Source organism: Xylophilus sp. ASV27 (assembly GCF_016428875.1).
In the GTDB taxonomy this organism is placed as follows: domain Bacteria; phylum Pseudomonadota; class Gammaproteobacteria; order Burkholderiales; family Burkholderiaceae_C; genus Xylophilus.
On sequence record NZ_JAELTO010000009.1, the window covers coordinates 1 to 56,558 of the forward strand.

General features: G+C 69.1%; 48 protein-coding genes, 1 pseudogene and 1 riboswitch (1 of these 50 running past the window's edge). Of the genes and pseudogenes, 23 read left to right on the forward strand and 26 right to left on the reverse strand.

Annotation, left to right across the window (positions count from 1 at the left end):
- A partial coding sequence (locus JHD63_RS03465) for an NAD(P)-dependent oxidoreductase (RefSeq protein ID WP_198969262.1) occupies window positions 1-676 on the reverse strand: 676 nt, incomplete at its 3' end.
- A gap of 119 nt (window positions 677-795) precedes the next feature.
- Window positions 796-1,575, reverse strand: a complete 780-nt coding sequence (locus JHD63_RS03470) for a ProQ/FINO family protein (RefSeq protein WP_198969263.1) — start codon at window positions 1,573-1,575, stop codon at window positions 796-798.
- A gap of 203 nt (window positions 1,576-1,778) precedes the next feature.
- Here JHD63_RS03470 and JHD63_RS03475 point away from each other — a divergent pair, with 203 nt between their 5' ends.
- Complete coding sequence (locus JHD63_RS03475; RefSeq protein ID WP_198969311.1) at window positions 1,779-3,629, forward strand: potassium transporter Kup; 1,851 nt, start codon at window positions 1,779-1,781, stop codon at window positions 3,627-3,629.
- Between the two features lie 13 nt (window positions 3,630-3,642).
- Here the strand turns inward: JHD63_RS03475 and glcF are convergent, their stop codons facing one another.
- From glcF to JHD63_RS03505, 6 genes are all read right to left on the reverse strand, one after another.
- Entirely contained in the window at window positions 3,643-4,875 is a 1,233-nt protein-coding gene (glcF, locus tag JHD63_RS03480; protein ID WP_198969264.1) for a glycolate oxidase subunit GlcF, read from the reverse strand.
- Window positions 4,876-4,894: 19 nt separating this feature from the next.
- The gene (locus JHD63_RS03485; protein ID WP_198969265.1) at window positions 4,895-5,704 is read right to left on the reverse strand and encodes a YoaK family protein; all 810 of its coding nucleotides are present in this window, start codon (window positions 5,702-5,704) and stop codon (window positions 4,895-4,897) included.
- A 7-nt stretch (window positions 5,705-5,711) separates the two neighbouring features.
- Window positions 5,712-6,869 (reverse strand): glycolate oxidase subunit GlcE, encoded by a 1,158-nt coding sequence (gene glcE, locus JHD63_RS03490; protein ID WP_198969266.1) that lies wholly within the window; start codon window positions 6,867-6,869, stop codon window positions 5,712-5,714.
- Window positions 6,870-6,944: 75 nt separating this feature from the next.
- Window positions 6,945-7,859, reverse strand: coding sequence for an SMP-30/gluconolactonase/LRE family protein (locus JHD63_RS03495; protein WP_198969267.1), 915 nt, complete (start codon window positions 7,857-7,859; stop codon window positions 6,945-6,947).
- Window positions 7,860-7,969: 110 nt separating this feature from the next.
- Window positions 7,970-8,860 (reverse strand): OmpA family protein, encoded by an 891-nt coding sequence (locus JHD63_RS03500; protein WP_198969268.1) that lies wholly within the window; start codon window positions 8,858-8,860, stop codon window positions 7,970-7,972.
- 75 nt (window positions 8,861-8,935) lie between these two features.
- On the reverse strand, window positions 8,936-9,349 hold the full coding sequence (locus JHD63_RS03505; RefSeq protein ID WP_198969269.1) for a DUF4398 domain-containing protein: 414 nt from the start codon (window positions 9,347-9,349) through the stop codon (window positions 8,936-8,938).
- A 593-nt stretch (window positions 9,350-9,942) separates the two neighbouring features.
- Between JHD63_RS03505 and JHD63_RS03510 the strand changes: the two genes are divergently transcribed.
- From JHD63_RS03510 to JHD63_RS03545, 8 genes are all read left to right on the forward strand, one after another.
- Window positions 9,943-10,947 carry an ABC transporter substrate-binding protein gene (locus tag JHD63_RS03510; protein ID WP_198969270.1) on the forward strand — a complete coding sequence of 335 codons (1,005 nt, stop codon included), beginning with the start codon at window positions 9,943-9,945 and terminating at the stop codon, window positions 10,945-10,947.
- 57 nt (window positions 10,948-11,004) lie between these two features.
- Window positions 11,005-11,763, forward strand: coding sequence for an ABC transporter ATP-binding protein (locus JHD63_RS03515; RefSeq protein WP_198969271.1), 759 nt, complete (start codon window positions 11,005-11,007; stop codon window positions 11,761-11,763).
- 3 nt (window positions 11,764-11,766) lie between these two features.
- The gene (locus JHD63_RS03520) at window positions 11,767-12,549 is read left to right on the forward strand and encodes an ABC transporter permease (protein ID WP_198969272.1); all 783 of its coding nucleotides are present in this window, start codon (window positions 11,767-11,769) and stop codon (window positions 12,547-12,549) included.
- A gap of 3 nt (window positions 12,550-12,552) precedes the next feature.
- On the forward strand, window positions 12,553-13,317 hold the full coding sequence (locus JHD63_RS03525) for an ABC transporter permease (RefSeq protein WP_198969273.1): 765 nt from the start codon (window positions 12,553-12,555) through the stop codon (window positions 13,315-13,317).
- Between the two features lie 14 nt (window positions 13,318-13,331).
- Entirely contained in the window at window positions 13,332-14,879 is a 1,548-nt protein-coding gene (locus JHD63_RS03530) for an FAD-dependent monooxygenase (protein WP_198969274.1), read from the forward strand.
- A gap of 12 nt (window positions 14,880-14,891) precedes the next feature.
- Window positions 14,892-15,806, forward strand: a complete 915-nt coding sequence (locus JHD63_RS03535; protein ID WP_233167555.1) for an SDR family oxidoreductase — start codon at window positions 14,892-14,894, stop codon at window positions 15,804-15,806.
- A gap of 150 nt (window positions 15,807-15,956) precedes the next feature.
- Complete coding sequence (locus JHD63_RS03540; protein ID WP_198969276.1) at window positions 15,957-17,006, forward strand: porin; 1,050 nt, start codon at window positions 15,957-15,959, stop codon at window positions 17,004-17,006.
- Window positions 17,007-17,096: 90 nt separating this feature from the next.
- Complete coding sequence (locus tag JHD63_RS03545; protein ID WP_198969277.1) at window positions 17,097-17,972, forward strand: IclR family transcriptional regulator; 876 nt, start codon at window positions 17,097-17,099, stop codon at window positions 17,970-17,972.
- 166 nt (window positions 17,973-18,138) lie between these two features.
- Here JHD63_RS03545 and amt read toward each other — a convergent pair whose 3' ends face one another.
- Genes amt through JHD63_RS03560 form a run of 3 tightly spaced genes read right to left on the reverse strand, consistent with a single transcriptional unit; the run spans window position 18,139 to window position 20,682 of the window.
- Window positions 18,139-19,560, reverse strand: a complete 1,422-nt coding sequence (gene amt, locus JHD63_RS03550; RefSeq protein WP_198969278.1) for an ammonium transporter — start codon at window positions 19,558-19,560, stop codon at window positions 18,139-18,141.
- Window positions 19,561-19,588: 28 nt separating this feature from the next.
- Window positions 19,589-19,927: a P-II family nitrogen regulator gene (gene glnK, locus JHD63_RS03555; protein ID WP_198969279.1), complete on the reverse strand. Its 339-nt coding sequence runs from the start codon at window positions 19,925-19,927 to the stop codon at window positions 19,589-19,591.
- Between the two features lie 29 nt (window positions 19,928-19,956).
- Complete coding sequence (locus JHD63_RS03560; RefSeq protein WP_198969280.1) at window positions 19,957-20,682, reverse strand: TorF family putative porin; 726 nt, start codon at window positions 20,680-20,682, stop codon at window positions 19,957-19,959.
- 306 nt (window positions 20,683-20,988) lie between these two features.
- Between JHD63_RS03560 and JHD63_RS03565 the strand changes: the two genes are divergently transcribed.
- The 6 genes from JHD63_RS03565 (at window position 20,989) to JHD63_RS03590 (ending at window position 28,610) form a co-directional block, all read left to right on the forward strand.
- A complete protein-coding gene (locus tag JHD63_RS03565) occupies window positions 20,989-22,527 on the forward strand; it encodes a YifB family Mg chelatase-like AAA ATPase (RefSeq protein WP_198969281.1) in 1,539 nt (512 codons plus the stop codon).
- Window positions 22,528-22,824: 297 nt separating this feature from the next.
- On the forward strand, window positions 22,825-23,754 hold the full coding sequence (locus JHD63_RS03570; RefSeq protein ID WP_233167557.1) for a BMP family protein: 930 nt from the start codon (window positions 22,825-22,827) through the stop codon (window positions 23,752-23,754).
- Window positions 23,755-23,757: 3 nt separating this feature from the next.
- The gene (locus tag JHD63_RS03575; protein WP_198969283.1) at window positions 23,758-25,137 is read left to right on the forward strand and encodes an amidase; all 1,380 of its coding nucleotides are present in this window, start codon (window positions 23,758-23,760) and stop codon (window positions 25,135-25,137) included.
- The gene (locus JHD63_RS03580; RefSeq protein ID WP_198969284.1) at window positions 25,134-26,654 is read left to right on the forward strand and encodes an ABC transporter ATP-binding protein; all 1,521 of its coding nucleotides are present in this window, start codon (window positions 25,134-25,136) and stop codon (window positions 26,652-26,654) included. The genes JHD63_RS03575 and JHD63_RS03580 overlap by 4 nt, the downstream gene beginning before the upstream one ends.
- Entirely contained in the window at window positions 26,644-27,690 is a 1,047-nt protein-coding gene (locus tag JHD63_RS03585; protein WP_198969285.1) for an ABC transporter permease, read from the forward strand. The genes JHD63_RS03580 and JHD63_RS03585 overlap by 11 nt, the downstream gene beginning before the upstream one ends.
- A complete protein-coding gene (locus JHD63_RS03590) occupies window positions 27,687-28,610 on the forward strand; it encodes an ABC transporter permease (RefSeq protein WP_198969286.1) in 924 nt (307 codons plus the stop codon). The genes JHD63_RS03585 and JHD63_RS03590 overlap by 4 nt, the downstream gene beginning before the upstream one ends.
- Before the next feature lie 44 nt (window positions 28,611-28,654).
- On the opposite strand, the gene JHD63_RS03595 is transcribed toward JHD63_RS03590, so the two are convergent.
- Window positions 28,655-29,689, reverse strand: a complete 1,035-nt coding sequence (locus JHD63_RS03595) for a transporter (RefSeq protein WP_198969287.1) — start codon at window positions 29,687-29,689, stop codon at window positions 28,655-28,657.
- A 119-nt stretch (window positions 29,690-29,808) separates the two neighbouring features.
- Between JHD63_RS03595 and ppk2 the strand changes: the two genes are divergently transcribed.
- The gene (ppk2, locus tag JHD63_RS03600; RefSeq protein ID WP_198969288.1) at window positions 29,809-30,714 is read left to right on the forward strand and encodes a polyphosphate kinase 2; all 906 of its coding nucleotides are present in this window, start codon (window positions 29,809-29,811) and stop codon (window positions 30,712-30,714) included.
- A gap of 95 nt (window positions 30,715-30,809) precedes the next feature.
- On the opposite strand, the gene JHD63_RS03605 is transcribed toward ppk2, so the two are convergent.
- The 11 genes from JHD63_RS03605 to JHD63_RS03655 all read right to left on the reverse strand — a co-directional run bounded on the left by JHD63_RS03605 (window position 30,810) and on the right by JHD63_RS03655 (window position 44,277).
- Window positions 30,810-34,475: a molybdopterin cofactor-binding domain-containing protein gene (locus JHD63_RS03605; RefSeq protein WP_198969289.1), complete on the reverse strand. Its 3,666-nt coding sequence runs from the start codon at window positions 34,473-34,475 to the stop codon at window positions 30,810-30,812.
- Window positions 34,472-34,951 carry a (2Fe-2S)-binding protein gene (locus tag JHD63_RS03610; RefSeq protein ID WP_370590385.1) on the reverse strand — a complete coding sequence of 160 codons (480 nt, stop codon included), beginning with the start codon at window positions 34,949-34,951 and terminating at the stop codon, window positions 34,472-34,474. Before JHD63_RS03610 ends, JHD63_RS03605 begins: the two co-directional genes overlap by 4 nt.
- A 25-nt stretch (window positions 34,952-34,976) precedes the next feature.
- Window positions 34,977-35,696 carry a bifunctional nicotinamidase/pyrazinamidase gene (pncA, locus tag JHD63_RS03615; RefSeq protein WP_198969291.1) on the reverse strand — a complete coding sequence of 240 codons (720 nt, stop codon included), beginning with the start codon at window positions 35,694-35,696 and terminating at the stop codon, window positions 34,977-34,979.
- 24 nt (window positions 35,697-35,720) lie between these two features.
- Window positions 35,721-36,455, reverse strand: a complete 735-nt coding sequence (locus JHD63_RS03620) for an ABC transporter ATP-binding protein (RefSeq protein WP_198969292.1) — start codon at window positions 36,453-36,455, stop codon at window positions 35,721-35,723.
- Entirely contained in the window at window positions 36,452-37,231 is a 780-nt protein-coding gene (locus tag JHD63_RS03625; RefSeq protein WP_198969293.1) for an ABC transporter ATP-binding protein, read from the reverse strand. Before JHD63_RS03625 ends, JHD63_RS03620 begins: the two co-directional genes overlap by 4 nt.
- A complete protein-coding gene (locus JHD63_RS03630; protein ID WP_198969294.1) occupies window positions 37,228-39,144 on the reverse strand; it encodes an ABC transporter permease in 1,917 nt (638 codons plus the stop codon). Before JHD63_RS03630 ends, JHD63_RS03625 begins: the two co-directional genes overlap by 4 nt.
- Window positions 39,145-39,292: 148 nt before the next feature.
- Window positions 39,293-40,492 (reverse strand): ABC transporter substrate-binding protein, encoded by a 1,200-nt coding sequence (locus JHD63_RS03635; protein ID WP_198969295.1) that lies wholly within the window; start codon window positions 40,490-40,492, stop codon window positions 39,293-39,295.
- A gap of 57 nt (window positions 40,493-40,549) precedes the next feature.
- Window positions 40,550-41,134 carry an amino acid synthesis family protein gene (locus tag JHD63_RS03640; RefSeq protein WP_198969296.1) on the reverse strand — a complete coding sequence of 195 codons (585 nt, stop codon included), beginning with the start codon at window positions 41,132-41,134 and terminating at the stop codon, window positions 40,550-40,552.
- Window positions 41,135-41,161: 27 nt separating this feature from the next.
- Entirely contained in the window at window positions 41,162-41,776 is a 615-nt protein-coding gene (locus tag JHD63_RS03645; RefSeq protein WP_198969297.1) for an amino acid synthesis family protein, read from the reverse strand.
- Window positions 41,777-41,795: 19 nt separating this feature from the next.
- Window positions 41,796-42,686: a UPF0280 family protein gene (locus JHD63_RS03650; protein ID WP_198969298.1), complete on the reverse strand. Its 891-nt coding sequence runs from the start codon at window positions 42,684-42,686 to the stop codon at window positions 41,796-41,798.
- A 10-nt stretch (window positions 42,687-42,696) separates the two neighbouring features.
- Window positions 42,697-44,277 (reverse strand): 6-hydroxynicotinate reductase, encoded by a 1,581-nt coding sequence (locus tag JHD63_RS03655; protein ID WP_198969299.1) that lies wholly within the window; start codon window positions 44,275-44,277, stop codon window positions 42,697-42,699.
- 343 nt (window positions 44,278-44,620) lie between these two features.
- On the opposite strand from JHD63_RS03655, the gene JHD63_RS03660 reads away from it, so the two are divergent.
- The 3 genes from JHD63_RS03660 to JHD63_RS03670 are packed head-to-tail and all read left to right on the forward strand — an operon-like array spanning window position 44,621 to window position 47,353.
- Entirely contained in the window at window positions 44,621-45,394 is a 774-nt protein-coding gene (locus JHD63_RS03660; RefSeq protein WP_198969300.1) for a ferredoxin--NADP reductase, read from the forward strand.
- A 50-nt stretch (window positions 45,395-45,444) separates the two neighbouring features.
- A complete protein-coding gene (locus JHD63_RS03665) occupies window positions 45,445-46,119 on the forward strand; it encodes a TetR/AcrR family transcriptional regulator (protein WP_198969301.1) in 675 nt (224 codons plus the stop codon).
- Between the two features lie 37 nt (window positions 46,120-46,156).
- Window positions 46,157-47,353 (forward strand): amidohydrolase family protein, encoded by a 1,197-nt coding sequence (locus JHD63_RS03670; RefSeq protein ID WP_198969302.1) that lies wholly within the window; start codon window positions 46,157-46,159, stop codon window positions 47,351-47,353.
- 86 nt (window positions 47,354-47,439) lie between these two features.
- Here the strand turns inward: JHD63_RS03670 and JHD63_RS24740 are convergent, their stop codons facing one another.
- A complete protein-coding gene (locus tag JHD63_RS24740; protein ID WP_198969303.1) occupies window positions 47,440-48,237 on the reverse strand; it encodes an outer membrane lipoprotein in 798 nt (265 codons plus the stop codon).
- A gap of 377 nt (window positions 48,238-48,614) precedes the next feature.
- Window positions 48,615-49,307, reverse strand: a complete 693-nt coding sequence (locus JHD63_RS03680; RefSeq protein WP_198969304.1) for a GntR family transcriptional regulator — start codon at window positions 49,305-49,307, stop codon at window positions 48,615-48,617.
- Window positions 49,308-49,466: 159 nt separating this feature from the next.
- Here JHD63_RS03680 and JHD63_RS03685 point away from each other — a divergent pair, with 159 nt between their 5' ends.
- The 3 genes from JHD63_RS03685 to JHD63_RS03695 are packed head-to-tail and all read left to right on the forward strand — an operon-like array spanning window position 49,467 to window position 52,866.
- The gene (locus JHD63_RS03685) at window positions 49,467-50,903 is read left to right on the forward strand and encodes an aldehyde dehydrogenase (protein ID WP_198969305.1); all 1,437 of its coding nucleotides are present in this window, start codon (window positions 49,467-49,469) and stop codon (window positions 50,901-50,903) included.
- A 47-nt stretch (window positions 50,904-50,950) separates the two neighbouring features.
- Window positions 50,951-51,847 (forward strand): NAD(P)-dependent oxidoreductase, encoded by an 897-nt coding sequence (locus JHD63_RS03690; RefSeq protein WP_233167558.1) that lies wholly within the window; start codon window positions 50,951-50,953, stop codon window positions 51,845-51,847.
- A gap of 38 nt (window positions 51,848-51,885) precedes the next feature.
- Window positions 51,886-52,866 (forward strand): tripartite tricarboxylate transporter substrate binding protein, encoded by a 981-nt coding sequence (locus JHD63_RS03695; RefSeq protein ID WP_198969306.1) that lies wholly within the window; start codon window positions 51,886-51,888, stop codon window positions 52,864-52,866.
- Window positions 52,867-52,913: 47 nt separating this feature from the next.
- Here JHD63_RS03695 and metH read toward each other — a convergent pair whose 3' ends face one another.
- Window positions 52,914-55,667, reverse strand: a complete 2,754-nt coding sequence (metH, locus tag JHD63_RS03700; protein WP_198969307.1) for a methionine synthase — start codon at window positions 55,665-55,667, stop codon at window positions 52,914-52,916.
- Window positions 55,668-55,691: 24 nt separating this feature from the next.
- Window positions 55,692-55,772, reverse strand: a riboswitch (S-adenosyl-L-homocysteine riboswitch).
- 329 nt (window positions 55,773-56,101) lie between these two features.
- Between metH and JHD63_RS03705 the strand changes: the two are divergent.
- Window positions 56,102-56,558: pseudogene (locus tag JHD63_RS03705) on the forward strand (histidinol dehydrogenase); its annotated part runs 120 nt beyond the window's last position; the annotation flags it as partial.

Below are 56,558 nucleotides of genomic sequence, written 5' to 3' on the forward strand. Positions count from 1 at the left end.
GCAGGTAGGGCTTGAGCCGCTCCAGCGCGATGCCGCCACCGCCGCCCTGGGCGAGCACGTCGACCAGCACCTCGGGCGCGATGCCGGCGCGCTCGGCGCAGGCGGCGGCCTCGGCCAGCAAGGCGACGAAGCCGAGCGACACGTAGTTGTGCAGCAGCTTCATGCGGTGGCCGGCGCCGACCGGGCCGGCGTGGGTGATGTTCTCGGCGAAGCAGGCCAGCAGCGGCCGGTACTCCTCGAACAGCGCGGCGTCGCCGCCCACCAGCAGGTTGAGCCGGCCCTCGGCCGCCTCCCGGGGCGTGCGGGTAATGGGCGCATCGAGGAAGCGGCCGCCGGCCTGCAGCACGGCCTGGGCCACCCGCTCGGTGGACGAAGGGATGGCGGTGGAGCAGTCGATCACCACGGTGCCGGGCCGCAGGCCCTGCAGCACGCCGCCTGCGCCGAGCAGCACCGCCTCGACCTGCGGCGTGCCGGTGACGCAGAGGATCACCACGTCGGCACCGGCCGCGAGCGCCGCGGCACTGGGCTCGGTGCGCGCGCCGGCGGCCCGGAGCGCCTCCAGCGGCTGGTTGCCCGCGTGCTCCAGCACGGTGAGCGGGTAACCATGCTTGAGGAGGTTGCTGGCGATGCCGTGGCCCATCAGCCCGATGCCGGCCATGCCGATCCGTTGCTTCATGGAAGTTGTCTCCTGGAAGGCTGGCGCGGTGGCCGCGCCGATCCGCATTTTGCTACACATTCAATAGCTTATAGTCCACATCCAATCTGGGCTGCAGGCACTTTTTCCTCAAGAAAAGGTCACGTCGCCTCGCGCTGCGCGCGCAGCCTGCGCGCGCGCTCCAGCGTCTGCCCGGCGGCGCGTGGGTCGAGCCCATACATGTCCGCGAAGGCTTCCAGCGTGGCGCCGCTGGCCTCGAAGGCGCGCAGCAGGGCCTCGTCCTTGGCGGCGCGGGCGGCGGCCTCGGCGAAGGCCTCGTCCAGCAGGGCGGTGGCGTCTTCGTCGCGGGTGCGCACGCGCTCGGCGTAGTCGGCGCGCGACAGGCCGCTGGCCTCGAACGCGCGCGCGATGCGGCCGCGCCACTGTTCGCGCAGCGCGGCTTTCTCGGCCTCGGGCGTGCGCTGCTCGCGGCGGCGCCAGAGTTCGAGCAGGGCATGGTGCACGTGCTCGGGCGCCAGGTCTTCCACCGCCTGGCCCTGCAGGTCGCGCCGCTTCTGGCCGGAGGCGACGGCCTGCAGGTAGCGGGCGGAGCGGGTGTGCTGGCCCAGCGCCGCCTTCAGCGCTTCGCGCTCGAAGACGCCCGGATGGGCGTCCTGCAGGTCCTGGAACACGCCGCGCTTGAGCGGGTGGAACACCTCGCCGAACAGGCCTGGGTAGAGCCCGGCCAGTTGCTCGAGCACCGGGTGCACGCGGCGCGGCGCGCGCGTGGCGGCGGGCTGTGCAGCGGGCGGCGGGCGGCGGGCGGCGCGGGGGTTCTTGGGGGCGCGCGGTGGCTTCGGCGCAGCCGGGGAGGCGCCCTGGGCGGGGGCCTGCGGCGGGGTCGCGGTCTGCTCGGCGTCTGCGGACACGGTGTCGGTCATGGCGTGGAGATGGTCGGAAGTCGGATGCTCGATCATGCCAGCGCCGCCGTGGCGGCGTCATCGCGGGCGTGCGCCGCGGCCGCGGGCGGCGCGCTGGGGTAAGCTGCCCCGTCACCGCCGTGAGGAGTCGCATGCGCACATCGATACAGGCCGCCCCGGCATCGCCGCCCCATTCCCACGCGCCCGCGGCCGGCCTGGGTGTCATGGTGGCGGCGCTGGGAGTGGTGTTCGGGGACATCGGTACCTCGCCGCTATATGCCTTCAAGGAAACCCTGAATCCGGCCCATGGCGTGCCGCTGGACCGGGCCGCGGTGCTCGGGCTGCTGTCGCTGGTGGTCTGGGGCCTGCTGCTGGTGGTGACGCTGAAGTACGTGGTGTTCGTGCTGCGCGCGGACCAGGACGGCGAGGGCGGCATCCTGGCGCTGCAGGGCCTGGCGCGCGAGGCGGTGGCGCGCGGCGGCGGCGCGCGCTGGCTGTTCGCGCTGGTGGGCGCGCTGGGACTGGTCGGCGCCGCCATGTTCTATGGCGACAGCCTGATCACGCCGGCGATCTCGGTGCTGTCGGCGGTGGAGGGTCTGGAAATCGCCACGCCGGTCTTCAAGCACTACATCGTGCCGATCACGGTGGCGGTGCTGGTCGGGCTGTTCCTGGTGCAGCGCCGCGGCACGGCGGTGGTGGGGCGCGTGTTCGGGCCGGTGATGCTGCTCTGGTTCGGCGTGCTGGCGGGTTCGGGATTGGTACAGGTGGCGGGCAATCCGCAGGTGCTGGCCGCGCTCGACCCGCGCTGGGCGCTGCGATTCCTGGAGACGCACAGCGCGCAGTCGCTGGCGGTGCTGGGGGCGGTGTTCCTGGCCTTCACCGGCGGCGAGGCGCTGTACGCGGACATGGGCCACTTCGGCGCGCGGCCGATCCGCATGGCCTGGCTGTTCATTGCGCTGCCGGCGCTGGTGCTCAACTACTTCGGGCAGGGCGCGCTGGTGCTGGCCGACGCCAGCGCCATCGACAATCCCTTCTTCCGGCTGTTCCCGGGCTGGGCCACGGTGCCGGTGGTGCTGCTGGCGGCCGCCGCCACGGTGATCGCATCGCAGGCGGTGATCTCGGGCGCGTTTTCCATGACCGCGCATGCCATGCACATGGGCTACCTGCCGCGCATGCGGGTGGTGCAGACCTCGGGCCAGGCGATCGGGCAGATCTACCTGCCCACGGTGAACTGGCTGCTGATGGCCGGGGTGCTGCTGCTTGTGCTGGCGTTCCGCAGTTCGAGCGGGCTGTCGGCCGCCTATGGCATCGCGGTGTCGGTGACCATGCTCACCACCACGCTGCTGGCCGGCATCGTCGCGCTGCGGCGGTGGCGCTGGAACCCGGTGGCGGTGCTGCTGGGCACCGCGCTGTTCGCGCTGGTGGACCTGACCTTCATCGTGGCCAACAGCCTGAAGATCGCCGAGGGCGGATGGATCACGCTGGCGGTGGCAGGCAGCGTGATATTCCTCTTCACCACCTGGTCGCGCGGCAGCCGGCTCAGCGCCCGCGCCACGGAGGAGGAGGGCCTGCCGCTGGAGCCCTTCATCCAGTCGCTGGCGGCCGACATGCCGCACCGGGTGCAGCGCACGGCGGTGTTCCTGACCTCGGATACGCACAGCGTGCCCTTTGCCCTGCTGCACAACCTCAAGCACAACCAGGTGCTGCACGAGCGGGTGGTGGTGCTGGCGGTGCACACGCTGCCGGTGCCGCGCGTGGACGTGGCGCGGCGGCTGCGGGTGCAGGAGCTGGGCGAGGGCCTCTGGCGCGTGGATGCCCAGAACGGCTTCATGGAGACGCCCAACGTACCGGAGCTGGTCCGCCAGCTGGCCTACCAGAAGGGGCTGCCGATAGAGGCCATGGCGACCTCGTACTTCGTGTCGCGCACCTCGATCGGCAGCGGGCGGAAGGTGCGCGGCCTGGGGCGGCTGCGCAGCGCGGTGTTCGCCTCGCTGCAGCGCAACGCGGGCCGCGCCTCGGACTACTTCCACCTGCCGGCCAACGGGCTGATCGAGATCGGGCGCAGAGCAGGCTGAGCGGCCTTTGGGTTCAGCGCCGCAGCGCCGCGTCCACCACCTCGATCCAGTGCTTCACCGGCGTGGCGGTGCCGCTCTGCAGGTGGGTGATGCAGCCCACGTTGGCCGACAGGATGGCCGCCGGCTGCAGGCGCCCCAGGTGCTGCAGCTTGCGGTCGCGCAGCGGGGTCGCCAGCGCGGGCTGGAGCACGGAATAGGTGCCGGCCGAGCCGCAGCACAGGTGCGACTCCTCGGGCGCCAGGCGCACGTCGAAGCCCAGCATGCGCAGCTGCGACTCGATGCCGCCGCGCAACTGCTGGCCGTGCTGCAGCGTGCAGGGCGGGTGAAAGGCCAGCACCTGCGGCGCCGCGGGCGGCCCGATGCGCTCGCGCAGCCGGGGCAGCAAGGCCGGCAGCAGCTCGCCCAGGTCGCGCGTCAGGACGCCAATGCGCGCGGCCTTGGCGGCATAGGCCGGGTCGTCCTTGAGCAGGTGGCCGTAGTCCTTGACCATGACGCCGCAGCCGGAGGCGTTCATGACGATGGCCTCGACCTCGCCACGCTCCACCCGGGGCCACCAGGCGTCGATGCTGGCGCGCGCCTGCGCGCGGCCGCCGTCCTGGTCGTCGAGATGGAACTTCAACGCGCCGCAGCAGCGCGCCTGCGGCGCCACCACGGTCTGGATGCCGCAGGCGTCGAGCACGCGCGCGGTGGCGGCGTTGATGTTGGGCAGCATGGCCGGCTGCACGCAGCCCCGCAGCAGCAGCACCTTGCGCGCATGGGTGGCCGTGGGCCAGGCGCCCGCGTCCTGCCGCGCCGGCACCTTGGCGCGCAGTTTGTCCGGCAGCAGGCCGCGCACCATGCGCCCGGCCGCCATGGCGGGGGCGAACAGGGGCGAACTCAGCCCCTGCTTGAGCGTCCAGCGCAGTGCTCGCTCGTGCGCCGGGCGCTCGACCCTGGCATCGACCAGCTTGCGCCCGATGTCCACCAGGTGCCCGTACTGCACGCCGCTCGGGCAGGTGCTCTCGCAGTTACGGCAGGTCAGGCAGCGGTCCAGGTGGAGCTGCGTCTTGCGCGTCGGCGCCTGGCCTTCGAGCACCTGCTTGATCAGATAGATGCGGCCGCGCGGGCCGTCCAGTTCGTCACCCAGCAACTGGTAGGTCGGACAGGTCGCGGTGCAGAAGCCGCAGTGCACGCACTTGCGCAGAATGGCCTCGGCCTCGCGGCCGTCGGCGGTGTCGCGGTACTCGGGGGCGAGCGCGGTTTGCATGGGGTCTCCGTTCTGGTTGTCAGGACTTGCGCCAGCGGGCAGCGCGCGCCATCCAGCGCTGCCGCAGGGCCAGCATCAGGCGGCGCAGATGCGAGCGGCGCCGCAGGTCGTGCAGGAAGGGCGGCAGCGCCAGCGCCAGCAGCAGCCCGGCCAGCGGCACGACCCAGAAGAAGCCGACGTACTTGAAGCCGGCGGCGCCGAACAGCCCGCCCGCGACGAAGGCGCCCAGCAGACCGCCATGCAGTTGCATGCGCGCGCGGTTGGCGCGTACCTGCACCTGTGGCGGCAGTCCCTGGCGGTTGCGGTAGAGCAGCTTGCCTAGTTCGATGCCCAGATCGGTCACGTTGCCGGTCATGTGCGTGGTGCGCACCCGCCCGGCCGAGGCCTTGGTGCCCAGCGCGTTCTGCAGGCCCATGATGAAGGACAGCAGCAGCACCGTGAGCGGCACGGCGAAGGGCGTGTTCCAGCTCAGGGTGATCGCCCCCATCAGCCCGAAGGGCAGCAGCAGGCCGGCCTCCAGCAGCAGCGGCAGTGCATAGACGCTGCGCAGCCGGTGCTGGCGCGCCCAGTTGACGAAGACGGCGGTGGTGGCCGCGCCGCACAGGAAGGCCAGCAGCGCCCCCAGGGCGCCGAGCAGCAGCGCGCCGTTGCCCAGCACCAGGCTGTCGGCCACCTGCGAGGCGAAGCCGGTCATGTGCGAGGTGTACATGTGCACCACCAGCACGCCGCCGGCATTGACCGCCCCCGCGTTGAAGGCCAGCAGAAAGCCCAGCAGCCGCGTGGTGGCCGGCGTGCGGTGGCGGTCCGCGATATGGAACAGTCGGCGCACGGGACGGTCACAGGCCAGGGTAGAGGCGGCCGGGGTTGAAGATGCCCAGTGGGTCGAAGCTGGCCTTGAGCCGGCGGTGGATGCTGCCCAGCGCGGGCGTCAGGGCATCGAAGCGCGCCGGGGCCGCATACGGGTGGCGGCCGTCGGCAATGAAGAGCGTGGCATGGCCGCCCGCGCGCTGCGCCGCTGCGCGCAGCAGGAGCGCCGCCTCATCATCGCTGGCGGGCAACTGGTACCAGCGCTGCGCCCCGTGCCACTCGATCAGCGGCAGGCCGAAGCGCGCCGGCTCCAGCGGCAGCACCGGCGCGGTCTGCGGCACGGACACGCGCCACAGCTCGAATCCGGCGGGCCGCGCGTCGAACCAGGACAGGCGCTGGTCGCGGCAGGCGTCCCAGTCGGCGGCGACGCCAGCGCGCCCGGCCTCGTCCGCATCCAGGCGCGCGCCGCCCATGCTGGCGCAGGCGGCCTGCACCGCGGCCACGGCGCCGCGCAGGCGCAGGTACAGGTCGCCCGGCGCGTCCGGCCCGGCGTCCGGGTCTTGCTGCAGCCAGCGGCTCGCGTTAAGCGGCAGCGGCTGGCCGCCCCAGGCGTTGAGCCGCTCCAGCGCCTCGGCCTGGGTGCAGGAGAAGCGCAGGGTGGCCTCGGCCGGCGCGGCGGGCAGCACCTTGAGGCTGACCTGCGCGATCACGCCCAGCACGCCGAGCGAGCCGGCCAGCAGCCGCGAGACGTCGTAGCCGGCCACGTTCTTCATGACCTGCCCGCCGAACTGCAGCAGTTCGCCGCGGCCATTGACCATGTGCGAGCCCAGCACGTAGTCGCGCACCGCGCCCACGCTGGCGCGCGCCGGGCCGGACAGGCCGGCTGCGACCATGCCGCCGACCGTGGCCCGGCCGCGGCCGAAGTGCGGCGGGTCGAAGGGCAGGCACTGGCCGCGCTCGGCCAGCACGGCCTGCAGCTCCGCCAGCGGCGTGCCGGCGCGCGCGGTGACCACCAGCTCGCTCGGCTCGTAGTCGAGGATGCCGGCCAGCGGGCACAGGTCCAGCACCGTGCCGCGCGGCGGCTCGCCATAGAAGTCCTTGGTGCCGCCGCCGCGCAGGTAGAGGGGCGTGGCGTCGGCAGCGGCCGCGCGGACGCGGTCGACGATGGTGCGAAGGGCTGTCTCCATCGGCCCATGGTAAGCCGGCAGCCGGCGCGCCGCCATGCCGGGCCGCCTGAATTTTTTGGTGGCGCGGCTGGAAATTCAGCCGGGGTCGAAGAAGTTCACCGGCAGCCCCGGCACCTCCGCGCGGGTGCTCAGCACGCGGCCGGCCCAGGGGGTGCGGGCCAGTTCGTCGGCGGGCCGGCCCTGGCGCGCGGTGGTGACGTAGAGCGTGCGCAGGTCCTCGCCGCCAAAGCAGGGCATGGTCGGACAGGCCACGGGCAGCGGCAGCGCCTCTGCCACCTGGCCGTCGGGGGCCAGGCGCAGCAACTGGCCACCCTCGAACATGGCGCACAGGTAGTGCCCCTGCACGTCGACGGCGGCGCCATCGGGGCGGCCCTGGTAGAGGCCCTCGCCCGGCTGCCAGCCCGGCGGCTTGGGCACGAACTGGCGGAACACGCGGTGGCGGCGCAGCACCGGCGGGCCGGGCTCGTAGTCCCAGGCGTGGATCAGGTGGCGTGGCGTGTCGGCCCACCAGGCGGTGCGCTGCTCGGGCGACCAGGCCAGGCCGTTGGCGGTGGTGGCGTTGTGGGCCATCAGCGTAACCTGCGGGCGTCCGCTGCGCATGTCGATGCAATACAGCACGGCGCGGCGCTGGTCGCGCGGCTCGTAGATGGTGCCGGCCCAGAGCCGGCCCTGCAGGTCGCACTTGCCGTCGTTGAAGCGCGTGGTGCGCACGTCGTGCTGGAAGCGCACCAGCGGCTCCAGCGCGCCGCCCCATTCGCGCGCGCGGTAGATGCCGTCGCGCAGCGCTACCACCAGCCCGCCGCCCCGCACCGGCGCGATGCAGCCGGGCTCGCTGGGCAGCGCCCAGGCCTGCGCCGTGGACGCACCGGCCCCGGCGCGCAGGATGGAGCGGCCCGGGATGTCGATCCAGTACAGGGCGCGCTCCAGCGGATGCCAGAACGGGGATTCGCCCAGCAGGCAGGCGTGGTCGGTGAAGGGTATCCAGGACATGGCGGGCTCGGAGAGGAAGGAGGTGCCGGGAGTGTCGCAGGCGCGGCAATGGAAAAAACCCGCCCGGCGCGATCGCAGGGCGGGGCTCGGGAGCTCGGACGCCGCAGGGGTCAGCGGCCGCGCAGCTTGCCCTGGTCGTCGGTGATCACGATCTCCACGCGGCGGTTCATGGCGCGGCCTTCGGCCGAGGCGTTGTCGGCCACCGGATAGGCCTTGCCGTAGCCGCGTGCGGTGATGCGGTCCGGCGTCACGCCGCGCTGCACCAAGGCGCGCTGCACGGCCATGGCGCGACGCTCCGACAGGCTCTGGTTGTAGCTCTCGGTGCCGACGCTGTCGGTGTAGCCCTCGATGATGAGCTTGCGGTCGGGGAACTGGCGCAGGAAGTCGGCCAGCTTGTCCAGGCGCGGGGCGGCCTGGTCGGACAGCTCCGCCTTGTTGAAGGCGAACAGCACGTCGCCCAGCGTCACCAGCAGGCCGCGCTCGGTCTGCTGCGCCTGGATGTCGCGCAGTTGGGACTCCAGTGCGCGCACGCGCGCCGCGCTCTGCGCCGCGCGCTGCTCGGCCGTCATGGCCTGCAGCTGCGCCTGCTGGGCGGTGCGGGCGTTGGCGTCGGCCTGCATGCGGGCACGCTCGGCCTCGCGGGTCAGGCGCAGGCGCTCGCTTTCGGTGCCGGCCTTCTTGACGTCGGCGTCGAGCATGCGCGCGCGCGCCGTGTTGTTGGCGATTTCCGCGCGCTGCGTGGCCAGGTAGGCCAGATGGTTGGCCTCCGCGGCGTCGTTGTTCTCGCGCCAGACGCGGTCGGCGCGGGCCAGCGTGTCGGTGGCGGCCTTGAGCTCCAGCGGCGCGTACTGGGTCACGGCGGGATTGGCGGCGGCACGGTCGACGGCGGCGCGGGCGTCGTCGACCGTGCTGAGCGGCCCGCGGCTGGCGCAGGCGGCGAGCAGGCCGGCGGCGATGAGGGCGGTGCCCACGGTGGTGGTGCGGCGGATGATCGGGTGCATGGTGTTCTTTTCCTTCGATGGGAGATGGCGTGCCTTGAGGATGGCGGGCAGGGCCTGGACGAGAGGGCCTGGGCGTCAGCGCATGGGCATGGACATGGCCGGCGCCATGGCCGGGGCCGGCGCACGCCGGTCGATCTCGGCCTGCAGGGCGCGGATGCTGCCCTGCACCTGCTGCAGCGTGGCGGCGCTGTCGGCGGCCTGCGACTTGGTTTCGGCCACGCGGGCATCGGCCTCGGCCTCGGCGGCATAGCGGCGCGCCATGTCGTAGTCCTTGTCGGTCATGGCCTTCTCGGCCATCACCCACTTGTCGCGGGCGCGCTGCAGTTCCACGGGTGCGTTGGCCGCCACGTTGGGCTCGGCCATGACGCGGTTCAGCGTGGTGCGGCTGACGGCCATCTGATCGGTGGGCGGCGGCGTGGACGAGCACGCCGCGAGGGCGCCCAGCGCCAGTGCGGCGCTGGCAGTGCGGATGAAGGTAGCGGTCTGCATGGTGAGGAGTCCTCCTGTCGTTGGATGAGTGCGGCCTGCCGGCGGCAGCGTTGCTGCTGGGCTGCCGAATGTTGGCGGGCGGCCCGGCGCGGCGGCGTAGGCGCAGCGCAGCACAGGAAGTGGGCGCAGGCTGACGATGGCCGTAGGCGCGCGGTGGCGCTGCGGGCATCGAACGCTACCAAAACAATAGCTTGAAACCCAGGAAATTCCTGGGATGGAGGGTGATTCTTCTCAAACCAACCTCGCGCGGCCACTTGCTCTTCAGGCTCTGCAATCGCCGGCCTCTGCCAATTGGGTCCATGGAGGTAGCTCCTCATCCTCAGCTGCACAAAAAAACACCAGAGCAGGTTGAACACCTGGCTCACTTTCGCTTCACCGCCATCTCCAGAAAACGGGCACAGGCTCCGTCGGAGCCCCCCGGGGTTAACCCTCGCGCGCTGGAAGCCGCTCGTCTCTATACTTCATTTCGTTCCGTATTCGAATCTTTTGTTTCGTATTCAAAACGAATAACCTTTTGTTGTGAGGTTCCCGTGACACATCACCTGCCAGTCCGCCGGCGCTTGAGCGGCGTGCTCCCTACCGCAGCACACCTGATGGCGGTACTGATCTCGACGGGCAATCCGATCTCTGCGCAGGCACAGGTGCAAGCGCATTCGGGCGAAGACAGATGCACGGATGTGAATCTGACGACGCCGCCCTCTCAGCCCGTACGGATTCGCTATGGCCTCACGGGCGGGGGCGAAGAGCCGCTGGCCCTGCTTTGGGCAGACAAGGAGAACTACGCGGGCAACGGGCGCTTCTATCAACTCGAGCCGCAGAAATACGCTTCCAACGACCGCATGACGGCCGTGCAGGCGGGGCAACTCGATGCAGGCTCGATCAGCCTGACTGCGCTGATCACCAGCGTGCGAGTCGGGGTGGACCTTCGGGCAGTCGCGTCCATCGTCGAAACGAGCGAGCAGGACAACCAAGGCGCCTTTGTCGCCATGCGCGACAGTGGCATTGACGCTGCCGCTCAGTTCAAGAACAAGCGGATCGGCTTCTACGGCCCGAACACCATCAGCGAGTACTGGATCAAGAGCGCACTGCGCCGCGCCGGCTTGAATCCCGCCGAAGCTCGATACGTGTCGCTGCCGCCGCCGGCACAGGAGCAGGCGCTGAGGAATCAGCAGATCGACGTTGCCTGGCTGTCGCGCCAATTCCTGGCAAAGGCTGAGAAGACTGGTGGCATCAAGGTCGCGCTACGCCCGATGCAAGCGACAGAGCAGGCGCATCCGAGCACTCTGGTGTTCTTCACGCGCCAGTTCGTGGACGCTCATCCGCAAGCCTTCTGCGCTTGGCGCAATGACTACCAGAAGGCGCTGCAGAACTGGCGCGGCGGACGTCCCGAGTTGTATGCCAAGCTCATCGCAGCCAACTACCTGACGCCCGCCGCGGCTGACGCAGGCCCCGATGGCGGCAGGGCCGAGGGCGGGCGGATCAACGTTGGCGACGTCCAGGCGACCATCAAGGACATGGTCGGCGTGGGGTTCCTCCCGGCGGCGAGAACCGTTCCTGCGGAGGACCTGCTGATGAAGGGCTATGCGCTGCGCAGATAGCGCCAACCGCACTTGGCATTCCCGCATCACCGGTCATCGCAGCAACCCGCTAATTTCATGCTCAGCGTCAACTCCGTCATCAAGAAATTCAAGCGTGGAGCGCATGTCGTCCACGCCCTCGGCCCCGTCAACCTCCAGATCCGTCAGGGCGAGTTCGTCACCATCCTTGGTCCCAGCGGCTGTGGCAAGACGACGCTGTTGCACATGCTGGGCGGCTTTGAAACACCCACGTCCGGGAACGTGGAGATCAGCGGTCAAGCGGTGACTGCGCCGAGCCGCAAGCTGGGAATGGTGTTTCAGGAGGCGACGCTGTTTCCCTGGAAGACGGTGCTGCAGAACATCGCCTGGCCCATCGAGCAGCGCGGCATTCGGCGCGGCGACGCACTCGAGATGGCGACCGAGTACCTCGACAAGGTCGGCCTGCATCGTTTCGGAAAGGCCTATCCCAGCGAACTGTCGGGCGGCATGCGCCAGCGCGCCGCGCTGGCTCGAACGCTCGCGATGCAACCGGAGGTGCTGCTGATGGATGAGCCTTTTGGAGCCCTGGACGCACAGACGCGCGAGGAGATGCAGGAGGAACTCACCCGTGTCTGGCAGACGTCCGGGCTGACGGTTGTGTTCATCACGCACGACATCCCGGAAGCGATCTTTCTTGGCGACCGGGTCGTCGTGCTTGGCGGCAAACCCGGCACGGTCATGGAGGACTGCGTCGTCGAGTTGCCTCGCCCCCGCACCAACGCGACCAAATCGCACCCCAAGGTGCTGGAGTACCGCAGCCACCTGTGGGACCTGATCCGGCGAGCTTCGACGGCCTGAGCGATGCGAAGACTCCACTCCAATGAACGCGCCGGCCTTTGGCCGGTCACGCTGGCGTTCCTTCTTCTCGTTCTGTGCCTCTGGGAGCTTGCCAGTCGCCGCGCCGGCTCGCCGGACTACTTTCTAGGTCCGATTGAAATTGTCAACGCTGCCGTCGTGAAGCTCGTCCACGGCAATGTGCTTGAGCCCGCGCTTCGCAGTAGTTCCAGGGCCTTCGGGGGATTTTTCCTGGGAGGAGCCTTTGGTGTGGCACTCGGACTGCTGTCCGGCGTATCACGCACGGTTCGCAATCTGTTCGATGTGCCTCAGGCATTTGTCCATGCCATTCCGAAGATCTCGCTGTTCCCGGCCGTGGCGGTTTGGCTGGGTTTCACCGATGCCAGTCGCATCCTCATCATAGGCCTGAGTTGCTTCTTTCCCGCCTACCTCAACGCCATGAGCGGTGCATTGGGCATCAATTCCCGCTACCTGTGGCTGTGCAGGAACAACGAAGTCTCGCGGCTGCGCACGTTCCTCCAGGTGGTTCTGCCCGCGAGCCTGATGCGCACGATGGTTGGACTGCGAATCAGCCTGATGGTGGCATTCATTCTGATGGTGGCCACCGAAGTCGTCGGGCATTCGGACGGGCTGGGAACCATCGTCATGGAGTCCTACCAGGAGGGCGACTACCGGCAGATGTACGCCGCGATCCTGTTCATCGCCCTGGCGGGCTATCTCTCCAATCTTGCATTGGAATCCGTCGCGCGCAGGCTGTGCCGCGGCCAAGCCATGGAATTCGGAGGCTGAGCAATGACGACCTCGAAGACGGCCGCCGCACGGTCCAAGCTGGGCGGCATCGTTCTCATGCTGGCGGCCTGGCAACTCTTCGCCATGCTCAGCGACACCCGCATGTTCCCGGGCCTGGACGCGATCGGCCTGCAGCTTATCGCCCTGATCTCCAGCGGAGAACTGCTGGACGCTGCCGGGTCGACCCTCTCCAAGGGAGCCCTGGGATTGGCCATCGCCACCGGCCTGGGTTCCGCCATCGGCATGGCCTGCGCACGCAATCGGGTGATTGATGCGGCGCTGCATCCGATCATCTCCTTTCTATACCCGGTGCCCAAGCTGGCGCTGTATCCCGTCGTCATTCTCGTGTTCGGACTGGGCGCCTCATCCAAGGTGGTTCAGGTCGCGCTGGAATGCTTCTTCCCCCTCTTCGTGCAGATGTACGCGGGAGCACGCTCAGTGCCCAAGAACATGGAGTGGCTGGCGGCCAATAACGAACTGAGTGGGCCGCGTTTCGCCGAAGACGTGCTTCTGCCGACGATGCTGCCCTTCCTCCTCACCGGCTTGCGCGTGGCAACGCCCATCATGCTCATCGTCATGTGCGTGACCGAGTTCGTGGGGGAATCTCGCGGGCTTGGAGCGCTGATTGTCCAGTACTCATCCTATTTCGACACCGCCTCTGCCTTCGCGGTCGTCATGTTCTTCGGTCTGCTCGGATTGGCCGCGGATCGCCTGATTGTCTTTGCAAGAACCCGTCTCGTTCATTGGGAGCGAGGCGGTCAACTTTGATCCAAGGAGTCAACATGAGTTTGCAAGAGCGCGACGTCGTGATCGTCGGCGCAGGATTGGCGGGGTTGTCCACCGCCGTGTTTCTGGCACTCAATGGCGTGCAGCCGCTGCTGGTCGAGCGCAACGCCTCGACGTCGGTGCTTCCGAAGGCGCGAGGGCAAAACCCCATCACGATGGAAGCCATGCGGGTGGCAGGCGTGACCGATGCCATCATGGCCGCAAGGCCACCAGGACGCCCTGGCATCACCTCGAAGGTCTCCGAGAGCATGACCGGCAAGGTGTTCTACGACCACGTAGCGCATCGGCCGGACTTCTCGAAGTTTTCTCCGGAAGTTCCTGGCATGGCCAGCCAGGCTCGCGCCGAAGAGGCCTTGCTGCGCAAAGCCCTGGAGCTCGGCGTGGAGGTGTGGTTCGAGTGCGCATGCGAGACCCTCGTTGAAGACATCGACCACGTCGATCTGCAACTGCGCCGGCTCCCTTCGGATGAGTTGACGAAGGTGCGCTCGAAGTATGTCGTCGCGGCCGACGGAATTCGTGGCGGCATCGCCGCGCAACTGGGCATCGGTTCGCATGGATTGGGTCATCTGAAGTCGGTGACCGCGGTGCGCTTCAATGCCGACCTGTCGAAGTGGGCAGGCGACAACGCCATGACAATCCACTACGTCAAGAACCCGCAACTGCCAGATGGGTCAGGCATTCTCGTGAGCACCGACTACACGAACCAATGGGTAGCGAACTTCTCCGCCGATTCCGCACGGGAGATCGAAGCGACCAGAGCTTTGATCCGCCTTCTGGTGGGGGTGCCGGACCTCGAATTCGAGATTGCCGGAGAGACTACCTACAACTACTCGCACCGCATTGCCGACAAGCTGTGCACGTTGCGCGTATTCCTCACCGGCGATGCGGCACACGTGATGCCGCCTACCGGTGGACAAGGCGGAAACACCGCCATGCAGGACGGCTACTACCTCGGTTGGAAGCTGGCACATGTCCTTAAAGGACTGGCCGGACCCGCGCTCTTGCAGACCTATGATGCAGAGCGCAAGCCCTACGCCGAAATCGTGTGCACGTGGCAAGCGGCCAATCTTGCGGAGCGTCGTGACATGAAAAACCTCGCGGCTCTGACGGGCGAGCCGATCGACCACGCCAAGATGATGTTCGGCTATGTCTGCCTGGAAGGCGCACTGGTTCGTGATGCTGCGGACTCTGTGCCCACCGCGGCAGATCCCTTCGAGGATCCTGCACGCCCCACCGGCTCGCCCGGGGCGCGTGTGCCCTATGTGACGCTGTATGCGGCTGGCGTGCCGATGAGCACTCGGGGCCTGCTAGGGCAGCACTTCCAGATCTACACATCGGATGCAAGCTTCGCCGAGCAAGCCGCGTCGATGGCGCGAGAACTTGGGCTGGAGCAGAAGGTCGTGGTGGTCGACTCGGTCGAGCCGCTCGGCGCGCGCCGGAATCAGAGCGTGCTGGTGCGGCCGGACGGGATCGTGGCTTGGCGCGGCGCTGCTTCACGCAGCGCGCTTTCGAACGCGTACCGCCAGATTCTGGCGCGCCAGTAGCACGGGCCTTCCATGTCCAGAATACTTGTGACCGGAGCGTCCGGGCGAATAGGACGCCACGTGGCACGCCGGCTGCGCGCGCAGGGCCATCCGCTGCGCCTGTTGGCTCGCCCGGAGGAAGCCGAAGGGCTCTTCCGATCTGAATGCGATGACGTCGTTGCGGGTGACTTCAACGATCCGCACTGGATGTCGCAGGCCTTTGACGGGGTGGACGCGGCCTTCATGTATGCACCGGCGCCAAGCGCGAGCGCGGCGGTGTTTGCGGCGGCTCGGGCTTGCTCCGTGCAACGGATCGTGATGCTTTCGTCGGCTTCGGTCGTCAAGGCACCACCCGGCCCGAATCCAATTGCCGAGCGGCATCGGATTGCCGAAGCGGCGGTGAAGGCCGCGGGATTCGAGTTCACCTTCATCAGGCCGGACACCATGGCTTCGAACTGCCTGCAATGGGCGCGAAGCATCCGCGAGGAAGGCCGTGTCTACACGGCGTGCCCCGACTCGATGCGCAATCCGGTGCACGAGGATGACCTCGCGCTGCTGGCCGCGCTGGCGCTGGAATCGAACGTGCACATCGGGCGCGCCTATTTCGTCACCGGCCCGCAGGTACTGCGCGTGCGAGATCAGTTGGACATCATCGCGGAACAACGGGGCACGGCAATCGGGTGCATTTGCATCGAAGAAGAGGAAGCGATGACGCGCAGCATGCAGGCTCAGCCCGGCATGTCGCGCCTCGCTGCACAGCGATTGCTGGACTACCTGAAGAAATCGGTGACCGTCAGGCCGGACGTCAGCGATGAGTTCCTCGAAGCAACGGGCCGCGCTCCCCGGCCCTTCGTCGAATGGGTCCGAGATCATCTGAACGCCTTCCGCAGTTCAACTGAGGTTTCAGACGGTACAGCCAGTCCTCTCATGAAGCGAGGTGTGTCATGAAACTCTGAAGCCCCGGCTCCGCTCCATTCGCGTCAACCCGTCGGATACCGCCGTAGGTGTGTGCGGGGTGGTCGCACGCCCCCAAAAGTGTGTTGGGCCTCAGCCCTCACGGCAAGGCTTTGCTCGGCCCAAAAAACGAAAGAGAGACAAATGAAACTGCAACGCGCGCTGAGTGCCGGCGCACTCGCCATGATGGTCACACCGCTTCACGCCCAATCGAATGTACAGCTGTTTGGCATCGTGGACACGATGCTGTATCACAAAGAGCTTGCAAGCCAGCCATCCGCCCACTCGGATCGACTGGATGGCGGCGGTATGAACACTTCGTTCGTAGGGTTTCGCGGCACGGAGGACTTGGGCGGTGGATTGCGTGTCCGCTTCGAGCTCAGCTCATTCTTCCGCAGTGATACGGGCCAGTTTGGTCGAAGCGATTCCGATCCATTCTTTTCTCGTTCGAGCTGGGTTGGCCTCCAAGGTGGGTGGGGGTCATTCAGCATGGGGCGCCAGACAACCCTCAGCTTCACGAACATGTGGAAGCACAACGCCTTCGGTGCTTCCTCCTCGTTCAACCCCAGCTTCTTGCACAACTATCTTTCCAGCGTCACGCAGCCCCTGTTGACCGGCAGTGGAGCAACTGACTCAGCCTGGAACAACGCCATAAGCTACGAGACGCCCGACATTGGCGGGATGAGCGGTTCTATCCACTATGCGCCGTCGGAATCGAGCACCGCCGGCAGGCGCGCCGGGGCATCGCTTTCGTTCACGCGCGGCGCGTTTTCCGCAGGGTTGGTCGGGGAGCGTATCGACAGTATGTCGCTCAACTACGCAGCGCCGCCCACAGTCGCGCTCATGCGCGAGTCGCGGCTATGGAATCTGGGGGCATCGTACGACCTCAAGTTCATCAAGCTATACGCCCAGATGATCAGTACACGCCTGAGCAGTCCCACGAGCGATGTTGATCTCGACACGGTAACCGTCGGAGGCGCGCTGCCAGCAGGTCCAGGCAAGATCCTCGCCTCCTATGGTCAGACATCGAGATCACAGACCCGGCAGGCGGAGGTGAAGCGCCGGACCCTTTCGCTGGCCTACGACTACAACTTGTCGCGACGCACGGATCTGTATTTCGTCTTCATGCATGATGCGTTGACCAGCACGTCGAGCGGCAATGGATATGCGGCAGGCATTCGGCATCGCTTCTAGGCGGCGCATCCACAAGCGCGGCGAGGCGTTCATTGAAGGCTGCTCGCGGGGTGCAAAAATTAGAATTCACCTCGATCCCAATTCACACCCATGGTCCCCAAGAAACAAGAGCAGTTGCCTTCGGAAGGCGCAGGCCCGATGAGTGAGGAGGCGCCGCCGCCCGCAAAAGACCCCTACTGGGTCGACGCCCTGGCGCAGGGGTTGGCCGTTTTGCATGTTTTCGATGGCGATCGACCTGCCTTGACGCTGTCCGAGATAGCCGCAAGCCTCGGCTGGAGCAGAACCAAGCCGTTTCGTTTCGTGCACACGCTTGAGAAGCTGGGGTACCTCGCGCGTGACGAATCAGGGCGGGCGTTTCGCCTGACGAGCAGATCGATGCAGTTAGGCTTTGCATACCTCAGCCGTGTCCCACTGGTCGAGCTGGCGCAGCCGGTTCTCGATCGGCTGCGCACGCAGGTGGCTGCATCGGCCCACTTGGCAATCCTAGAGAGCAGCGAAGTGGTGTACATCGCCCAGGCGAGGGTCAAGTTGCCCACGGCGATCAACATCCATGTGGGGTCGCGCCTACCGGCCTACGCTACGTCCATTGGGCGCATCCTGCTTGCCCACCAGTCGGAGGATGCACTCGACGAGATCATCGGCGCGCAGCCACTTCAAGCGCACACTGCGAAGTCAACGGTAGACCCCAAAACCCTTCGGCGCAACTTGAGGCAGGCGCGCGAGCAAGGCTTCATCTTCAATGACGGGGAATTCCAGGAAGGCATCCGATCAGTGGCGGCAGCCATACTGGATGCGCGCGGAAATGCCGTTGCCGGAATCAACGCAACCGCAACCTCCTACGTGTTCGATGACGAAACAGTCGCGACCGTTGTAATTCCAGCCGTGTGCAGCGCCGCCATGGAATTGAGTCGTTCACTCGGTTTCGCTGAGCGCGACAAGGAAGCCGGGGCCCTGCCTCACGCCTGAGGCAGGCCTTCACTGGCGAGCTATTTGCTCCCTCAGAAGGGCACCCATGATGGGCGCACAAAAAAGGGCCCGCATTGCTGCGGGCCCAACATCCAAAGGAGACTCTCGCTACAAAAACTCTTGCAGCGCTGGCACTGCAGCAAGGGCCGTGCCAGCGCGCCGCGCGTCAACGGTTGTAGGCCGTTTCGCCGTGAGACGTGATGTCCAGGCCTTCGCGCTCGGCTTCTTCCGAGACACGCAGACCGACGACCAGATCGACGATCTTGTAGGCGACGAAGGACACTACGCCCGACCAGATGATGGTCAGCAGCACGCTCTTGACCTGCACGAAGACCTGGTGGCCCATGGCGAAGTCCGCCGGCTGGGTGCCGCCCAGGCTGGGCGCGGCAAAGACGCCGGTCAGGATGGCGCCGATGATGCCGCCCACGCCGTGCACGCCGAACACGTCGAACGCGTCGTCCGCGCCCAGCATCTTCTTCAGGCCGCTCACGCCCCACAGGCAGACGATGCCGGCGATCAGGCCCAGCACGATCGAGCCCATCGGGCCGACGAACCCGGCTGCCGGCGTGACGGCCACCAGCCCCGCGACGGCACCGGAGGCGGCGCCCAGCATGGAGGCCTTGCCGCGATGCAGCGCCTCACCCACGATCCAGGACAGCGTTGCAGCGGCCGTGGCCAGCACGGTGTTGACGAAGGCCAGGCCGGCCACGCCGTTGGCGGCGCCCGCCGAGCCGGCGTTGAAGCCGAACCAGCCCACCCACAGCAGCGAGGCACCGACCATGGTCAGCGTCAGCGAGTGCGGCGTGAAGGCTTCCTTGCCGAAACCCAGGCGCTTGCCCAGCATGTAGGCGCCCACCAGGCCGGCGACACCGGCATTGATGTGCACCACGGTGCCGCCGGCGAAGTCCAGCGCGCCGTCCTTGCCCAGCAGGCCGCCGCCCCACACCATGTGGGCGATGGGCACGTAGCTGAAGGTGAACCAGATCACCGAGAACAGCAGCACGGCGGAGAACTTGATGCGCTCGGCATAGGAGCCAACGATCAGCGCCACGGTGATGGCCGCGAAGGTGCCCTGGAACGCGACGAAGACGTATTCGGGGATCGTCGGCAGCGCTCCGGAGAGCGTGTCGGGGGCGATGCCCTTGAGGAATATCTTGTCCAGGCCGCCGAAGAACGAGCCCTCGCCCGCGAACGCCAGGCTGTAGCCGTAGATGGCCCACAGGATGGAGATCAGCGAGAAGATCACGAACACCTGCATCAGCACCGACAGCATGTTCTTGGAGCGGCCCAGGCCGCCGTAGAACAGGGCCAGGCCGGGGATGGTCATCAGGATGACCAGCAGGGTGGAGGTCAGCATCCAGGCGGTGTCGCCGGAGTCGAGCTTGGGCGTGGGCGCAGCGGCCGGCGCCTCGGGCGCAGCGGCGGCAGCCGCCGGGGCCGGCGCTGCAGGCGCTTGGGCCGCAGGCGCGGCCGGCGCGGAGACGGACGGCGCGGCCTCGGCCGTCGGCGTCGGTGTCTGCGCCACGGCCATCGAGCCGCCTGCGATCAGGCTGGCGCCGAGCAAAAGGGAGGCAAGCAGTTTTTTCATGTTTGTGCTTCTTTCGTCCAATGCGGGTTCAGAGGGCCTCGCGGCCGGTCTCGCCGGTGCGGATGCGCACCACCTGCTCCAGCGCGTACACGAAAATCTTGCCGTCGCCGATCTTGCCGGTGCGCGCAGCGCCTTCTACGGCCTCGATGACGCGCTCGACCAGATCGTCGGAGACGGCGGCCTCGATCTTGACCTTGGGCAGGAAGTCGACGACGTACTCCGCGCCTCGGTAGAGCTCGGTGTGGCCCTTCTGGCGGCCGAAGCCTTTGACCTCGGTGACCGTGATGCCTTGCACGCCGATGGCCGACAGGGCCTCGCGCACCTCGTCGAGCTTGAAAGGTTTGATGATGGCGGTGACGATTTTCATGGGCTGGATCCCCTACGGGTGAAGCGCTGTCAGAAGCTGTACTTGATGCCCGCAACGACGCCGTTGCGACCGGTGAATTTGCCGTTGGGCGCGACGTAGCCGGCCTTCTCGGCATCGGTGCCCACCAGGGCCACCGTGGCGGACAGGCCGTTGCCGAAGTCCTTGCCCAGCGTCAGCGAATAGTCGGTGTACGAGTAGAAGCTGTTGTTCTCCACGCGCTGGTGGCCGATGTGCGGCACCAGCGAGAAGCCGTTGCCCAGGTCGAAGGTGGCCGACAGGTCGAGATAGCCGCTGTTCTTGCTGTCGGCGAAGCCGAACAGGTTGGTCACGCTGTGCGAGTACTTCAGCGTGGCCACGCTGTAGGTCAGCGCGCCGTAGATCTCGGTGGTGTTCGGGCTCACGGCCAGCTTGGCGCTCGGGTACTGGTAGCGCAGCACGCCGAAGTCGTAGCCGAAGTCCTTGTAGGTGTTCTTGTAGCCGCCGTAGAAGTCCAGCTCGGCGTCGGCGTCACCGCCCGCATCCTTGATCCACTTGATGGAGGAGCCCCAGGTGCCCACGTAAAGTCCGCTCTTGTGGGCAAAGTCGATGCCGCCCTGGATGGCGGGGTTGAAGCGGCTCTGCGAGATGCCGCGATAGCGGTATTCGGTCACCAGACCCGCGTTGAACGAGAGCGTGTAGTCCGGCTCCGGCGCGGTCTGCGCAAACACGGTGACAGAGGCGGCGGCGGCGGCAAGGGCCAGCAGGGTTTTCTTCATGACTCTTCTTCTCCAAAAAAATGGGGCCGTGACAAATTGCCACAGCAACGGCTGCACGAACTGTGCCAACTGTCCATCGTGGCACCAAGCGCCTGCCTCGCGCATAAAGAAAAGGAAGAAAACGCACCACAAGGACGCAGACAAAACGTAAACGGCGTTTGCAGAGCCTTCAATTGCACCTTGAAGGTGCGCAGTAGCCGACATCGCCCCAGTATCGGGCCTGAGCGCACAACGGCGGGTCGCGGCGCGCCGGCGAGCGCCGCCGCAGCACAATGGAGGCGCTGTTACACGGAGGAACCTTTCGTCATGGCCATCGCCACCGTTCAGAGCCGCGCATTGCAGGGCCTCGAAGCCACGCCCGTCACCGTCGAGGTGCATCTGGCCAATGGCCTGCCCAGCTTCACGCTGGTGGGGCTGGCGGACGTGGAGGTCAAGGAGGCGCGCGAGCGCGTGCGCTCCGCGCTGCAGAACGCAGGCCTGGACTTCCCGCACAGCAAGCGCATCACCGTGAACCTGGCGCCGGCCGACCTGCCCAAGGACTCAGGCCGCTTCGACCTGCCGATCGCGCTGGGCATCCTGGCCGCCAGCGGGCAGGTGGACGCCGGCCGACTGGCGGGCTGGGAGTTCGCGGGCGAGCTGTCGCTGTCGGGCGAACTGCGCCCGGTGCGCGGCGCGCTGGCCATGGCGCTGGCCACGCGGCGCAGCACCAATGTGGCGCCCCGGCTGGTGCTGCCCCAGGAGAGTGCCCTGGAAGCGGCGCTGGTGCCGGGCCGCGAGGTCTATGGCGCGCTCCACCTGCTGGACGTGGCCCAGCGCTTCCAGCCCGCGCCGGCCGCCGGCACCGCCCTGCCCGACGAGGGCGGCTGGACCCGCGTGCGGGCAAGCCCTGCGCCCAATGGCGCGCCCTCGCCGGACCTGGCCGACGTCAAGGGCCAGGCCGGCGCCCGGCGCGCGCTGGAGATCGCCGCGGCCGGCCAGCACAGCCTGCTGATGGTCGGGCCGCCGGGATCGGGCAAGTCCATGCTGGCGCAGCGCTTCGCCGGCCTGCTGCCGGACATGACGCTGGACGAAGCACTGGAGAGCGCCGCCATCGCCAGCCTGGCCGGCCGCTTCCTGCCCGAGCACTGGGGCCGGCGCCCGACGTGCAGCCCGCACCACTCGGCCAGCGCCGTGGCGCTGGTGGGCGGCGGCTCGCCGCCGCGGCCGGGCGAGATCTCGCTCGCGCACCATGGCGTGCTGTTCCTCGACGAACTGCCGGAATTCCCGCGCGCCGCGCTGGAGGCGCTGCGCGAGCCGCTGGAGACCGGCCAGATCACCATCGCACGGGCCGCGCGGCGGGCGGAATTCCCGGCGCGCTTCCAGCTCATCGCGGCGATGAACCCCTGCCCCTGCGGCTACCTGGGCTCGCCGCTGCGCGGCTGCCGCTGCTCGCCCGAGCAGGTGGCGCGCTACCAGGGGCGGCTGTCCGGCCCGCTGCTCGACCGCATCGACCTGCATGTGGAAGTGCCGGCGCTGCCCCCCGAGCAACTGTTGCAGGCCGGCGCCGCCGAAGCCACTGCGCCGGTGCGCGCGCGTGCCGCCGCCGCACGGGCGCGGGCCATGGCACGCCAGGGCATGCCCAACCAGGCGCTGCAGGGCCAGGCGATCGACACCCACGCCGCGCCGGACGAAGGCGCACGCCAGTTCCTGCAGAAGGCCGCGGCGCGCCTGGGCTGGTCGGCACGCAGCACGCACCGCACGCTCAAGCTGGCCCGCACCATCGCAGACCTGGCCGCCGCCGACACGGTGCAGGCCGCGCACGTGGCCGAGGCGATGCAGTACCGGCGTGCGCTGCATGCGCGCTGACCACGCCCTCGGCATCCCCGCGCCGAACGCCGGCGCCACCATCTGCGCCCCAAGTTCGCCGCGCCAGGCCTGACCGCTTGCTTCAGGCTGGGCCATTTGGGCAAAATCGAGTGGGGACTGCACGCGAGTCCTTGCATTGCAATGGCGATCGGGTTGGCACACTGCCTGCTTATCGACCGGCATGCGCCGCTGGCACGCAGCGGCTTCTCAGCCCGCAACTCACCGATTGGAGTTTCCATGCCAGAGCCCACAGTGTCCCGGCGCCGCGTTGTGGCGAGTCTGTCGGTCGGAATCACATTGCCGCTGATCAGCGCCCGCATCTGGGCCGCCAGCGGCAAGCCCAAGGTGGCGGGCGTGCATGCCTCGCCGGTCGAGAACGCCTGGAACTCGCGCCTGCACGAGGCGCTGAAGCAGGCCGCGCAGGAGGGCAAGATCGACTACGTGTTCTCTGAATCGGTCTCCAACACCGACTACCCGCGCGTGCTGCGCGAGTACGCCGAGGCCGGCGCCGTGCTGATCGTGGGCGAAAGCTACGGCGCCGAGCGCGACGCGCGCGCCGTGGCCAAGGAATACCCCAAGGTCAACTTCCTGATGGGCTCCAGCGGCGGTCCGCAGGGCAGCAACTTCGGCACCTTTGGCACCTGGAACCACGAGGCCGCCTACCTGAGCGGCGTGCTGGCCGGCCACATGACCAAGACCGGCAAGCTGGGCGCGGTGGGCGGCTTCCCGATCCCCGAGGTCAACCGCCTGATCAACGCGTTTCGGCTGGGGGCCTCCGAAGTCAAGACCGGCCTTGTGTTTCAGAGCGGCTTCATCAACACCTGGTTCGATCCACCGAAAGCGCAGGAATCCGCGCTGGCGCAGATCGACGGCGGCTGCGACATCCTGTTTGGCGAGCGCATAGGCACCGCCGACGGCGCCAAGATGCGCGGCAAGCTGGCCATCGGCTCCCTGCTCGACTACATGCCGCGCTATCCCGGCACCGTGTTTGCCAACGCGATGTGGTACTTCCGCCCCACGCTGGACGCGGCGCTGGCCGACACCGCGGCCGGCAAGCCCGTGGGCAAGGACTACAGCCCGTTCAGCATGATGGCGCAGGGCGGCAATGACCTGACCTACGACAAGAAGCTGATCCCCGCGCCCGCGCTGGAGCAGGTGCTGGCCAGGCGCGCTGCCATCAAGGCGGGCAGCTTCAAGGTGCCGGTCAACGACGCCAAGCCCACCTGATCCATGCCATTTCGAGAAGCGGACTACGCCAGTGCGGATGCCTCCGCGCTGGCGCAGGCGGTCGCGCGCGGCGAAGTGACGGCGCAGGCACTGCTCACCATGGCCTGCGAGCGTGCCCAGCGCCTGCAAGCAGCCCTGGGCGCCATCAGCCAGTTTGCCGAACCCCTGGGGCGGGCGGCGATTGAACAGCTACCGCATGGCGCCCCCTTCGCCGGCGTGCCGCTGGTGGTCAAGGATCTCGGCGCGCCGCTGGCCGGCCTGCCGACGCTGGCCGGGTCGCGCGCCTTGCGGCAGGCCGCGCCGGCCACGGCGGATGGCGAGCTGATCGCACGCCTGCGCGCCGCCGGCTTTGTGCCCTTTGCCAAGACCACGGTGCCGGAATTCGGCCTGAGTCTGGCGAGCGAGCCGCTGGTGGGGCCCGCCTGCCGCAACCCCTGGGCGCCGGCCTTCAGCGCGGGCGGCTCCTCGGGCGGCGCGGCCGCAGCCGTGGCGGCCGGCATCGTGCCGGTGGCGCATGCCACGGATGCGGGTGGCTCGATCCGCATCCCGGCGGCCGCCTGCGGCGTGCTCGGCCTGCGGCCCGGGCGCGGCGCGATTGCGCGTGGGCCCGATTACGGCAATGTGTTTGGCAACCTGGCGTCCGAGTTCGTGATCACGCGCAGCGTGCGTGACAGCACTGCGGTGTGGCACTGGGCGACTCGTCAACCGGCACCGATGCGGTTGCCGCTGCTACGGCCTCAGCGCATTGGCTTGCTGCTGCAAGCCCCCCAAGGCGTGGCGGTGGACGCTGAATGGCGCGCGGCGGCCAGCAGCGCGGCTGCCATTCTGGCATCGGCCGGGCATGCCGTGCATCCGCTGTCCGCGCCACGACTGCAATCGGTATGCGCAGACGCGGCAAGCGCCTTTGCCACCTATGCCTGCCGCAGCGCGGCCGCCGCAGTCGAATGGCTGGCGCCGGCGCCGCAAGACCTGGAGCCGATCACCTGGGCGGCGGCCCGGCGCGGTGCCGCGCTGACTGCGGGCCAGCACCAGCTGGCCGAAGTGGCGGTGGCGCGCGCCACCGACGACATGGCGGCCTTGTTTGACGAGATCGACGTCCTGCTGACCCCCGCTCTGGCGCGTGCGCTGCCCGGCATCGGCACGCTGCGCGCCGATGTCCATGATCTGGACCAGCACCTGGCGCAGTTCGACCACTACGCGCCGTTTGCGGCGCTGGCCAATGCGTCGGGCTGCCCGGCCATCTCCGTGCCGCATGGGCGCGATGCGCGGGGGCGGCCACTCGCCATACAGATGGTGGCCGCGATCGGGCAGGAGCCCGCGCTGCTGGCACTGGCCCAGCGGCTGGAGACGGCGCACCCCTGGCCCCTGGTGGCAAGCGTATGAGCACCCCTGCCCTGGTGCTGCAAGGCATCACCAAGCGCTTTGGCGACCACCATGCCAACCGCGACATCTCGCTGCAGCTGGGCAGGGGCGAGGTGCTGGGGCTGCTGGGCGAGAACGGCGCCGGCAAGACCACGCTCATCAACATCCTGTTTGGCCACTACGTGGCCGACAGCGGCACGGTGCAGGCCTTCGGACAGGCGCTGCCGCCCGGCTCGCCGCGCGCGGCGATCGCGGCCGGCATTGGCCTGGTGCACCAGCACTTCACGCTGGCGCCCAACCTCACGGTGCTGGACAACGTGATGGCCGGCACCGAATCCCTCTGGCGGCCAGCCACGGCGCGGCGTGCCGCACGCGAGGCGCTGCGCGCGCTGGGCGAGCAGTTTGGCCTCGGCGTGGACCCGGATGCGCGCGTGGCCAGCCTGTCGGTGGGCGAGCGGCAGCGGGTGGAAATCCTGAAGTCGCTCTATCGCAAGGCGCGCGTGCTGGTGCTGGACGAGCCCACCGCGGTGCTGACGCCGCAGGAGTCGCTGACGCTGTTCGACACGCTCAAGCGCATGGCGCGGCACGGGCTGTCGGTGATCCTCATCAGCCACAAGCTCGACGAGGTGCTGCGCGTGGCCGACCGCGTGGCCATCCTGCGCGCTGGCGAGCTGGTGGCCGAGCGCGCCGCCAGCAGCATGGACCGCGCCAGCCTGGCCGAGCTGATGGTGGGCCGCCGCGTGCAGCGCCCCGCGCGCCAGGCGCTGGCCGCGGGTGCGCCGGTTTTCGAGATGACCGACGTGGGCCTGCACGACAAGCGCGGCCAGGCGCTGCTGGAGCAGGCGCGGCTGCTGGTGCCGGCGCGCCAGATCGTGGCCCTGGTGGGCGTGGCCGGTAACGGCCAGCGGGCGGTGATCGACCTGGCCTGCGGCCTGGCCGTGCCGGGCAGCGGCCAGCTTGCGCTGCACGGCCGCGCGGTGCGGCGCGCGCGGGCCAAAGGCCTGCATGCGGCAGGCGTTGCCCGTATCCCGGAAGACCGCCACGAAGAAGGCGTGGTGGGCGAGCTGCGCCTGTGGGAGAACGCCATTCTGGAAGACCTGGACGATCCGCGCTTCGTGCGCTGGGGCTGGCTGCGGCGCCGCGCGGCGCGGCGGCAGACGGCGGCGCTGATACGCGACTACGACATACGCTGTACCGGCCCGGAGCAGCGCACCGGGCTGCTGTCCGGCGGCAACATGCAAAAGCTCATCATCGGCCGCGGCCTGGTGGCCGAGCCTAGCTTCATCGTCGCCTGCCAGCCCACGCGCGGCCTGGACGAAGGCGCCGTGGCCGAGGTGCACGCCCGCCTGCTGGAGGCACGCGGGCGCGGTGCCGGCGTGCTGCTGGTGACCGAAGACCTGGACGAGGCCCTGGGCCTGGCGGATCAGATCGTGGTGATCCAGCGCGGCCGGCTTTCCGCACCGATGGCCGCGCCCTACGACCTGCAACGCATCGGCCTGATGATGCTGGGTGAGTCGAAAGAGCCCCATGCGCATTGAACGTCGCGAGCGCGTGCCAGCCACGCTGTGGCTGGCCGGCGGTGTTGGCGCCTGCCTGCTGCTGCTGGCGCTGGGCTCGCTGCTGATCCACGGCGCCGGCGCGCCGGTCTTGGCCAGTTGGCTGGCGCTGCTGAAGGGCGCATTCGGCTCGCGCCTGGCCATCAGCGAGGTGCTGACGCGCAGCACGCCACTCATCCTGACCGGCCTGGCCTGCGCCGTGGCGTTTCGCGCGCAGCTGTGGAACATCGGCGCCGAAGGCCAGCTGTATGCCGGCGCGCTGACGGTCGCGGCCCTGGGCAGCGGCGCGCTGAGCCTGCCGTCGTGGCTGCTGCTGCCCACGCTGCTGCTGGCCGGGGCCGCAGCCGGCGGCGCCTATCTGCTGGGCCCGGCGTTGCTCAAGCGCTTTCTGAATGTGGACGACGTGGTCACCACGCTGCTGCTGAACTTCGTGATGGCACTGCTGGTGTCGCTGCTGATACAGGGGCCCATGCACGACCCGCTGTCCATGGGCTGGCCGCAGACCGCGCCGCTGGTGGATGACGGCATGCTGCCCCGGCTGATGGCGCAAAGCCGCCTGCACGCGGGCCTGCTGATCGCGCTGGCCTGCGCGCTGCTGGTGGCCCTGGTGGAGGCGCGCTCGTCCTTCGGGCTGCAGCGCCGCGCGGTCGGGCTCAATGCCAAGGCGGCGCGCTTTGCCGGCATATCCACCACGCGCATCGCCATCTGGACTGCGCTGTGGTCGGGCGGCCTGGCCGGGCTGGCCGGCGCGGTCGAGGTCATGGGCCTGCGCGGCTATGTCACCGGCGACCTGTCGCCCGGCTTTGGCTACACCGGCGTCATCATCGCCATGCTGGCGCGCCTGCATCCGGGCGCCGTGCCGCTGGCGGCCTTTGTGGTGGCCGCCGTGTTTGTGGGCGCCGACGCCATGGGCCGCGCCTTCAACGTGCCGAGCTACATCGCCGATGTGATGGTGGCGCTGTCACTGTTCGTCATGCTGGGCACCTCCTTCCTGCTGGGCTACCGGATCAAGAAATGAGCGAGTCCTTGAGCATCCTGCTGACCACCGCCTTGTGGGCCGCTGTGCTGCGCATTGCCACGCCGCTCATCTTTGCCATGCTGGGCGAGCTGATCTGCGAGCGCGCCGGCATCGTCAACCTGGGCATCGAAGGCATCATGACCGTGGGGGCGCTGACGGCCTGGTACTGCGTCTACGCCGGCCATGGCCTGTGGACGGCATGGCTGATTGCCGCGCTGGTGGGGGCCTCGTGCGGCCTGTTCCACGGCGTGTTCTCCATCACCATGGCGCAGTCGCAGCACGTGACCGGCCTGGGCGTGACCTTGCTGGCGACCGGGCTGGCGTCCTTCGTCTACCGCACTGCCGTGCCGAGCAAGGCCACGCCGCCCACCATCACCGCCTTTGCCCCCCTGGACCTTCCGTGGCTGGGCCACCCGCTTCTGGCGGCCACCGCCCCGACCTACCTGGCGCTGGCCCTGGTGGCGCTGGTGGCCTATGTGCTCTGGCACACGCCGCTGGGGCTGGCGATAAGGCTGGTGGGCGAGCACCCGCAGGGCGCACAGGCGCAGGGCATCAACGTGGTCGCCGTGCGCTACGGCTGCCTGGCCGTGGGCAGCGCGCTGATGGCGCTGGGCGGCGCATTCTTGACCACGGCCGCGTTCAACAGCTTCGTCATCAACATGGTGCAGGGGCGCGGCTGGATGGCGCTGGCGCTGGTGGTGTTTGGCGCCTGGCGGCCCGGCCTGGCGCTGCTGGGCGCCCTGCTCTACGCCGGCTTTGACGCCTACCAGTTGCGCCTGCAGACGCTGTTCCCCGGCATCCCCTACCAGATCTTCCTGATGGCGCCCTACTTGCTGGCGATTGCCGCCATGGTGCCCATGGCGCGCAAGGCGATTGGGCCGCAGGCGCTGATGCGGCCGTTCGTGAAAGGCGAGCGCTGAGTAGACGCCGCGCCAGCGATGGACCTGTTCAGCATTGCCCTTGACTACTTCTTGCGAAACGCAACCCATGCCGCCACCACGGTGAAGCTGACCACGATGCCGATCACGATCCAGAAGCCGTGCGGATGTTCTGCCAGCGGGATGCCGCCGACGTTCATGCCGAACAGGCCAGCCAGGATGTTGATCGGTAGCGCCAGCACCGTCACCACGGTCAGCACGAACAGGCTGCGGTTGTTGTCCTCGTTCACGCTGGCGGCGATCTCCTCCTGCAGCAGCTTGATGCGCTCCTGCAGCGCCGACATGTCGCGCAGCACCACCGAGAATTCCTCGCTCGACTCGCGCAGCCCCTGCACGGCCTCTTCGTCCAGCCAGTCGGGCGGGTGCTGCAGCAGGCGGAACAGCGCCGCCGGCTCGGGCGCGAGCAGGCGCTGCAGGCGCACCAGCAGCCGGCGCAGCACGCCCAGCCGGGCGCGCTTGAAGGCCAGGCGGCCGGCGAGCAACTCGTCCTCGACCTCGTCGATGCGCCGGGTGACGCCGCGCACCACGTCCACCAGCACGTCGGCCTGGGCGCGCAGCAGCCGCTCCAGCAGTTCGGCGCTGGACTGCAGCGCTTCGCCGCGCCGGGTGGCCAGGCGCAACTGGTCGACGGCGCGCAGCGGGCGATGGCGCGCGGTCACCACCAGGTGCCGGTCCACGCCGATCCAGAGCGTGGACAGGTCCGAGGGCTCGAAGGAGAAGTCGAAATGCACGTCGTTGACCACCGCCACCAGCGCATCGTCCGCGCGCTCGATGCGGGTGGAGTGCAGGCCGTCGCGCAGGGCTTCGAAGAAGGGCTCGGGCAGGCCCGCGTGGCGCCGCAGCCAGCGCTCGGCGGCGGCATGCGCGAGGTTGAAGTGCAGCCACACGAAGCCGGGCGCCGGGTCGTCGCGCGGGCGGCCGGCCAGCCACTGCGCGGCGGCGGCCGAGTCGATCTCCTGCACCGCGCCGCCGGGCGTGAAGCGGTAGCCGCAGATCAGGCCGGCGCTGTCGGAGCCGTACACCGGCAGGGCGGGATCGAGAAGAGGGGAAGGCGCGGGCATGGCGAAGTCCCGCATGCTGCCGCGGCGGCGTGACAGGGCGGTGACAGCCGAGCGCCACCTGTCACATGGCTGCCACGCACGGCGCGCAATATGGGCGCTTTCCGCGCGTGTGACACTCCATGAACTTCTCCCCCGCCACCGACCTGCATGCCGACGTGCTGCGCCGCTTCGAGGCCGACCTGATGGACGGCTTCGACGAAGAATTGGAACTGGAGATGGACGAGCGCGGCCCTCCTTCCGGCGAGGCCGAGGCATTGGCGCGCCGCAGCTACTTCCGCGAGCTGTTCCGGCTGCAGGGCGAACTGGTCAAGCTGCAGGACTGGGTGCAGCACACCGGGCAGAAGGTGGTGGTGCTGTTCGAGGGCCGCGACGCGGCCGGCAAGGGCGGCGTCATCAAGCGCATCACGCAGCGGCTCAACCCGCGCATCTGCCGCGTGGCGGCGCTGCCCGCGCCCAACGACCGCGAGCGCACGCAGTGGTACTTCCAGCGCTACGTGTCGCACCTGCCGGCCGGCGGCGAGATCGTGCTGTTCGACCGCAGCTGGTACAACCGCGCCGGCGTGGAGCGGGTGATGGGCTTCTGCACCGACGCGGAGTACGAGGAGTTCTTCCGCACCGTGCCCGACTTCGAGCGCATGCTGATGCGCTCGGGCATCGTGCTGCTGAAGTACTGGTTCTCCATCACCGACGAGGAACAGCACCTGCGCTTCCTCGGCCGCATCCACGACCCGCTCAAGCAGTGGAAGCTCAGCCCCATGGACCTGGAGTCGCGCCGGCTGTGGGAGGAGTACACCCGCGCCAAGGAAACCATGCTGGAGCGCACCCACACGCCCGAATCGCCCTGGTGGGTGGTGCAGGCGGTGGACAAGAAGAAGGCGCGGCTCAACTGCATCGCCCACCTGCTGTCGCAACTGCCCTACCAGGAAGTGGAGCGCGCGGCGGTCGAACTGCCGGCGCGGGTGCGGCACGCGGATTACCTGCGCCGGCCGGTGCCGGCGGAGATGTACGTGCCCGAGGTCTATTGAAGGCAGCCCCCAAAATGCTATTAAATTCATAGCACACAACCCAGGCAACACCTGGGCTACAACGCTATTTGGCTCGAATCAAGACTCCCGAACGCTCAATGCTGCGGCAAACGCCGCGTGCGCTCCACCGCAGCCTCCAGCCCCTCCCACGCCGGCTTGCCCGGCGCGAAGCGCGCGCGCATGTAGGCTGACAGCTCGGCGATCTGGCGGTCGTTCAGCGCGTCGCGGAAGGGCGCCATGAAACCGATGCCGGGCGTGGCCGGCTGCTGCACGCCGTCGAGCACGGTGCGCAGCAGGTTGTCGGGGTTGGCGCTGTGCAGCTTGCTGCTGAGCGCCAGCGGCACGTTGGCGCCGAGCAGCTTCGGGCCGTCGCCGTCGTGGTGGCAGGCGGCGCAGGCAGCCTGGAACATGCGCTGGCCGGCGCCGGGCAGCGGTGCGCGCGCGGCGGCATCGGCCACGATCCGCGCGGCCGGCACGCCGGCGGTGGCATTGAAGGACGCGAGGTAGGCCGCCATGGCGCGGATGTCGGCGTCGGGCAATTGCCGCAGCTCGCGCACCACCGGCCCCATCGGGCCGCCGGCCGCGCCGTGCTCGGCGCTGTGGCCGGTGCGCAGGTACTGGTACAGAGCATCGGCGCTCCACGGCACGGGCGCTTGCGACAAGGCGGTGAGCGGCGGCGCCTCCCAGCCATCGACCATGGCCCCGGCCAAATACGCTTTGCCGCTCTTCTCCGCGCCCAGCGCGTTGCGCGGCGTGTGGCAGGCGCCGCAGTGGCCCAGGCCCTGGACCAGGTAGGCGCCGCGGTTCCATTCGGCGGACTGTGCCGGATTGGCGCGGTAGGGCGCAACGTCGTGGAACAGCGCGTTCCAGCCGGCCATGAGCGGGCGCAGGCTGAAGGGGAAGCGCAACTCCTGCTCGGGCGTTGGCGCGCGCACCGCGGGCTGGCTCATCAGGTAGGCATAGAGCGCGGTCAGGTCCTCGTCGCTGGTCTTGGCGAAGGCGGTGTACGGGAAGGCCGGGTACAGGTGGCGGCCGTCGCGCGAGAGGCCTTCGCGCATGGCGCGCTGGAAGGCGCTGAAGGACCAGGTGCCGATGCCGGTCTCCGCATCCGGCGTGAGGTTGGTGGTGTAGAGCGTGCCGAACGGCGTCTGCATGGCGCGGCCCCCGGCGTTGGGCGCGCCGCCGGGCGCGGTATGGCAGACCGCGCAGTCGCCCAGGGCGGCCAATACGCGGCCGCGCTCGATGGTGGCCGGGGTGTAGACCGGCGCGCTGCCGGGCGCAGCGGGCGCGACCGGCGCGATGGCAGGGCGCCAGCCCAGCAGCGCGGCGCCCATGCCGATGACTCCCGCCACCAGCGCACCACCGCGCGTCCATCCACCACGGCGCGGCCAGAGTGCGGTGCGCGGCAGTTCGCCCCTTTCTCCCGTGGGGGAGGGCGGGGATGGGGGCAGCAGCGCCTCTTGCGGGCGCTGCGCGCCCTCACCCCCGCCCTCCGGGAGTGAAGACAGCGCGGCGCGCACCACTTCCGGCGTGAACGGCGGGTTGCGAAAGCGCACGCCGGTCGCGTCGAAGATCGCATTGGCGATGGCGGCGGTGCCGGGCAAGGAGGACGACTCGCCCGCGCCCAGCGGCGCCTCGCCCTGGCGCGGCATGTGCAGGACCTCGATCACCGGTACTTCGCGAAAGCTCAGGATCGGGTAGCTGCCCCATTCGCGCGTGTCGACCGCGCCCGGATGCGGCGCGCCGCGCGGCGCGAAGTCGACCTTCTCCTTCAGCGCGCGGCTGGTGGTCTGCAGCACGTTGCCGTGGATCTGGTGCTCCACGCCCGCGGGGTTGACCATCATGCCGGCGTCGTGGCCGACGACGACGCGGCGCACGTGGACCTCGCCGGTCTTGCGGTTCACGTCCACGTCGGCCACCCAGGCCGCCCAGGCCGCGCCAAAGCCGGGCCATTTGCTGTGGATGTAGCGGGCGTAGGCAAAGCCCTGGCCGCGCAGGAAGTCGCCCTCGGCCGCCTGCTGCTGCGGCTGCGTGTGCGGCCGCCAGCCGGCCTTCCCGGCCGTGGCCTGCACCAGCTCGGCCGCGCGCGGGTCCTGCAGGTGGCGCAGGCGGAACTCGACAGGGTCCACGCCCGCGGCGGTCGCCAGCTCGTCGATGTAGCTCTCGTGCGCGAAGGAGCTGGGCAGGGCCGAGACGCCGCGCAGCCACGAGGCGCGCACGATCGGCGGCATGTCGTTCACCGCCACGCGCAGGTTGTCGTAGGCGTAGGGCGGGCGCGCGGTGCGGTCGCCCATCTCGTAGGCCTGGGCCAGCGGCTCGATGGTGCGGGTCAGCAGCAGCGCCAGCGTGGGCGCGCCGTTGGACGGGTAGCTGCTCTCGAAGTCGTAGGCCGCCACGGTGCCGTCGGCGTTGAGGCCGCCGCGCACCTGCATCAGCTGCGCCGCGCCCTTGGGCTCCCACAGGTGCTCCTGCTCGCGCGTGAGCTGCACCCGCACCGGCGCGCCCACCGCGCGCGAGAGCAGCGCCGCGTCGGCGGCCACGTCGTCGGCGCAGTTGCGGCCGTAGCAGCCGGCGGCCTCCATGCGGACCAGGTCGATGGCTGCTTCGGGCAGGTCCATGAGCCGCGCCAGGTCCAGCCGCAGCACGTGCGGGTTCTGCGTGCCGGCCCAGACGCGCATGCGCTCGCCCTGCCAGTGGGCCACGGCGCAGGAGGGGCCGATGGAGGCATGCAGTTGGTAAGGCCAGACGTAGGTGCGCGGCATGGGCTGCGCGGCGCCGGCCAGCGCGGCATCGACGTTGCCTTCGTCGATCAACTGACGGTGCGTGGCGGGATTGCTGCGCAGCGCGTGTTCCAGGTCCGACAGGTCGGGCATGCCGGGCAAGGGCTTCCAGCGCACCCGCAGTTCCCGCAGCGCCTGCTCGGCATGCTCCTCGCGCTCGGCGACGATGCCGACGAAGTCGCGTATCACCACCACGGCGCGGATGCCGGGAATGTGCGCGATGGAGGAGTCTTCCACCGCCTCCAGCGTGTTGCCGATGAAGTCGCCATGGTCCGCGCCCGCATAGGGCGGCCGCAGCACGCGGCCATGCAGCATGCCGGGCAGGCGCATGTCGTGCACGAAGACCGGTTCGCCGGAGACCTTGGCCGGGATGTCCACGCGCGGCTGGCGCGTGCCCACCAGCCGGTAGTCGGCGGCGCTCTTGACCGGCGTGGCGGGATCCAGATGCAGTTCGACGTGGCGGCCGGCGACGAGCGCGTCATAGGCGATGCGGCGTGCCGGATCGGCCTTCAGGCGCACCCAGCCGTCGCGGGTTTCCAGCGCTTCCAAAGGCACCTGCAGATGCTCGGCCGCGCGCGCGACGAGCCAGCCGCGCGCCTGCGCCGCCGCCAGCCGCAGCGGCTGGGCATGGATCTGGATCGAGGCGCTGGCGATGGTCGCGCCCTGGTTGGGCGCGCGCGCGGTATCGCCCAGCACCATGTGCAGCCGCTCCATCGGCAGGTCCAGCTCATCGGCCGCGATCTGGGCAAGAGCGGTGCGGATGCCGGTGCCCAGGTCCACATGGCCGTTGAGCGCGGTGGCGCTGCCGTCGTCCCAGACCGCGAGCAGGATCTCCACGCCCTCCTCCGGGTTGCCCGCCACCAGCGCCGGCTGGCCCTGGGCCGGCGGCGGCGCGGGCGGAGGATCGCGCACCACCAGCAGCACGCCGGCTGCCGCGTGGAAATCCGCCCGCGTCAGCGGTGCATCGGCGCGGCGGCTCACCGGCCCCCCTCCGCACGTTGTTCGCGCAACAGGACCGCCGCGCGCCGCACCGCGCACACGATCTCCACATGGGTGCCGCAGCGGCACAGGTTGCCCGACAGCTCCGCGCGGATGCGCGCCTCGCTCGGGTCCGGCTCGCGCGCCAGCAGGGCCGCGGCCATCATCACCATGCCGTTGAGGCAGTAGCCGCACTGCGCGGCCTGCGCGTCGACGAAGCCCTGCTGCACCGGGTGCAAGGCATGCGGCGAGCCCAGCCCTTCCAGCGTGGTGATGCTGCGGCCCGCCACCTCTTGCGCGGGAATCACGCAGGCCCGCGCAGCCACCCCGTCCACCAGCACCGTGCAGGCGCCGCACTGCCCCAGGCCGCACCCGTACTTCGGGCCGTTCAGGCCCAGGTCATTGCGCAGCACCTGCAGCAGCGTGGCGCCGGTGCCGCCGAGCACGGTGCAGGAGCAGCGGTTGACGGTGAGGGAAATGCCGGCTGCGTTCACGCCTTCTCGGTCAGGCCGTGACGATGTCCGCCGACTGGATGCGCTTGACGCCCGCGGCCTTCATCTTCTTCCAGGCCGCGGCGAGCGAGCCGTTCAGGTCGATGGCGCGCGTGGCGTCCTCGATCACATAGACGTTGAAGCCGAGCTTGCGCGCGTCGAGCGCGGTCCAGGCGACGCAGAAGTCGGTGGCCAGCCCGGTGAGGTAGACGGTGCGGATGCCGCGCTCCTTCAGGTAGCCCGCCAGGCCGGTGCGCGTCTTGCGGTCGGCCTCCTCGAAGGCCGAGTAGCTGTCCACGTCCTGGTGGAAACCCTTGCGCACGATGAGCTGGGCCGTGGGCAGCTTCAGGTCGCCGCGCAGCGCAGCGTCGTCCGTGCCCTGTACGCAGTGGTCGGGCCACAGCACCTGCTGGCCGTACTTGAGCTTGGTGGTCTCGAAGGGCTTCTTGCCGGGGTAGCTGCTGGCAAAGGAGGCGTGGCCCGCCGTGTGCCAGTCCTGCGTGAGGACGATGTTGGCGAAGGCGGTGGAGAGCTTGTTGATGATGGGCACCACCTCGGCGCCACTCTTCACCGGCAGCGTGCCGCCCTCGACGAAGCAGTTCTGCACGTCGATCACGAGCAGCGCGGCCCGGGCGCTGGGCTTGAGCGGCTTGGCCCGCAAGGGCAGTGCCTGCGCGGCAAGGCCTGCGGCGGCTGCGGACTGGAGAAGGCTTCGGCGCGAAAGCACGGTCATGGCAAGGCTCCTGGGGTTGGGAAATCAAACGCTCAGATAGGCTCTGCGAACCTCTTCATTGGCCGCCAGATCCTCCATCGAGGCCTGGTAGCGGATCTGGCCCTTTTCGAGCACGTAGGCGCGGTCGGACACCAGTTCGGCGAAGTGCATGTTCTGCTCGGACAGCAGGATGCTCACGCCCTGGCTCTTCAGCTCCAGGATCATGTGCGCCATCTGCTCGACGATCACCGGCGCCACGCCTTCGGAGGGCTCGTCCAGCAGCACCAGGTAGGGGTTGCCCATGAGCGTGCGGGCCACGGTGAGCATCTGCTGCTCGCCGCCGCTCATGCGGCCGCCGGGGCGCTCGGGCATTTCCCCCAGGTTGGGGAAGAGCTTGAACAGGCGCGCCGGCGTCCATACGGGCGCGCCGCTGCCGTCGTCCCACCGGCGCGCGGGCTGGCGGCCCACCTCCAGGTTCTCGAGCACCGACAGGTCGGTGAACACGCGCCGGTCTTCCGGAACGAAGCCCAGGCCCAGGCGCGCCGCATGGTGCGGCTCGGTCCGGGAGATGTCCTGCCCTCGGAAGGCAATGCGACCGCGCCGCTTGGCCAGCATGCCCATCAGCGCCTTGAGCGTGGTGGACTTGCCCGCGCCGTTGCGGCCCATCAGCGCCACCACCTCGCCGCGGCGCACCTGCAGGTCCACGTCGTAGAGGATCTGCGCCGCGCCGTACCAGGCGCACAGGGACTTGGCTTGCAGCAGGAGTTCGGAGGTGCTCATGCGCTCACCGCTTTCTCTTTCTTCTCGAAGGTCCTGCCGCTGCCGAAGTACACCTCCTGCACCTTCGGGTGGTCGCGGATCTCCAGCGGCCTGCCCTCGGCGATCAGCCGTCCGCGCGCGAGCACGATCATGCGGTCGGCATAGGCGAACACCACGTCCATGCTGTGCTCGGTGAAGAGCACGGCCATGCCGCGGTCGACCACCAGCTGCTTGGTCAGCGCCATGAGCGAGTTGCGCTCCTGGGGCGCCATGCCGGCAGTGGGCTCGTCCATCAGCAGCAGCTTCGGGCTGTTGGCCATGGCAATCGCCAGCTCCACGCGCTTGACGTCGCCATAGGCGAGCACGCTGCAGGGCCGCTCGGCCTGGGACTTCATGCCGACCTGCTCCAGCAAGGCCAGGGCTTCGCCGCGCTTGTGGTCGGCTGCGCGCCGCCACATCGAGAACAGCCTGCCGTCGTGCGACAGCAGCGCCATCTGCACGTTCTCCACCACCGTGAGCGAGGCAAAGGTCTCGGCGATCTGGAAGGTGCGGCCCACGCCCATGCGCCAGATGGCGCGCGGCTTGCGGTCGATCAGCTCCTGTCCTTCGAGCAGGATGGAGCCGCGGTCGGCCGGCAACTGGCCGTTGACCATGTTGAAGGTGGTGGACTTGCCGGCGCCGTTGGGGCCGATCAGGGCCAGCAGCTCGCCCTTGGCCAGGGTGAAGTCGATGCCGTCGACCGCCTTCACGCCGCCGAAGGACTTGCCCAGCCCGCGGACCTGCAGCAGCTTGCTCATGCCTGCGCCTCCTGGTTGCCGCGCTTGCCGCGCCACCACGCGGAGAACTGCCCGGCCGCGCCGGCAATGCCCTGCGGGAACAGCAGCACCAGCAGCAGGATGATGCCGCCCAGCGTGGCACGCCAGTAATCGGTGTTGCGCGCCACCGTGTCGTGCAGCCAGGTGAAGGTGACGGCCCCCACCACCGGGCCGGCCAGCGTCTGCAGGCCGCCCAGCAGCACCATCACCAGGCCATCGACCGAACGGGTCACCGACAGCGCCTCGGGCGAGATGCTGCCCTTGGAGAACGCGTACAGCGCGCCGGCCAGTCCGGCCACCGTGCCCGCGATGATGAAGGCCACCCACTGCATGCGCTTGACGTCGATGCCGATGGCGTCGGCGCGCAGCGGCGAATCGCGGCCTGCGCGCATCGCGTAGCCGAACGGCGAGAACAGCACCCGGCGCAGCAGCAGGATGCCTGCGCCCACCAGCACCAGCGTGAGCCCGTAGTAGGCATTCTTGTCGGCGAGCCAGGAGGCGGGCCAGACGCCGGTCAGGCCGTTGCTGCCGCCGGTGAAGCCGTCCCACTGGTAGGTGACGGCCCAAGCGATCTGGGCGAAGGCCAGGGTCAGCATGGCCAGGTACACGCCCGACAGCCGCACCGCGAACCAGCCGAACACCAGCGCGCCCAGTGCCGCCACCAGGGGCGCGGCGATCAGAGCCGCCTCCATCGGCAGGCCGGCCGCGCGCACCAGCAGCGCCGCACCATAGGCGCCCAGGCCGAAATAGGCCGCGTGGCCGAAGGAGTGCATGCCCGCCGGGCCCATGATGAAGTGCAGGCTGACCGCGAACAGCGCCGCCACCATCAGGTCGGTCGCCAGCACCATGGTGTAGGGCGAGCCCGCCGCCAGCCAGGGCAGCGCCACCAGCACCGCGGCGAATGCGGCTACGGCCAGCAGGTAGCTGCGACTGGGTGGCCGCAGGGGTTCTTCCTGCAGGCCCAGGTGCCGGCTGGGCGCCTGCGGCCGGCCGAACAGCCCCCACGGACGCCACACCAGCACCACGGCCATCACCAGGAACTCGACCACCAGGGTGAGATTGGAAAACGAGACGCTGAGGCCGAACAGCTCCACCACGCCGAGCCAGATGCAGACCGCCTTGATCTCGGCGATCAGCAGGGCGGCGGCATAGGCGCCGGGGATAGAGCCCATGCCGCCCACCACCACCACCACGAAGGCCGCGCCGATGGTGGTGAGGTCCAGCTCCAGGTTGGCGGGCTCGCGCGGCAGTTGCAGCGCGCCGCCCAGGCCGGCCAGCAGCGCGCCCAGCGCGAACACGGCCGTGAACAGCCAGGCCTGGTTCACGCCCAGGGCGCTGACCATCTCGCGGTCCTGCGTGGCGGCGCGCACCAGCGTGCCCCAGCGCGTGCGCGTCAGCAGCAGCCAGAGCAGGCCCAGCACGATGGGGCCGACGACGATCAGGAACAGGTCATAGGACGGAAACTGCCGCCCCAGGATCTCGATGGAGCCCTTGAGGCCGGGCGCGCGCGGGCCCAGCAGTTCTTCAGGACCCCAGAGCCACAGCACCGCGTCCTTGATGACCAGCACCAGCGCGAACGTGGCCAGCAACTGGAACAGCTCGGGCGCCTTGTAGATGCGGCGCAGCAGGGTCATCTCGATCACCGCGCCCAGCACGCCCACCGCCACCGCCGCCAGCAGCAGCGCCGGCCAGAAGCCCACCGGCCCCATCACGTTGGAGAGCAGGCCCACCAGCGTGTAGGCCACGTAGATGCCCACCATGTAGAACGAGCCGTGGGCGAAGTTGACGATGCGCGTCACCCCGAAGATCAGCGACAGCCCGGCCGCCACCAGAAACAGCGAGGACGCCCCGGCCAAGCCATTGAGCAACTGCACGACAAAACCAGACAAACTCATCAAGAATCCTTTGCTCGCCCCCAGGCTTGCCCACTGCGTGTGGCCGCCCACCCCCTACCGGGGGCAGTACCGGCGGCCCGGCGAAGCCCGCTCCGCGGTACTCCTGGAATGGAGCGCCTCGCAGTAAAAGTGTTGATTCGGTGTCTGCTCAATCAGCAGGGCGCAGTTTTCTCACTTCTTCGTCGGAAGGCTGGAACCTGCCGCCGTCGAGGTAGACGTAGTCCACCATCACGCCCTTGCCGCCCTCGTTGCGGGTCTTGCCGACGTAGGCGCCCATGGTGGACTGGTTGTCCTGCACGCGGTAGGTGATCCTGCCGAAGGGTGTGTCCACCGGCAGGCCCCTGAAGGCCGCCACGAGCTTCTCGGTGTCGGTGCTGCCGGCCTTCGCGATGCCCGCGGCCAGCGATCTGATGGCGCTGTAGCCGACCACCGAGCCCAGGCGCGGATAGTCCTTGAACTTGGCTTCATAGGCGCTCCGGAAGGCCTTGTGCTCGGGCGTCTGCAGGCTGCTCCACGGATAGCCGGTGACGATCCAGCCATTGGGCGACTCGTCCTTCAGCGGGTCGAGGTACTCGGGCTCGCCGGTCAGCACGCTGACCACGGCGCGGTCCTTGAACAGGCCGCGGGTGTTGCCTTCGCGCACGAACTTGGAGAGGTCGGCGGCGAACAGCACGTTGAAGATCGCGTCCGGCTTGGCGTCGGCCAGCGCCTGCACCACGCTGCCGGCATCGACCTTGCCGAGCGGCGGCGCCTGTTCGGCGACGAATTCGACATCGGGCTGCGCCTCCTTCAGCAGCTTCTTGAAGGTGGCGACCGAGGACTGGCCGTACTCGTAATTGGGGTAGACCAGCGCCCAGCGCTTCTTCTTGAGCTTGGCCGCCTCGGGCACCAGCATGGCCACCTGCATGTAGGTGGAGGGGCGCAGGCGGTAGGTGTATTTGTTGCCGTTCTGCCAGACGATCTTGTCGGTCAGCGGCTCGCCTGCCAGGTAGAAGAACTTCTTCTGCTTGGCGAAGTCGGTCAGCGCCAGGCCGGTGTTGGAGAGGAAGGAGCCGGTCAGCACGTCGACCTGCTCGCGCGAGATCAGTTCCTCGGCCATGCGCACCGCGTCGCCGGGATTTGCATTGTCGTCGCGCGTGATCAGCTCGAACTTCTTGCCGTTGACGCCGCCGGCCGCGTTGATCTCCTCCACCGCCAGCTCCATGCCCTTCTTGTAGGGCTCGAGGAATGCAGGCTGCGCCTTGTAGCTGTTGATCTCGCCGATCTTGATCGTGCCCTGCGCCTGCGCGGCGACAGAGAAGGCCATGCCGGCGGCGAGCGCGGCGCCGAGGTGCAACTTCGTCTTCATGGGGAACTCCTTGGGAGTGAGGGGTCGGGAAAGAAAAACAGAGAGAGTGTGCGCGCATCAGCGCAGGCCGTCGGTGCCGTGGATCTCCTGGGCCTGCAGGCCGCCGACGCGCGGCAGCGGCCGGCCGCTGTCGGTCACCACCACGGCCACCACGATCTCGTTGGCGCGCGGCGCATCGGCGACGCGGGCCTCCATGGCGTCGAAGTGGCTGCGCACGAAGGCCGCGTCCTTGTGGCCCAGCGGCACGTCGATGGCCGTGCCCAGGCCGCCACGCTTCTTGCTCGAGGGCACCAGCGCCGCGCCCTTCTCCACCGCCTGGCGCAACGGTGCGCCGAGTTTCGGATGCAGGATGGCCGCGGCATGCTCCAGCTCGCCGGCCTCGCCCACGATGGCAGCCTTGCCGTAGCTCTGCGCCGCGCCGGGCGCGATGCCCAGCGCCTGCACGCACTTCTGCCCCAGCAGGCCGCCGAGTTCCTCGCCGATGGCGATCAGCTCGTCGAGGTTCTCTGCGTAGCGGCCGGCGTAGGGATTGGCGATGACGGCCATGGCCAGCGCACGGCGCGTGGACGGGTGGACGGGCTGCCCCATCTCGATGCGGGTTTCGTCCACCTGGACGACGATCTTGCGGATCTTGGCGCTCATGGTTTTCCTTGTCTCCTTGGGTTCGGGTTAGCGAAGGCCATCCCACTGGGCGATGTTCTCGGCACGCAAACCGCCCACGCGATCGTGCACACGGTAGCCGGTGGTCATGGCGAGGATGAACACGATCTCGTCGGACGCCGGCGCGCCCGGCACGCGCACCTCGATCGCATCGAACTGGCCGCGCACGTAGCTGGCGTTGATGTTGGTCAGCGGCACGTCCAGCGCGGCACCGGGCGGGCCGACCTTCTTGGTGGAGGGCACGATGGACAGCGCATTGCCGGGCTGGCCCTTGCCCGCATGCCCGCCCGTCCAGCCGAGCAGTTCGCGCATCGCATAGCCCCCCGGCACATGCCACAGCGCGCCATGTTCCAGCTCGCCGGCGGCGCCCACGATGGCGCCCTTGCCGTAGGTGGCGATGCGCTCGGCCGGCACCTCCATGGCCGCCAGCAACTGGCGCGCCAAGGCGAGGCCGACCGGATGCAGCGCCTCCATCATGGGCAGGATGTCCTGCACGTAGCGGCCCGCGTACGGGTTGGCCAGCACCGCAGCGATGGCGCCGCGCCGCAGCGGCTCTGCCGGCGGCGGGCCGAACTCGTGGTGGATGTCTTCCACGTGGGTGAAGGTGCGTCGTATCTCGATCATGCGGGGATCCTTCGATTCGTTAAGCAAATACTGAACCAACCTGCCGCGTCGCCCACTGCGGATTCTGCGCGAGCGCCAGTTGCCCCTGGCACACCAGCGCCGCGGCCCAGATGCGGCCTTCTTCCTGCAGGCGGCACGCGACGCGCAGGCCCGCACCGAGGGCATGGCGCACGGCCGCGGGACCCAGCGGCGGCACGTCGACCGTGACCGGCAGCAGGCCCAGGTCGCTGTCGTCCTTCAGTTCCATGGCGGGGCGGCGCCGGATGCGGGCGTCATCCAGGTTCACGGCGTTGGCGATGACGGTGGCGCATGCGTCGGCGTCGGCCGCCGTGGCTGCCAGCACGGTCACGCTGTCGGCAATGCCCAGCGAGAAGCTGCGCCCGCGCCAGCCGCTGGTGGCGATGCCGCGCACCGGCATCGCGGCCTGCACGTCGAAGCGCCCATCGGTGCGCAGGCCGTCACGGACGGCGTCGGCCGGGTCGAAGCGCGCGACGTCGGCATAGAGCCCCACCCGCACCGCGGCGCCCGGTGCCAGGTGCAGCGCGATGTCGCCGCCATTGTTGACCCAGGCGCGCACGATCCCGGGCTGCCGGTAGCAGGCGATGACCTCGTCGGCCACGGCACCCGCCACGGCGGCCATGGGCGTGATGAAGCCCGCGCGGTGCGGCGCGCAGGCCTGCCACATGCGGCGTGCCACGCGGCCGTGCAGGGGGCAGGATTCATTCACGGGCCGGCGCAGCGCCGGCAACTCGGCCACCAGTTCGTCCAGCAGCGGCGTGAAGCGCCGCCATGCGGCCTCGTGCGCCGCGGCCTGGGCAGCGGGCGGCCCTTCGGCGCCGATCACCAGGTCCATCGGGCCATGCTGGAAATGCCAGCGGCCGTCGGCCAGGGATGCGCGGCTCGCAGCCATCGCCCGCGCCTCAGCCGAGCAGGGGCGGCTGGCCGAGCGGCCAGGGGTTGCCGGCGGCGTTGCGTGCCCAGCGCAGCGCGGTCGGCGCGCCGTCGTCATGCCAGGCGCCGCGCCGCAGCACCTCGCCCAGCGGCCGCACGTATTCCATGTGGCCGCCCAGCAGGCGGTAGTCCTGCAGCGCCATGCTGAACTCGATGGGCGCGACGATGGCCGGCGTGGGCACGGTGCCAAAGCTGTCGTCGGGCATGCGCATGACGTCGGCCATCACCGTGATGCCGCCGCCCGGCCAGACGTAGGCCGGCGCGCCGCCGCAGGTGACGTTGACCAACGCCTGCTTGATGGCGCGGGTCAGCCGCACCGGGTTGTCGGTCACGCCCGCGCGCAGGCTGCCGCCGGCGCCGCCCAGGAACAGCACGGTGGACAGCGAGGGCTCGCAGTTCTCGCCGATGCGCTCGACCACGGCGCGCACCGCCGCCGGCATGGCCTGCTCGACGGGCTGCAGCGCCTCGTCCAGCACGTACCAGTTGGCGTGCTCGCCGGTGGTGGAGGTCATGAGCAGGCGCAGGCCGGGCCAGGCCACTTCCGGGTTCCAGCCCTCGATGATGGACAGCGGCTCGGCGATGTCGGTGCCGCCCCAGCCGGTGCCCGGATTGGCGACCTGGAAGTAGCGGCCCGGCGTGGACTTGCGGCCCCGCATCTGGATGCCGGAGCGGCGCATGTCCAGGCAGCGCCCGGCCTGGTGCTCGGTCAGCACGCCGGTGATGTGGTCGTCGACCACCACCACCTCGTCCACGTGGCCGAGCAACTGCTTGGCGAAGATGCCGATGGTGGCCGAGCCGCAGCCCACGCGCATGCGCTGCTCTTCCACGCCGTTGACGATGGGCGCGCGGCCGGCCTGCACCACGACCTGCGAGCCACCGTCGATGCTCAGCTCCACCGCCCGCTTGTTGCCCAGCAGCTGCATCATCTCGGCGGTGACGCGGCCTTCCTTCTTGCTGCCGCCGGTGAGATGGTGCACGCCGCCGAGCGACAGCATCTGCGAGCCGTATTCGGCCGTGGTCACGTGCCCGACCACCTCGCCCTTGCAGCGGATGTTGGCCTGCTCGGGGCCCAGGAAGCGGTCGGTGTCGATCTTCACCTTGAAGCCGCAGTAGCTGAAGATGCCTTCGGTCACGACCGTGACCATGTCCACGCCGCGCGCCTGCGAGGCGACGATGAAGGGCGCGGGCTTGTAGTCCGGGTAGGTGGTGGAGGAGCCGACGCCGGTCACGAACACCTCGTCGGCGCGCAGCAGGTCGCCGCTCCATTCGGCGGGAGCCTCGGCGCGGGTGGCGAAAGGCACCAGCTCCGGCGCGCCGGATTCGAGCGTGCGGCGCAGCAGCACCACGGGGTCGACCCGCACCAGCGCGCCGCCGCGGTTGGCATAGCGGTCGCAGGCGCCGGTGCGGCCCTCGGAGATCTGGCACAGCACCGGGCAGGCGTTGCATTCGACCTTGGCGCCGGCCCCGCGCACGTCGCGCGCCGCGGGCTCGGCCGCGGCCAGCGGCATGTCGATGCCGGGCAGGCCGTCGGTCTTGGTGTGTTCCGTCATGTCGTGGGCTCGTTTTCCGGCGGGCGTGCGGGCTGCGATTGCGGCTTGAATGGCCGTCGCAATGTGTGTAGCATCCACTTAATCAAAATGTTGTGTTTGCTACATTCACGGATCAATGTAGCGCATTCGATTGGGGGCCGCAAGACGTGGTTTTCCGCAGCTTCGCAGGGCGTTGCGGGCGCACCGGGAGGGTTCGCGGGCGCAAAGCATTTACCATCATGGGCCGCCCCCGCGCCCGCGGGCCGGCGGCTCCCACGATGGATACCGGAGACATGCCCCGTACCGGCCGGCGCCGCCGCGGCCGGCCCCGTCCCTCCATCCTCAATCGCAGACTGTCATCACCATGAGTGCTTTCAACGAAGAACGCGTCCTGTCGGTCCACCACTGGACCGACCGCCTGTTCACCTTCACCACCACGCGCGATCCGTCGCTGCGCTTCTCCAACGGCCACTTCACCATGATCGGCCTGCGCGTCAACGACAAGCCGCTGCTGCGCGCCTACAGCATCGCCAGCGCCAACTACGAGGAGCACCTGGAGTTCCTCAGCATCAAGGTGGACAACGGCCCGCTCACCTCGCGGCTGCAGCACATCCAGGTGGGCGACACGGTGATCGTCGGCAAGAAGCCCACCGGCACGCTGCTGATCGACTACACCCTGCCCGGCAAGCGCCTGTACCTGCTGGGCACGGGCACCGGCCTGGCGCCCTTCCTGTCCATCATCCGCGACCCGGAGACGTACGAGAAGTTCGAGAGGGTCATCCTGGTGCACGGCGTGCGCCAGGTGGACGAACTGGCCTACCACGACATGGTGACCAAGCACCTGCCCAACCACGAGTTCCTCGGCGACTTCGTGCGCAGCCAGTTGCTCTACTACCCTACGGTGACGCGCGAGAGCTACCGCAACATGGGCCGCATCACCGAACTGCTGGAAAACGGCAAGCTCGAGGCCGACCTGGGCCAGCCCCGGCTCAACCCCGCCGAGGACCGCATGATGCTGTGCGGCAGCCCGTACATGCTGGCCGACCTCAAGCAGTTGCTGGAGCAGCGCGGCTTCAAGGAAGGCAACACCAGCACGCCCGGCGACTTCGTCATCGAGCGGGCCTTCGCCGAGAAGTGACGCTTGGCGCTCCGGCCGGACTTCTCTCCTGACTCGCTGACGGGACGCCGATGACAGAACGCAAGGCAGCAGCCAAGCGCCCCTCGGCGCGCCGCACCGGCGCGCGGGAGCTGGCGGCGCAGGCCACGCGCGAGAACATCCTGCGCGCGGCCACGAAGGTGTTCGCGCGCTACGGCTACGAGGGCGGCAGCGTGGAGAAGATCTCCAGGGCGGCGAAGTCCTTCGACCGCATGATCTACTACTACTTCGGCAGCAAGGAAGGCCTGTTCATCGAGGTGATAGAGAGCATCTACCGCCGCATGAACGAGGCCGAGGAGGCGCTCGACATCCGGCCCGATGCGCCGGTGGAGGCGCTCAAGGCGGTGGTGCGCTTCGTGAGCCAGTACTACCGCAGGAACCCCGAGTTCGTCACCCTGCTCAACACCGAGAACCTGCACAAGGGCAGGCACATCGCCAAATCGCCGCGCGCGCGCGAGTACTCCTCGCCCGCGGTCTCGGTGATCGCGCAGGTGCTGGCCAGCGGCGCGGCCGCGGGCGTGTTCCGCAGCGACCTGCAGGCGCGCGACCTGTACCTGCTGATCGCCTCGATGGGCTACTTCTACCAGTCCAACCGCTACACGCTCAGCGCCTTCCTGGGCGAGGAACTGGACCGCCCGGAGGCCATTGCCCACTGGGACGCGGTGATGGTCGACGTGGTGCTGCGCACCGTCGCGCCGGCGCGCTGATCCCGATCCCCTCCCCACGATTCCCAAGGAGCCGTTCATGGCAGAAGCCCCCACCACCGCGACCTCGGGCAAGGTCGTCATCCGCAACATCGGCCTGCTGCTGTCGGGCGACATCGACCGGCCCATCCTCGGCGCCGACACTATCGTGGTGAACGATGGCCTGATCGTAGCGGTCGGCAAGGAGAAGGACTGCGACCTGGAAGGCGCGAGGACCGTCATCGACGCGCGCGCAACCTGCGTCGCGCCCGGCCTGATCGACAGCCACGTGCACCCGGTGTTCGGCGACTGGACGCCGCGCCAGGGCCAGATCGGCTGGATCGACTCCACGCTGCACGGCGGCGTGACGACCATGATCTCCGCCGGCGAGGTGCACCTGCCCGGCCGCCCCAAGGACATCGTGGGCCTGAAGGCGCTGGCCATCACCGCGCAGCGCGCGTTCGACAACTTCCGCCCCGGCGGCATGAAGGTGCTGGCCGGCGCGCCGGTGATCGAGAAGGGCATGGTGGAGAGCGACTTCAAGGAACTCGCCGAGGCCGGCGTGGGCCTGCTCGGCGAGGTCGGCCTGGGCTCGGTGAAGGCCGGCTACGAGGCCAGGGAGATGGTGGCCTGGGCGCGCAAGTACGGCATCCAGAGCACCATCCACACGGGCGGCCCGTCGATCCCGGGCTCGGGCCTGATCGACAAGGACGTGGTGCTCGAAGCCGACGCCGACGTCATCGGCCACATCAACGGCGGCCACACCTCGCTGCCCGAGGCGCACGTGTGCGAGCTGTGCGAGAAGAGCACGCGCGCCATCGAAATCGTGCACAACGGCAACGAGCGCGTCGCCATCGCGGCGGCCAAGGCCGCGCTGGAACTGAAGTGCCCGCACCGCGTGATCCTGGGCACCGACGGGCCCGCGGGCTCGGGCGTGCAGCCGCTGGGCATCCTGCGCATGATCGCCATGCTGTCGTCGATCGCGAACATACCGGCCGAGCTGGTGTTCTGCTTTGCCACCGGCAACACCGCGAAGATCCGCAAGCTCAACTGCGGGCTGATCGAAGCCGGCCGCGACGCCGACCTCGTCTTCATGGACCGCGCGCAGCACTCGCCCGCGCCGGGCCTGCTCGAAAGCGTTCGGCTCGGCGACATCCCGGGCGTGGGCATGGTGATGATCGACGGCATCGTGCGCTGCGGCCGCAGCCGCAACACGCCACCGGCTACCGAGATCCCGGTGGTGCTGGGCGCGCACTGAGAATCCGTGCCGGGCCGGGATTGCTATTATTTATATAGCGCACAGCCCAGGTAGTTCCTAGGCTACAGCTGCTTTTTGCCTGGAAATCAGTAGGAACCGGTGGCATAGGTGCCCTGCGGCTGCACGGCCTGGCGGTAGTAGGGGTCGCTCGAATAGGTGCGGCTCTGGCCCAGTCGGAAGCCGCGGCCTTCCAGCGTGATCGGCTCGCCCACCGGCACCGGCTGCGAGCGCTCGAAGGTGCGGCGCGAGCCGTCTTCCATGCGCACGTGGATCAGGTAGGCCGTCTGGGTGTTGGTGCGCTTCTCCACCGTGTTGCCCAGGAAGCCGCCGCCCACGGCACCCAGCACCGTGGCCGCGGCCCGGCCGGAGCCATGGCCGATCTGGTTGCCCAGCACGCCGCCGAGCACACCGCCGGCCACCGCGCCCACGCCGGTGGGCGGCGCGGCCCGCTGCACCGGCTGCACCGATTCCACCCGCCCGCAGATGCCGCAGACCGGGGTGGCCTGCACCGGCTCCGGATAGGCGGCGCCGGCGCTGCCATAGGCGGGCGCCGGTGCCGGCACGGGCCGGGGAGCGGTGACCACCGGCGCCCGGGCCGCGGCGGGAGCCGCAGGGGGAGCCGCAGGCGCAGCGGCGGGCGGGGCGGGCTGATCCCGCGCGATCTCTTCCTTGGCGGCGGACGAGGCCGGCGCCGGCACCTCGGCCGGAGCCAGGGCGGCGACTTGCGTTGCAGGCCCGGCAGGGCGCGTATTCTGGTAGACCAGCGTGCCGCCAAGCGCGAGTACCGCCGCCGCGAGGACGCCGATGGCGATCCAGAGCGGCTTGAGCGGCGAGGCCCCGGCGTCGTGGCCGTGCACGGGGGTGAGGCTGGTGGACGTGCTCATGTTCTCTCCTTCTGTGATGCGCTTCCTTGTGCCGGAAGCCCTGTCAGGAAGCTACACAGTCCACGAGCCCAAGAAGTACCGCTTTTGTAAAGCGCGGTAAGCGGTGCAGCCCCATGTGCGCCGGGCGCTGCGTGGTAGCGCCAAGGCGACGCGGAATGAGTCCCGCGCTGGCGCGCGCCCTGCTTTGGGATGGGATGCAGGGCGCAGACCGCCGCCATGGCGAGGATTTGCAACGCCGCGGACCGCCCACGGCAGGGATGCGCGACACGCGAGGGACTTGTTCAGTGTTGCCCTAATTCACAGATTAGGCGCCAGCAGGCGCTGCAGCGCCGTAGCGTCCACGCCACGGCGCCAAGTGCGGGCGCAACGTGGCCCACTCAGCGCATGAGGAACTTCTCGACGTAGAGCTGCCGGGCGCGGTCCATGTGGTCCAGTGCAAGCTGGTGCAGCCGTGCTCGCTCGCCGGCGTGCAGCGCCGCCACCATGGCCGCGTGTTCGCGGCAGGCCTGCTCCAGCGCCTGGGCATCGGCGATGCCGTAGGCGCGTGCGGGAAAGCTCAGCCAGTCGTGCAGGCGGATCGACTCCGCGATGTAGGGGTTGTCGCTCAAGCCGTAGAACAGGCGATGGAAGGCCATGTTCGTGCGGTGGATCGTGATGAGATCGCCCGTCGCGGCGGCCTCGGCGTGGGCGTGCGCCGCCGCCTCGACGGCGGCCAGGCGCTCGGGCGCCACAGGCAAGGGCATGGCGGCCACCGCCGCGCCATGCAGCACGGTCCGGAAGTGGTAGAGATCGCGCAGGCTCTGCTCATCGAAGCGGCGGATGCGCGCGCCCAGGTGCGGCGGCTTGACCACCACGCCCAGGCGCTGCAGTTCGACCAGCGCCGCACGCACCACGTGGCGCTTCGCGGCGTAGTCCTCCATCAGATGGTCCTCGATGAGGCGGTTGCGCGGCAGGATGCGGCCGCGAATGATGTCGATCTCGATCGCCTCGATCACGGCGGCCACCTGCGCGGGCAGCGTGGCATGGGGGAAGGCGCCTGCGTCCGAGGCGGCCAGCCGGTGGTTGCTCATGGTGCGATGGTAGTCAAGAGACCGCCCGGCGGGCGCGGCGGAGGCCGCCGGCACACGCCTTTATCGATAGTCTTATCGCCAATATTGGCGACAACGCCGTCGTTGTGTTTCATGGGACCGCTACCTAGACTGCCGCTCGACATCAACTCAGCGAACACCATGGCACCGTTGCAAGCCGCCCCTGAACTCATCAGCATCAACCCCGCCAACGGCGCCGAGATCGCACGCGTACCGGTCACCTCGCCGCAGGAACTGGACGCCGCCGTGGACCGCGCCTGGCACGCGTTCCATCATTCGGGCTGGAAGTCACTGCTGCCGCACAAGCGCGCCCTGGTGCTGCAGGCCATCGCCGACGGCCTGCAGGCCGAGAAGGAATCCCTCGCACGCCTGCAGATGCAGGACAACGGCAAGCCGCTGGGCGAATGCCGCGGCATGGTGGAGTCGGCCATCGGCACCTTCCGCTACTACGCCGGCGTCTGCGAGACGCTGGAAACCGACGTCACTCCCGCACGCGGCGACTACGTGTCGTTCACCGTGCTCGAACCCTTCGGCGTGGTGGCCGCGATCACGCCCTGGAACTCGCCGATCATGAACGACGCGACCAAGGTCGCGCCCGCGCTCGCCGCCGGCAACGCGGTGATCCTCAAGCCCTCGGAGGACTCGCCCCTGCTCGGCCCCGAACTCGCGCGCATTGCACGTGCCGCCGGATTGCCCGATGGCCTGCTGCAGGTGGTGCAGGGCCGCGGCGCCGACGTGGGTGCAGCCCTCGTGGCCCACCCGGACGTGCGCATGGTGTCCTTCACGGGCGGCACGGTGTCGGGCCGCGCCATCGCACGCGTCGCGGGCGACCGGCTGATTCCCGCGGCACTGGAGCTTGGCGGCAAATCGCCGCATGTGGTGTTCGCGGACGCCGACCGCGCGCATGCCGTGGCGGCCGTGGTGGCCGGCATCTTCGGCTCGGCCGGGCAGTCGTGCGTGGCCGGCTCGCGGCTGTTCATCGAGCAGGGCGTATACGACGAGGTACTGGCGGAGGTGGTGGCGCGCGCCAAGGGCCTGCGCGTGGCGGCCCCCGATGCCGAGGGCGTGGAGATGGGGCCGCTGGCCTCGTTCCACCACCGCGAGCGCGTGGCCCGCTTCGTCGAGCGCGCGCGCGCCGAGGGTGGCCGCGTGCTGTGCGGCGGCGCGGCACCCGCGGGCGGCGAGTTCGACGACGGTGCGTATTACCTGCCGACGGTGATCGATGGCCTGAAGTACGACGCCAATGCCTGCCAGGAAGAGGCCTTCGGCCCCGTGCTGGTGGCGCTGCCCTTCAAGGACGAGGCCGACCTCGTCGCGCAGGCCAACGGCACGGCCTTCGGCCTGGCCTGCGGCATCTGGACCGAGAGCTTCAAGCGCGCCTGGCGCATCGGCCGCGCGCTGGAGGCCGGCTCGGTCTGGATCAACACCTACAAGCAGTCGGTGACCAGCACGCCCTTCGGAGGCTTCAAGAACAGCGGCATCGGCCGCGAGAAGGGCATCGACGGCCTGAGGCTCTATGCCCAGGTCAAGAGCATCTACTTCGGCCTGCACGAGCAGCCGCTGGCCGTGGCCAAGTAGCCCGCAGCCACCCCGTTTTCTCCTTCTTTTCCCCACGCACCACCATGATGCAATCCTCTCCCGTGGCCATCTACGGCCTCGGCAACATGGGCTACCCGCTCGCCGAGCGCATCGGCCGCCAGTTCGCCACGCAGGTGTTCGACCTCGATGCGGCCCAACTGCAGCGCGCCCAGGCGGCGTTCGGCGCCAGCCCCATCGCAGCGCCCTCGGACCTCGCCGGCACGCAGACCGTGGTGCTGTGCCTGCCCAGCCCCGCCATCTCGCAGGCGGTGCTGCAGCAGATCGCGCCCCACCTGCCGCGCGGCGCCGTGGTGCTGGAGACCAGCACCGTGAATCCCGAGCACATCCATGCCGCGCAGGCGCTGCTCGCACCGTACGGCATCGACCTGGTGGACGCCTCCATCCTGGCCGGCGTGGGCCAGATGGTGGCGGGCGTGGCCTCGCTCGCGCTCGGCGGCGACCTGGCCGCGATCGCGCGCGCGCAGCCGGTGCTCGACGCCATCGCCGCCAAGCAAACCTACTTCGGCGCGCTCGGCGCGGGCGCCGCGGCCAAGGTCATCAACAACGCCGTGGCCCATGCCGTGATGATCGTGGTGGCCGAAGCCGGCGCCATGGCCACAGCCGCCGGCGTGGACTGCCAGAAATTGATCGCCCTGCTGTCGGATGCGCAGATGGGCCTGCACCGTCCGCTGACCTATCGCTACGCAGATCGCATCGTCAACGGCGACTACGCCGGCGGCATGCCGCTGGACGCCGCGCGCAAGGACTCGGTGCTGGCCCTGCAGCTGGCCCAGACGCTGGGGGTGCCGCTGTTCGCGATCCAGGGCTCGCACAGCGTCTACGACATGGCCGCCGCGGCGGGCTATGGCCGCGACGACTACGCAGCCGTGGCCAAGCTCTGGGCCGACTGGGGCCGTCCCACGGTGCCCCCGCAGGCCGGCTGAGCCCCCTCTTTCGACTGACGAATCTTCCAAGGAGACATATGACTTCCACCCCATCCACCCTTTTTTCGGGTACGCGCCGCCGCCTCGCGCTGGCACTGGGCGCGCTGGCGCTCGCCGGGCCAGTGCTGGCCGCCTGGCCCGAGAAGCCCGTCGAGCTCGTAGTCGGGTTCGCCGCCGGCGGCGGCACCGACATCACGGCGCGCACGCTGGCCGTGCACCTGACCAAGCAACTGGGCACCCCGGTGGTGGTGACGAACAAGGTCGGCGCCTCGGGCGAGCTGGGCCTGGCCTACGTGGCCAAGGCCGCGCCCGATGGCTATGTGATCGGCATGACCAACATGCCGGGCCTGGTCACCCTGCCCATCGAGCGCAAGACACAGTTCAAGGGCAACGACTTCGCCTACATCGCCAACCTGGTGCGCGACCCCAGCGCCTTCAGCGTGCTCGGGAACAGCAAGTACAAGACGCTGGCCGACCTGGTCGCCGACGCCAAGGCACACCCCGGAGAACTGAGCTACGGCTCCACGGGCGTGGGCACGGACGACCACCTTGCCATGGTGCTGTTCGAGCGCCTCACCGGCACGCGGCTCAACCACGTGCCCTACAACGGCGCGGGCCCGCTGCGCACCGCCGTGCTCGGCGGCCATGTGGTGATCGGCGGCATGAACCTGGGCGAGGTCATGCCCTTCAAGGAGAAGGTGCGCATCCTGGGGCAGGCCAGTCCGGGGCGTTCGCAGCTGGCACCCGACGTGCCGAGCTTCAACGAGCAGGGCGTGAACCTGGTGTTCAACTCCGAGCGCGGCATCGTCGCGCCGGCGGCGATCCCCGCCGCGGTACAGCGCCGGCTGGCCGATGCCATGCGTACGATCGCTGCCGATCCGGAGTTCCAGAAGCAGATGCAGGCGCAGTTCACCGAGATGGACTACGTCGAAGGCCCCGCCTGGAAGACGCGCCTGGACAAGGCCACGGCCGACTTCAACGCGCTGTGGAAGACCACCCCCTGGTCGGACGCCAAGTAGGACGCCACTCACGGTCTGCAGGCAGACCGTGAGCGGGCGCCGGGACCTCAGCCCAGGTTCGGCGCCAGCAAGCGCTGCAGCTCGGCCTCTGGCAGGCCGCGGCGGCGGGCCGAATCCTCCAGCTGGTCTTCCCCGATCTTGCCCACGTTGAAGTAGGTGCTGTCGGGATGGCTCAGGTAGAAGCCACTGACGCTGGCCGCTGGCGTCATCGCCAGCGACTCGGTCAGGCCCATGCCGATGTCGGAGCAGCCCATCACTTCGAACATGGCCCGCTTCACGCTGTGGTCCGGGCAGGCGGGGTAGCCGGGCGCGGGCCGTATGCCGCGGTACTTCTCCGCGATCATGTCCTCGTTGGACAGCGCCTCGTCCGCGGCGTAACCCCACAGGTCCTTGCGCACGCGCTCGTGCAGGCATTCGGCGAAGGCCTCGGCCAGGCGGTCGGCCAGGGCCTTGAGCATGATGGCGGAGTAGTCGTCCAGGTCGTCATGGAAGTACTTCTCTTTCTTCTCGACGCCGATGCCGGCCGTGACCGCGAACATGCCGACGTAATCCTGGCGCCCGCTGTCCCGGGGCGCGACGAAGTCCGCCAGGCAGCGGCTGGGCCGCATGACGCCGTCCACCGCCTGCTTCTCGGTCTGCTGGCGCAGGCCGTACCAGGTGAGCGCGGGCTGGCTGCGGTCCTCGCCGGTGTAGAGCACGATGTCGTCGTCGCGCTCGGTGTTCGCCGGCCAGAAGCCGAGCACCGCATTGGCCTGCAGCCAGCGGCCTTCGATCAGGCGCTTGAGCATGCGCTGGCCGTCGGCATACACGCGCACCGCTTCGGCGCCGACGATCTCGTCCTTCAGGATGGCCGGAAAAGGGCCGGCCAGGTCCCAGGTCTGGAAGAACGGGCCCCAGTCGATATAGCGGGCGAGTTCGGTCAGGTCGAAGTTCTTGAACAGGCGCCGGCCCAGGAACTTGGGCACCGGCGGCGTGTAGTGCGCCCAGTCGATCGGCGTCTTGTTGGCGCGCGCCTTGGCCAGCGGCCACAGCGGCACCTGCTTCTTGTTGGCGTGCTGGGTGCGCACCTTGTCGTAGTCGGCGTTGAGCTCCTCGATGTACCGGGCCGCCTGGTCCGACAGCAGGCTCTGCGCCACGCTCACGCTGCGCGAGGCGTCGGGCACGTAGACGACTGGGCCCTCGTAGTGCGGCGCGATCTTGACGGCGGTGTGCACGCGGCTGGTGGTGGCGCCGCCGATCAGCAGCGGGATCTTCCTGAGGCGGAAGTGCTCGTCCTTCTGCATCTCGCCGGCCACGTACTGCATCTCTTCGAGGCTGGGCGTGATCAGGCCGCTCAGGCCGACGATGTCGGCGCCCTCGACCTTGGCGCGCGCCAGGATCTCGTGGCACGGAACCATCACGCCCATGTTCACCACTTCGAAGTTGTTGCACTGGAGCACGACGGTGACGATGTTCTTGCCGATGTCGTGCACGTCGCCCTTGACGGTGGCGATGACGATCTTGCCCTTGGTGCTGACGTCGCGGCCGGCGGCCTCGTCCAGGCGCTTTTCTTCCTCGATGTAGGGCAGCAGGTGGGCCACGGCGGACTTCATCACGCGAGCCGACTTGACCACCTGCGGCAGGAACATCTTGCCGGCGCCGAACAGATCGCCGACCACGTTCATGCCGTCCATCAGCGGGCCCTCGATCACGTGCAGCGGCCGCCCGCCCTTGGCGAGGATGGCGCGGTAGGCGGCTTCGGTGTCCTCGACGATGAAGTCGGTGATGCCGTGCACCAGCGCGTGCGTGAGCCGCTGCTCGACCGTCGTGGGGTGCTCCGCCGTGCCGCGCCATTCGAGCTTCCTGCTCTCGTCCTTGGCGCCGCTCCTGGCGGTCTCGGCGATCTCGACCAGGCGCTCGCCCGCATCGGGGCGGCGGTTGAGCACCACATCCTCCACCCGCTCGCGCAGCACCGGCTCCAGGTCGTCGTACACGCCCACCATGCCGGCGTTGACGATGCCCATGTCCATGCCGGCTTGAATGGCGTGGTACAGGAACACGGTGTGGATCGCCTCGCGCACCGGGTCGTTGCCGCGGAACGAGAAGCTCACGTTGGACACGCCGCCCGAGACCTTGGCGCCCGGCAGGTTCTGCTTGATCCAGCGCGTGGCCTCGATGAAGTCGACCGCGTAGTTGTTGTGCTCCTCAATGCCCGTGGCCACGGCGAAGATGTTGGGGTCGAAGATGATGTCCTCGGGCGGGAAGCCGACCTCGTCCACCAGCACGCGGTAGGCGCGCTCGCAGATCTCGATCTTGCGCGCGAAGGTGTCGGCCTGGCCCACCTCGTCGAAGGCCATCACCACCGCCGCGGCGCCGTAGCGGCGCACGAGGCGCGCCTCGTGCTTGAACTTCTCGACGCCCTCCTTCATGGAGATGGAATTGACGATGCCCTTGCCCTGCACGCAGCGCAGGCCGGCCTCGATCACCTCCCACTTGGAGCTGTCCACCATGATCGGCACGCGGGCGATGTCAGGCTCGGAGGCGATCAGGTTCAGGAAGCGCACCATGGCCGCCTTGCTGTCGAGCATGGCCTCGTCCATGTTGATGTCGATCACCTGAGCGCCGTTCTCCACCTGCTGGCGTGCGACGGCCAGCGCCTCCTCGTACTGGCCATTGAGGATCATGCGCGCGAAGGCCTTGGAGCCGGTGACGTTGGTGCGCTCGCCAACGTTGACGAACAGCGTGCCCTCGCCGATCAGGACCGGCTCGAGGCCGGAGAGCTTCATGGGGGGAGGAGAAACGTCGCGAGGAGTGGAGGGCATGGGCTCACCTGGGAACACGGAAGAAACAGGTGAGCGTCGTTGGGGATGCGCGGTCCCAAGCCTGACGGGCACCTTCGACGGCCCGCTGCAACGCTCCTTGGGAAGCCATTCGGATTCTAGCCATTGGGATTCAGCCGCGGCGTCCAGCGCGGGGGGCGGCATGGAGGACGAAACACCCTAGGGTAAACCCTTTTTGCATACGCATGCAAATCAACCAGCATGAATACGTACGCAAGCCCTCCGACCCTGAGCCCTCCGAAAGCCCCATGATCCGACATCTCAAGCGCGGCAAGGATGTGCAAGTCCGTGCCGACGACGACGCCAAGGTCCGTGCCACCGTTGAAGGCATCATCAAAGACATCGAGCCGCGCGGCGATGACGCCGTGCGCGAATACGGCCGCAAGTCCGACAACTGGGACCCGGCCGACTTCCGCCTGGGCCAGGCCGAGCACGGGCCAGCCTCGCCGTCCATCCTGCTGACCGACAGCGAGAAGCTGGCCCGGGACACGATGGCCGAGATCGAGCACCAGCCCAAGACCCGGCCCACGGCCGCCATCGCCGCGCGGAGCCGGGCCGGCTACGGCCAGGTCATCGTCTGCGATACCAGGGAAGAGATGCTGAAGAAGGCCGACGAGATTGCCTCAGAGCATGTACAGGTGGTGACGCGCGACCCGGAATACTTTCTGAACGGCATGACCAACTACGGCGCGCTGTTCCTCGGCCCGCGCACCACCGTGAGCTTCGGCGACAAGGTCATCGGCAGCAACCACACGCTGCCCACCAGCAGGAACGCGCTACACCGTCGGCCTGTGGGTCGGCAAGTTCCTCAAGACCTGCCCCTACCAGAAGGTGCTGACCGACGAAGCCAGCGCCGCCATGGGCGCCTGCTGC

What these genes read in the sequence shown, in the direction of transcription:
- JHD63_RS03540 (WP_198969276.1), top strand. Translation starts at nt 15,957, where the DNA reads ATGAAACTGCAACGCGCGCTGAGTGCCGGCGCACTCGCCATGATGGTC.
- JHD63_RS03545 (WP_198969277.1), top strand. Translation starts at nt 17,097, where the DNA reads ATGGTCCCCAAGAAACAAGAGCAGTTGCCTTCGGAAGGCGCAGGCCCG.
- JHD63_RS03500 (WP_198969268.1), bottom strand. Translation starts at nt 8,860, where the DNA reads ATGCACCCGATCATCCGCCGCACCACCACCGTGGGCACCGCCCTCATC.
- JHD63_RS03660 (WP_198969300.1), top strand. Translation starts at nt 44,621, where the DNA reads ATGAGTGCTTTCAACGAAGAACGCGTCCTGTCGGTCCACCACTGGACC.
- JHD63_RS03520 (WP_198969272.1), top strand. Translation starts at nt 11,767, where the DNA reads ATGCGAAGACTCCACTCCAATGAACGCGCCGGCCTTTGGCCGGTCACG.
- JHD63_RS03470 (WP_198969263.1), bottom strand. Translation starts at nt 1,575, where the DNA reads ATGACCGACACCGTGTCCGCAGACGCCGAGCAGACCGCGACCCCGCCG.
- JHD63_RS03595 (WP_198969287.1), bottom strand. Translation starts at nt 29,689, where the DNA reads ATGCCCGCGCCTTCCCCTCTTCTCGATCCCGCCCTGCCGGTGTACGGC.
- JHD63_RS03510 (WP_198969270.1), top strand. Translation starts at nt 9,943, where the DNA reads ATGGCGGTACTGATCTCGACGGGCAATCCGATCTCTGCGCAGGCACAG.
- glcF (WP_198969264.1), bottom strand. Translation starts at nt 4,875, where the DNA reads ATGCAAACCGCGCTCGCCCCCGAGTACCGCGACACCGCCGACGGCCGC.
- glnK (WP_198969279.1), bottom strand. Translation starts at nt 19,927, where the DNA reads ATGAAAATCGTCACCGCCATCATCAAACCTTTCAAGCTCGACGAGGTG.
- JHD63_RS03565 (WP_198969281.1), top strand. Translation starts at nt 20,989, where the DNA reads ATGGCCATCGCCACCGTTCAGAGCCGCGCATTGCAGGGCCTCGAAGCC.
- JHD63_RS03640 (WP_198969296.1), bottom strand. Translation starts at nt 41,134, where the DNA reads ATGAGCGCCAAGATCCGCAAGATCGTCGTCCAGGTGGACGAAACCCGC.
- JHD63_RS03475 (WP_198969311.1), top strand. Translation starts at nt 1,779, where the DNA reads ATGGTGGCGGCGCTGGGAGTGGTGTTCGGGGACATCGGTACCTCGCCG.
- JHD63_RS03535 (WP_233167555.1), top strand. Translation starts at nt 14,892, where the DNA reads ATGTCCAGAATACTTGTGACCGGAGCGTCCGGGCGAATAGGACGCCAC.
- JHD63_RS24740 (WP_198969303.1), bottom strand. Translation starts at nt 48,237, where the DNA reads ATGAGCACGTCCACCAGCCTCACCCCCGTGCACGGCCACGACGCCGGG.
- JHD63_RS03575 (WP_198969283.1), top strand. Translation starts at nt 23,758, where the DNA reads ATGCCATTTCGAGAAGCGGACTACGCCAGTGCGGATGCCTCCGCGCTG.
- JHD63_RS03680 (WP_198969304.1), bottom strand. Translation starts at nt 49,307, where the DNA reads ATGAGCAACCACCGGCTGGCCGCCTCGGACGCAGGCGCCTTCCCCCAT.
- JHD63_RS03630 (WP_198969294.1), bottom strand. Translation starts at nt 39,144, where the DNA reads ATGAGTTTGTCTGGTTTTGTCGTGCAGTTGCTCAATGGCTTGGCCGGG.
- JHD63_RS03655 (WP_198969299.1), bottom strand. Translation starts at nt 44,277, where the DNA reads ATGACGGAACACACCAAGACCGACGGCCTGCCCGGCATCGACATGCCG.
- metH (WP_198969307.1), bottom strand. Translation starts at nt 55,667, where the DNA reads ATGCCCTCCACTCCTCGCGACGTTTCTCCTCCCCCCATGAAGCTCTCC.
- JHD63_RS03690 (WP_233167558.1), top strand. Translation starts at nt 50,951, where the DNA reads ATGCAATCCTCTCCCGTGGCCATCTACGGCCTCGGCAACATGGGCTAC.
- JHD63_RS03560 (WP_198969280.1), bottom strand. Translation starts at nt 20,682, where the DNA reads ATGAAGAAAACCCTGCTGGCCCTTGCCGCCGCCGCCGCCTCTGTCACC.
- JHD63_RS03670 (WP_198969302.1), top strand. Translation starts at nt 46,157, where the DNA reads ATGGCAGAAGCCCCCACCACCGCGACCTCGGGCAAGGTCGTCATCCGC.
- ppk2 (WP_198969288.1), top strand. Translation starts at nt 29,809, where the DNA reads ATGAACTTCTCCCCCGCCACCGACCTGCATGCCGACGTGCTGCGCCGC.
- JHD63_RS03580 (WP_198969284.1), top strand. Translation starts at nt 25,134, where the DNA reads ATGAGCACCCCTGCCCTGGTGCTGCAAGGCATCACCAAGCGCTTTGGC.
- pncA (WP_198969291.1), bottom strand. Translation starts at nt 35,696, where the DNA reads ATGACCGTGCTTTCGCGCCGAAGCCTTCTCCAGTCCGCAGCCGCCGCA.
- JHD63_RS03635 (WP_198969295.1), bottom strand. Translation starts at nt 40,492, where the DNA reads ATGAAGACGAAGTTGCACCTCGGCGCCGCGCTCGCCGCCGGCATGGCC.
- glcE (WP_198969266.1), bottom strand. Translation starts at nt 6,869, where the DNA reads ATGGAGACAGCCCTTCGCACCATCGTCGACCGCGTCCGCGCGGCCGCT.
- JHD63_RS03685 (WP_198969305.1), top strand. Translation starts at nt 49,467, where the DNA reads ATGGCACCGTTGCAAGCCGCCCCTGAACTCATCAGCATCAACCCCGCC.
- JHD63_RS03525 (WP_198969273.1), top strand. Translation starts at nt 12,553, where the DNA reads ATGACGACCTCGAAGACGGCCGCCGCACGGTCCAAGCTGGGCGGCATC.
- JHD63_RS03665 (WP_198969301.1), top strand. Translation starts at nt 45,445, where the DNA reads ATGACAGAACGCAAGGCAGCAGCCAAGCGCCCCTCGGCGCGCCGCACC.
- JHD63_RS03515 (WP_198969271.1), top strand. Translation starts at nt 11,005, where the DNA reads ATGCTCAGCGTCAACTCCGTCATCAAGAAATTCAAGCGTGGAGCGCAT.
- JHD63_RS03650 (WP_198969298.1), bottom strand. Translation starts at nt 42,686, where the DNA reads ATGGCTGCGAGCCGCGCATCCCTGGCCGACGGCCGCTGGCATTTCCAG.
- JHD63_RS03625 (WP_198969293.1), bottom strand. Translation starts at nt 37,231, where the DNA reads ATGAGCAAGCTGCTGCAGGTCCGCGGGCTGGGCAAGTCCTTCGGCGGC.
- amt (WP_198969278.1), bottom strand. Translation starts at nt 19,560, where the DNA reads ATGAAAAAACTGCTTGCCTCCCTTTTGCTCGGCGCCAGCCTGATCGCA.
- JHD63_RS03495 (WP_198969267.1), bottom strand. Translation starts at nt 7,859, where the DNA reads ATGTCCTGGATACCCTTCACCGACCACGCCTGCCTGCTGGGCGAATCC.
- JHD63_RS03530 (WP_198969274.1), top strand. Translation starts at nt 13,332, where the DNA reads ATGAGTTTGCAAGAGCGCGACGTCGTGATCGTCGGCGCAGGATTGGCG.
- JHD63_RS03585 (WP_198969285.1), top strand. Translation starts at nt 26,644, where the DNA reads ATGCGCATTGAACGTCGCGAGCGCGTGCCAGCCACGCTGTGGCTGGCC.
- JHD63_RS03590 (WP_198969286.1), top strand. Translation starts at nt 27,687, where the DNA reads ATGAGCGAGTCCTTGAGCATCCTGCTGACCACCGCCTTGTGGGCCGCT.
- JHD63_RS03505 (WP_198969269.1), bottom strand. Translation starts at nt 9,349, where the DNA reads ATGCAGACCGCTACCTTCATCCGCACTGCCAGCGCCGCACTGGCGCTG.
- JHD63_RS03645 (WP_198969297.1), bottom strand. Translation starts at nt 41,776, where the DNA reads ATGATCGAGATACGACGCACCTTCACCCACGTGGAAGACATCCACCAC.
- JHD63_RS03620 (WP_198969292.1), bottom strand. Translation starts at nt 36,455, where the DNA reads ATGAGCACCTCCGAACTCCTGCTGCAAGCCAAGTCCCTGTGCGCCTGG.
- JHD63_RS03695 (WP_198969306.1), top strand. Translation starts at nt 51,886, where the DNA reads ATGACTTCCACCCCATCCACCCTTTTTTCGGGTACGCGCCGCCGCCTC.